This window comes from Streptomyces sp. NPDC059874 (assembly GCF_042731135.1).
In the GTDB taxonomy this organism is placed as follows: Bacteria; Actinomycetota; Actinomycetes; order Streptomycetales; family Streptomycetaceae; genus Streptomyces.
This window is the reverse complement of the sequence record NZ_JBHWJY010000020.1, coordinates 1-54964: the sequence shown is the minus strand read 5'-3', so window position 1 is coordinate 54964 and position 54964 is coordinate 1. Positions and strand designations below refer to the sequence as shown.

General features: G+C 69.9%; 59 protein-coding genes and 4 pseudogenes. 35 read left to right on the top strand and 28 right to left on the bottom strand.

Annotation, left to right across the window (positions count from 1 at the left end):
* Positions 1–70 precede the first annotated feature (70 nt).
* The 3 genes and pseudogenes from ACFV9H_RS14415 to ACFV9H_RS14405 form a co-directional block, all read right to left on the bottom strand.
* Positions 71–632 (bottom strand): annotated as a pseudogene (locus ACFV9H_RS14415) (IS5 family transposase); the annotation flags it as partial.
* An 82-nt stretch (positions 633–714) separates the two neighbouring features.
* Positions 715–885 carry a hypothetical protein gene (locus ACFV9H_RS14410; RefSeq protein WP_385397546.1) on the bottom strand — a complete coding sequence of 57 codons (171 nt, stop codon included), beginning with the start codon at positions 883–885 and terminating at the stop codon, positions 715–717.
* A gap of 33 nt (positions 886–918) precedes the next feature.
* Entirely contained in the window at positions 919–1092 is a 174-nt protein-coding gene (locus ACFV9H_RS14405; protein ID WP_385397544.1) for a hypothetical protein, read from the bottom strand.
* A 657-nt stretch (positions 1093–1749) separates the two neighbouring features.
* Between ACFV9H_RS14405 and ppk2 the strand changes: the two genes are divergently transcribed.
* Entirely contained in the window at positions 1750–2802 is a 1053-nt protein-coding gene (ppk2, locus tag ACFV9H_RS14400) for a polyphosphate kinase 2 (RefSeq protein ID WP_385397543.1), read from the top strand.
* Between the two features lie 349 nt (positions 2803–3151).
* On the opposite strand, the gene ACFV9H_RS14395 is transcribed toward ppk2, so the two are convergent.
* Positions 3152–3286 carry a hypothetical protein gene (locus ACFV9H_RS14395; protein WP_385397541.1) on the bottom strand — a complete coding sequence of 45 codons (135 nt, stop codon included), beginning with the start codon at positions 3284–3286 and terminating at the stop codon, positions 3152–3154.
* A gap of 1478 nt (positions 3287–4764) precedes the next feature.
* On the opposite strand from ACFV9H_RS14395, the gene ACFV9H_RS14390 reads away from it, so the two are divergent.
* Positions 4765–5148, top strand: a complete 384-nt coding sequence (locus ACFV9H_RS14390) for a VOC family protein (RefSeq protein ID WP_385397539.1) — start codon at positions 4765–4767, stop codon at positions 5146–5148.
* Positions 5145–6020, top strand: a complete 876-nt coding sequence (locus tag ACFV9H_RS14385; RefSeq protein WP_385397538.1) for a sigma-70 family RNA polymerase sigma factor — start codon at positions 5145–5147, stop codon at positions 6018–6020. Before ACFV9H_RS14390 ends, ACFV9H_RS14385 begins: the two co-directional genes overlap by 4 nt.
* A gap of 464 nt (positions 6021–6484) precedes the next feature.
* On the opposite strand, the gene ACFV9H_RS14380 is transcribed toward ACFV9H_RS14385, so the two are convergent.
* Positions 6485–6679 carry a hypothetical protein gene (locus ACFV9H_RS14380; protein WP_385397536.1) on the bottom strand — a complete coding sequence of 65 codons (195 nt, stop codon included), beginning with the start codon at positions 6677–6679 and terminating at the stop codon, positions 6485–6487.
* A 347-nt stretch (positions 6680–7026) separates the two neighbouring features.
* Here ACFV9H_RS14380 and ACFV9H_RS14375 point away from each other — a divergent pair, with 347 nt between their 5' ends.
* The 15 genes from ACFV9H_RS14375 (at position 7027) to ACFV9H_RS14305 (ending at position 14415) form a co-directional block, all read left to right on the top strand.
* Complete coding sequence (locus ACFV9H_RS14375) at positions 7027–7149, top strand: hypothetical protein (RefSeq protein ID WP_385397534.1); 123 nt, start codon at positions 7027–7029, stop codon at positions 7147–7149.
* Between the two features lie 112 nt (positions 7150–7261).
* Entirely contained in the window at positions 7262–7573 is a 312-nt protein-coding gene (gene gvpO / locus ACFV9H_RS14370; protein WP_385397532.1) for a gas vesicle protein GvpO, read from the top strand.
* Positions 7574–7619: 46 nt separating this feature from the next.
* Positions 7620–8051: a gas vesicle structural protein GvpA gene (locus ACFV9H_RS14365; RefSeq protein WP_385397530.1), complete on the top strand. Its 432-nt coding sequence runs from the start codon at positions 7620–7622 to the stop codon at positions 8049–8051.
* A complete protein-coding gene (locus tag ACFV9H_RS14360) occupies positions 8048–8767 on the top strand; it encodes a GvpL/GvpF family gas vesicle protein (protein WP_385397529.1) in 720 nt (239 codons plus the stop codon). Before ACFV9H_RS14365 ends, ACFV9H_RS14360 begins: the two co-directional genes overlap by 4 nt.
* A 5-nt stretch (positions 8768–8772) precedes the next feature.
* Positions 8773–9009, top strand: a complete 237-nt coding sequence (locus ACFV9H_RS14355; RefSeq protein WP_385397527.1) for a gas vesicle protein GvpG — start codon at positions 8773–8775, stop codon at positions 9007–9009.
* Between the two features lie 8 nt (positions 9010–9017).
* On the top strand, positions 9018–9617 hold the full coding sequence (locus ACFV9H_RS14350) for a DNA primase (RefSeq protein WP_385397525.1): 600 nt from the start codon (positions 9018–9020) through the stop codon (positions 9615–9617).
* Positions 9610–10662, top strand: coding sequence for an SRPBCC family protein (locus ACFV9H_RS14345; RefSeq protein WP_385397523.1), 1053 nt, complete (start codon positions 9610–9612; stop codon positions 10660–10662). Before ACFV9H_RS14350 ends, ACFV9H_RS14345 begins: the two co-directional genes overlap by 8 nt.
* Positions 10659–10979, top strand: coding sequence for a gas vesicle protein (locus tag ACFV9H_RS14340; RefSeq protein ID WP_385397521.1), 321 nt, complete (start codon positions 10659–10661; stop codon positions 10977–10979). Before ACFV9H_RS14345 ends, ACFV9H_RS14340 begins: the two co-directional genes overlap by 4 nt.
* Positions 10976–11779: a GvpL/GvpF family gas vesicle protein gene (locus tag ACFV9H_RS14335; RefSeq protein ID WP_385397519.1), complete on the top strand. Its 804-nt coding sequence runs from the start codon at positions 10976–10978 to the stop codon at positions 11777–11779. The genes ACFV9H_RS14340 and ACFV9H_RS14335 overlap by 4 nt, the downstream gene beginning before the upstream one ends.
* The gene (locus tag ACFV9H_RS14330; protein ID WP_385397518.1) at positions 11776–11961 is read left to right on the top strand and encodes a gas vesicle protein; all 186 of its coding nucleotides are present in this window, start codon (positions 11776–11778) and stop codon (positions 11959–11961) included. The genes ACFV9H_RS14335 and ACFV9H_RS14330 overlap by 4 nt, the downstream gene beginning before the upstream one ends.
* Positions 11958–12230, top strand: coding sequence for a gas vesicle protein K (locus ACFV9H_RS14325; protein WP_385397516.1), 273 nt, complete (start codon positions 11958–11960; stop codon positions 12228–12230). The genes ACFV9H_RS14330 and ACFV9H_RS14325 overlap by 4 nt, the downstream gene beginning before the upstream one ends.
* Positions 12231–12270: 40 nt before the next feature.
* Complete coding sequence (locus ACFV9H_RS14320; RefSeq protein ID WP_385397514.1) at positions 12271–12648, top strand: hypothetical protein; 378 nt, start codon at positions 12271–12273, stop codon at positions 12646–12648.
* Between the two features lie 247 nt (positions 12649–12895).
* A complete protein-coding gene (locus ACFV9H_RS14315) occupies positions 12896–13174 on the top strand; it encodes a GlsB/YeaQ/YmgE family stress response membrane protein (RefSeq protein WP_385397512.1) in 279 nt (92 codons plus the stop codon).
* A gap of 227 nt (positions 13175–13401) precedes the next feature.
* On the top strand, positions 13402–13608 hold the full coding sequence (locus ACFV9H_RS14310) for a hypothetical protein (protein ID WP_385397510.1): 207 nt from the start codon (positions 13402–13404) through the stop codon (positions 13606–13608).
* Between the two features lie 420 nt (positions 13609–14028).
* Positions 14029–14415, top strand: coding sequence for a hypothetical protein (locus ACFV9H_RS14305; protein ID WP_385397508.1), 387 nt, complete (start codon positions 14029–14031; stop codon positions 14413–14415).
* Positions 14416–14419: 4 nt separating this feature from the next.
* On the opposite strand, the gene ACFV9H_RS14300 is transcribed toward ACFV9H_RS14305, so the two are convergent.
* The 3 genes from ACFV9H_RS14300 to ACFV9H_RS14290 form a co-directional block, all read right to left on the bottom strand.
* A complete protein-coding gene (locus ACFV9H_RS14300) occupies positions 14420–15397 on the bottom strand; it encodes an AraC family transcriptional regulator (protein WP_385397506.1) in 978 nt (325 codons plus the stop codon).
* Positions 15398–15944: 547 nt separating this feature from the next.
* Entirely contained in the window at positions 15945–16700 is a 756-nt protein-coding gene (locus ACFV9H_RS14295) for an alpha/beta fold hydrolase (RefSeq protein ID WP_385397504.1), read from the bottom strand.
* Between the two features lie 59 nt (positions 16701–16759).
* Positions 16760–17272, bottom strand: a complete 513-nt coding sequence (locus ACFV9H_RS14290) for a hypothetical protein (protein ID WP_385397502.1) — start codon at positions 17270–17272, stop codon at positions 16760–16762.
* Between the two features lie 196 nt (positions 17273–17468).
* Here ACFV9H_RS14290 and ACFV9H_RS14285 point away from each other — a divergent pair, with 196 nt between their 5' ends.
* Together ACFV9H_RS14285 and ACFV9H_RS14280 are read left to right on the top strand one after the other, a co-directional pair.
* Positions 17469–17618: a hypothetical protein gene (locus tag ACFV9H_RS14285; protein WP_385397500.1), complete on the top strand. Its 150-nt coding sequence runs from the start codon at positions 17469–17471 to the stop codon at positions 17616–17618.
* 43 nt (positions 17619–17661) lie between these two features.
* Positions 17662–17835, top strand: a complete 174-nt coding sequence (locus ACFV9H_RS14280; protein WP_385397498.1) for a hypothetical protein — start codon at positions 17662–17664, stop codon at positions 17833–17835.
* Between the two features lie 222 nt (positions 17836–18057).
* On the opposite strand, the gene ACFV9H_RS14275 is transcribed toward ACFV9H_RS14280, so the two are convergent.
* Positions 18058–19080: a beta-propeller fold lactonase family protein gene (locus ACFV9H_RS14275; RefSeq protein WP_385397496.1), complete on the bottom strand. Its 1023-nt coding sequence runs from the start codon at positions 19078–19080 to the stop codon at positions 18058–18060.
* Between the two features lie 630 nt (positions 19081–19710).
* Between ACFV9H_RS14275 and ACFV9H_RS14270 the strand changes: the two genes are divergently transcribed.
* Positions 19711–20403, top strand: a complete 693-nt coding sequence (locus tag ACFV9H_RS14270; protein ID WP_385397495.1) for a GNAT family N-acetyltransferase — start codon at positions 19711–19713, stop codon at positions 20401–20403.
* 719 nt (positions 20404–21122) lie between these two features.
* Here ACFV9H_RS14270 and ACFV9H_RS14265 read toward each other — a convergent pair.
* A complete protein-coding gene (locus ACFV9H_RS14265) occupies positions 21123–21785 on the bottom strand; it encodes a response regulator (RefSeq protein WP_385397493.1) in 663 nt (220 codons plus the stop codon).
* On the bottom strand, positions 21760–22932 hold the full coding sequence (locus tag ACFV9H_RS14260; RefSeq protein WP_385397491.1) for a sensor histidine kinase: 1173 nt from the start codon (positions 22930–22932) through the stop codon (positions 21760–21762). Before ACFV9H_RS14260 ends, ACFV9H_RS14265 begins: the two co-directional genes overlap by 26 nt.
* A gap of 174 nt (positions 22933–23106) precedes the next feature.
* On the opposite strand from ACFV9H_RS14260, the gene ACFV9H_RS14255 reads away from it, so the two are divergent.
* Both ACFV9H_RS14255 and ACFV9H_RS14250 read left to right on the top strand, forming a co-directional pair.
* The gene (locus ACFV9H_RS14255; RefSeq protein ID WP_385397489.1) at positions 23107–25380 is read left to right on the top strand and encodes an MMPL family transporter; all 2274 of its coding nucleotides are present in this window, start codon (positions 23107–23109) and stop codon (positions 25378–25380) included.
* A gap of 113 nt (positions 25381–25493) precedes the next feature.
* On the top strand, positions 25494–25661 hold the full coding sequence (locus ACFV9H_RS14250; protein WP_385397487.1) for a hypothetical protein: 168 nt from the start codon (positions 25494–25496) through the stop codon (positions 25659–25661).
* A gap of 784 nt (positions 25662–26445) precedes the next feature.
* On the opposite strand, the gene ACFV9H_RS14245 is transcribed toward ACFV9H_RS14250, so the two are convergent.
* Positions 26446–26790 carry a hypothetical protein gene (locus ACFV9H_RS14245; protein ID WP_385397485.1) on the bottom strand — a complete coding sequence of 115 codons (345 nt, stop codon included), beginning with the start codon at positions 26788–26790 and terminating at the stop codon, positions 26446–26448.
* 1277 nt (positions 26791–28067) lie between these two features.
* A pseudogene (locus tag ACFV9H_RS14240) lies at positions 28068–28247 on the bottom strand (AraC family transcriptional regulator); the annotation flags it as partial.
* Between the two features lie 323 nt (positions 28248–28570).
* Between ACFV9H_RS14240 and ACFV9H_RS14235 the strand changes: the two are divergent.
* Entirely contained in the window at positions 28571–28834 is a 264-nt protein-coding gene (locus tag ACFV9H_RS14235) for an SMI1/KNR4 family protein (RefSeq protein WP_385397483.1), read from the top strand.
* Between the two features lie 297 nt (positions 28835–29131).
* Here the strand turns inward: ACFV9H_RS14235 and ACFV9H_RS14230 are convergent, their stop codons facing one another.
* Both ACFV9H_RS14230 and ACFV9H_RS14225 read right to left on the bottom strand, forming a co-directional pair.
* A complete protein-coding gene (locus ACFV9H_RS14230; RefSeq protein ID WP_385397481.1) occupies positions 29132–29470 on the bottom strand; it encodes a hypothetical protein in 339 nt (112 codons plus the stop codon).
* Entirely contained in the window at positions 29436–30140 is a 705-nt protein-coding gene (locus ACFV9H_RS14225) for a hypothetical protein (protein ID WP_385397479.1), read from the bottom strand. The genes ACFV9H_RS14230 and ACFV9H_RS14225 overlap by 35 nt, the downstream gene beginning before the upstream one ends.
* Before the next feature lie 232 nt (positions 30141–30372).
* Between ACFV9H_RS14225 and ACFV9H_RS14220 the strand changes: the two genes are divergently transcribed.
* Positions 30373–30639 carry a transposase gene (locus ACFV9H_RS14220; protein ID WP_385397659.1) on the top strand — a complete coding sequence of 89 codons (267 nt, stop codon included), beginning with the start codon at positions 30373–30375 and terminating at the stop codon, positions 30637–30639.
* 57 nt (positions 30640–30696) lie between these two features.
* On the opposite strand, the gene ACFV9H_RS14215 is transcribed toward ACFV9H_RS14220, so the two are convergent.
* Entirely contained in the window at positions 30697–32706 is a 2010-nt protein-coding gene (locus ACFV9H_RS14215; RefSeq protein WP_385397477.1) for a spermidine synthase, read from the bottom strand.
* Between the two features lie 135 nt (positions 32707–32841).
* Here ACFV9H_RS14215 and ACFV9H_RS14210 point away from each other — a divergent pair, with 135 nt between their 5' ends.
* Together ACFV9H_RS14210 and lanKC are read left to right on the top strand one after the other, a co-directional pair.
* Positions 32842–33246 (top strand): hypothetical protein, encoded by a 405-nt coding sequence (locus ACFV9H_RS14210; protein WP_385397475.1) that lies wholly within the window; start codon positions 32842–32844, stop codon positions 33244–33246.
* Positions 33247–33692: 446 nt separating this feature from the next.
* Entirely contained in the window at positions 33693–36290 is a 2598-nt protein-coding gene (gene lanKC, locus ACFV9H_RS14205) for a class III lanthionine synthetase LanKC (RefSeq protein ID WP_385397473.1), read from the top strand.
* A gap of 408 nt (positions 36291–36698) precedes the next feature.
* On the opposite strand, the gene ACFV9H_RS14200 is transcribed toward lanKC, so the two are convergent.
* The 4 genes from ACFV9H_RS14200 to ACFV9H_RS14185 form a co-directional block, all read right to left on the bottom strand.
* Complete coding sequence (locus ACFV9H_RS14200; RefSeq protein ID WP_385397472.1) at positions 36699–36827, bottom strand: hypothetical protein; 129 nt, start codon at positions 36825–36827, stop codon at positions 36699–36701.
* A gap of 350 nt (positions 36828–37177) precedes the next feature.
* Entirely contained in the window at positions 37178–39760 is a 2583-nt protein-coding gene (locus ACFV9H_RS14195; RefSeq protein ID WP_385397470.1) for a hypothetical protein, read from the bottom strand.
* A gap of 12 nt (positions 39761–39772) precedes the next feature.
* Positions 39773–41350 (bottom strand): NB-ARC domain-containing protein, encoded by a 1578-nt coding sequence (locus ACFV9H_RS14190; protein WP_385397468.1) that lies wholly within the window; start codon positions 41348–41350, stop codon positions 39773–39775.
* Positions 41351–41907: 557 nt separating this feature from the next.
* Positions 41908–42561, bottom strand: coding sequence for a hypothetical protein (locus ACFV9H_RS14185; RefSeq protein ID WP_385397466.1), 654 nt, complete (start codon positions 42559–42561; stop codon positions 41908–41910).
* 589 nt (positions 42562–43150) lie between these two features.
* On the opposite strand from ACFV9H_RS14185, the gene ACFV9H_RS14180 reads away from it, so the two are divergent.
* The 3 genes and pseudogenes from ACFV9H_RS14180 to ACFV9H_RS14170 all read left to right on the top strand — a co-directional run bounded on the left by ACFV9H_RS14180 (position 43151) and on the right by ACFV9H_RS14170 (position 44187).
* The gene (locus ACFV9H_RS14180) at positions 43151–43432 is read left to right on the top strand and encodes a pyrimidine/purine nucleoside phosphorylase (RefSeq protein WP_385397464.1); all 282 of its coding nucleotides are present in this window, start codon (positions 43151–43153) and stop codon (positions 43430–43432) included.
* A 167-nt stretch (positions 43433–43599) separates the two neighbouring features.
* Positions 43600–43779, top strand: a pseudogene (locus ACFV9H_RS14175) (transposase); the annotation flags it as partial.
* 96 nt (positions 43780–43875) lie between these two features.
* Positions 43876–44187, top strand: coding sequence for a hypothetical protein (locus ACFV9H_RS14170; protein ID WP_385397667.1), 312 nt, complete (start codon positions 43876–43878; stop codon positions 44185–44187).
* 135 nt (positions 44188–44322) lie between these two features.
* Here ACFV9H_RS14170 and ACFV9H_RS14165 read toward each other — a convergent pair whose 3' ends face one another.
* The 4 genes from ACFV9H_RS14165 to ACFV9H_RS14150 form a co-directional block, all read right to left on the bottom strand.
* The gene (locus ACFV9H_RS14165) at positions 44323–44688 is read right to left on the bottom strand and encodes a hypothetical protein (RefSeq protein ID WP_385397462.1); all 366 of its coding nucleotides are present in this window, start codon (positions 44686–44688) and stop codon (positions 44323–44325) included.
* Positions 44689–45993: 1305 nt separating this feature from the next.
* A complete protein-coding gene (locus ACFV9H_RS14160; protein ID WP_385397460.1) occupies positions 45994–46242 on the bottom strand; it encodes a hypothetical protein in 249 nt (82 codons plus the stop codon).
* A 230-nt stretch (positions 46243–46472) separates the two neighbouring features.
* Positions 46473–47108: a VOC family protein gene (locus ACFV9H_RS14155; protein ID WP_385397458.1), complete on the bottom strand. Its 636-nt coding sequence runs from the start codon at positions 47106–47108 to the stop codon at positions 46473–46475.
* A 74-nt stretch (positions 47109–47182) separates the two neighbouring features.
* The gene (locus ACFV9H_RS14150; RefSeq protein WP_385397456.1) at positions 47183–47332 is read right to left on the bottom strand and encodes a hypothetical protein; all 150 of its coding nucleotides are present in this window, start codon (positions 47330–47332) and stop codon (positions 47183–47185) included.
* A gap of 337 nt (positions 47333–47669) precedes the next feature.
* Between ACFV9H_RS14150 and ACFV9H_RS14145 the strand changes: the two genes are divergently transcribed.
* Positions 47670–48641 carry a hypothetical protein gene (locus ACFV9H_RS14145; protein ID WP_385397454.1) on the top strand — a complete coding sequence of 324 codons (972 nt, stop codon included), beginning with the start codon at positions 47670–47672 and terminating at the stop codon, positions 48639–48641.
* A gap of 471 nt (positions 48642–49112) precedes the next feature.
* Here the strand turns inward: ACFV9H_RS14145 and ACFV9H_RS14140 are convergent, their stop codons facing one another.
* The 3 genes from ACFV9H_RS14140 to ACFV9H_RS14130 all read right to left on the bottom strand — a co-directional run bounded on the left by ACFV9H_RS14140 (position 49113) and on the right by ACFV9H_RS14130 (position 51435).
* A complete protein-coding gene (locus ACFV9H_RS14140) occupies positions 49113–49592 on the bottom strand; it encodes a hypothetical protein (RefSeq protein WP_385397452.1) in 480 nt (159 codons plus the stop codon).
* A gap of 356 nt (positions 49593–49948) precedes the next feature.
* On the bottom strand, positions 49949–50773 hold the full coding sequence (locus tag ACFV9H_RS14135) for an ATP-grasp domain-containing protein (protein ID WP_385397657.1): 825 nt from the start codon (positions 50771–50773) through the stop codon (positions 49949–49951).
* A gap of 116 nt (positions 50774–50889) precedes the next feature.
* Positions 50890–51435 carry a hypothetical protein gene (locus ACFV9H_RS14130; protein ID WP_385397450.1) on the bottom strand — a complete coding sequence of 182 codons (546 nt, stop codon included), beginning with the start codon at positions 51433–51435 and terminating at the stop codon, positions 50890–50892.
* Between the two features lie 305 nt (positions 51436–51740).
* Between ACFV9H_RS14130 and ACFV9H_RS14125 the strand changes: the two genes are divergently transcribed.
* The gene (locus ACFV9H_RS14125; protein ID WP_385397448.1) at positions 51741–52406 is read left to right on the top strand and encodes a hypothetical protein; all 666 of its coding nucleotides are present in this window, start codon (positions 51741–51743) and stop codon (positions 52404–52406) included.
* A 449-nt stretch (positions 52407–52855) separates the two neighbouring features.
* Positions 52856–53596 (top strand): class I SAM-dependent DNA methyltransferase, encoded by a 741-nt coding sequence (locus ACFV9H_RS14120; RefSeq protein ID WP_385397446.1) that lies wholly within the window; start codon positions 52856–52858, stop codon positions 53594–53596.
* 47 nt (positions 53597–53643) lie between these two features.
* Here the strand turns inward: ACFV9H_RS14120 and ACFV9H_RS14115 are convergent.
* Positions 53644–53993, bottom strand: a pseudogene (locus ACFV9H_RS14115) (transposase); the annotation flags it as partial.
* 206 nt (positions 53994–54199) lie between these two features.
* Here ACFV9H_RS14115 and ACFV9H_RS14110 point away from each other — a divergent pair.
* On the top strand, positions 54200–54658 hold the full coding sequence (locus ACFV9H_RS14110; protein ID WP_385397444.1) for a transposase: 459 nt from the start codon (positions 54200–54202) through the stop codon (positions 54656–54658).
* A 40-nt stretch (positions 54659–54698) separates the two neighbouring features.
* Positions 54699–54893, top strand: coding sequence for a hypothetical protein (locus ACFV9H_RS14105; RefSeq protein WP_385397442.1), 195 nt, complete (start codon positions 54699–54701; stop codon positions 54891–54893).
* The last annotated feature ends 71 nt before the right edge of the window (positions 54894–54964 follow it).

The following is a 54964-nucleotide window of genomic DNA, read 5'->3' as shown; positions in this document are numbered from 1 at the left end:
GAGGTTCTGAGTCGTCTCAGGCAGATGATGCTGCAGGCGAGTTGGAGCAGTCCTCGGTGGAGGTCGGCGCCCGGTCGGCGAACAGCCTGCTTGGCCGTGTGCGCGGGCGTCCACGCAGGCCCCGGATCGGTGGGGATCGCGTCCAGGAGCGGCAGGAGCTGTGTGACGTCGTGGCGGTTGCCGCCGGTCAGCTTGACGGCGAGTGGGGTGCCGTGCCGATCGCCGATCAGGTGGTGCTTGCTGCCCGGCCGACCCCGGTCGACCGGCGAAGGCCCGGTGTGAGCCCCCCCCTTTGAGCGCCCTGACGTGCGAGCCGTCGATCGCCGAGTCGTCCATCTCCAGGAGACCCGCCGCTCGCAGCTCGGCGAGAAGGGCCTCGTGCAAGCGGGGCAAGACGCCGACCTCAGTCCAGTCCCGGAGCCGACGCCAGGCTGTCACCCCTGAACAGCCAACGACCTGGATGGGCACATCGCGCCTGGCCACTCCTTGCGCAGCACGTAGGCGATGCCGGCCAGTGCGACGCGGTCCGATACCGGCAGTCGTCCGGGGTGGCGATGGCGTCGAGCAGGCCGGGTTGAGAGAAGTGGGGCTATACGCTCCCAGAGATCTTCGGGAACCAGGTCGGTAGACACGTTGGAGAGTCTGCCCGACGTCTTGTCAGGTATTGGCCGAGATACGAGTGTTGATGCGACCGGCGGCAGCGGGCGGTCTGGTTCAGCGCCAGCCACCGTGGCGAGGCTCCACGTGCTCGCCGAACGGTGGGTCGAACGCCTGCCCGTCGTCGTCGGTCACGACGTAGTCCGGTTCGGTCTTGATAATCTCCAGCGCGTCCGCCAGGTCATCGGCGAGCAGCCCGCCTTCCCCTTCGGAACTCGCGAACACCACAGGCCGGCGACCGTTCTGCTCGGCACACAGTAATTACGCCCCACCGGCAGACTCCCCGGCGATCACCTCCAGCGGCGCACCCGAGGCAAGCCTCAAGCCATCGCCATAGTGCTTTCGGTGGATGTCGAAGCCGAACGAGGACCGCAGCAGCAGATCAATCTCCGGGGTGGTCTGGATCAGGTCCAGCAGATGATCACTTGAGGTCATGGCAGGGACGATAGCGAGTGCCGCTGACGTGTCAGAGCCGGGGCGAACAGCTCGCCCGTGTCCGGCGGTGGCGCGACCCTTGGATGGCGCATGCCACATCCGCTGCGGAGGTCAGGCCACGCCTGCAACAAAGCAAGGCGGCCAACGTGCAGGATGACGACGGCCAGCGGATTACGGGTGACCGCATACAGCACGCGGTACCGGCCGAAGGGGCTGCGGCACAGCCCCGCCCCGTGCACGGCAGCGGCCCGCGGACGGGGCTCGGCGGACAGAAGATCGACAGCCCACAAGCGGCCATCGCGGTCCGGCGGGATCGTCCGCGAGCCCTGTACACGGCGGCCTCGTCCCGCACCATGCCGTGGGCCATCGGACCATCCTGCCTCGCAGGTGCTTGGGCTGGGCCCAAGGGGGACGTGACGCTGGCATCCCGCCCGCTCCTCGATCAACGTGGAAAGGCCGTAGGCCGTCAGCCGAGGGGCGGCGTCACGCTCGGTAGCCTGGCGTGCCGGCTCTCTTTTCCTCGGCGGCCGGCGATCAAGGCACCGATCCCTTCCCGCGCCGGTGCTCAGCTGATCGAGGGCGCCTGGCGCGACGCGGCTGCTCGCTCCCGTGGCCACGGCGACGGTAGTGACTCACGATGCGGGGTAGACGACCGGTGTGAGCGTGCAGGGCCGGCGCGAGAAGGACCGGCAGAAGGCGTTGCTCGCGGGCTTGAGCGTCGACGCGAGCCGGCCGGAGCAGCCCGTGCTGCTGGACGGGGCCGGTAGGCCGATTCGTACGTGGCGGGAGAACTATCCCTACGACCGAAAGTTGAGGCGGGGCGAATACGAGCGGACGAAGCGGATCCTGCAGATCGAGCTGCTGAAGCTGCAGCGGTGGGTCAGGGACACGGAAGCGCGTGTGGTGGTGATCTGCGAGGGCCGGGACGCGGCGGGCAAGGGCGGCACCATCCAGCGTTTCACCGAACGTCTCAACCCCCGCGGCGCTCGCATCGTGGCCTTGGACAAGCCGAGCGAGCGAGAGGCTGGTCAGTGGTACTTCCAGCGCTACATCGCCCATCTTCCCGGACCGGGGGAGATCGTGTTCTTCGACCGCTCCTGGTACAACCGGGCGGGCGTGGAGAAGGTCATGGGCTTCTGTACGGCCCTGCAGTACGAGCAGTTCCTCACCCAGTGTCCGACCTTTGAGGCCATGCTCGTCGACGACGGCATCGTGCTGGTCAAGTTCTGGTTCTCGGTCTCGCGTTCCGAGCAGCGCACCCGCTTCGCCATCCGCCAGGTCGACCCGGTCCGCCAGTGGAAGCTCTCTCCCACGGACCTGGCCTCCTTGGACCGGTGGGATGCCTACACCACTGCCAAGGTGGAGATGTTCCGTGCCACCGACACCGTCCATGCGCCTTGGACCGTGGTGAAGAGCAACGACAAGCGCCGCGCCCGTCTGGAGGCGATGCGCAGCCTGCTGTGGCGCATCGACTACGCCAGCAAGGACGAGGCGGCGGTCGGCCGCCCGGATCCCTTGATCGTGGGGGCCGCGGACACCCTCCTGGAAGCCGGGGAGGACCCCGCCGCCCTTTCCCCCACGCCCCTGGCAGACCTGACCGGCGGCCCCGGCCACCACCCACCCCCGCACCCCGGCAATCCGCCGGACGTCACTCCCCCCACCGAGCCGACGGGCCCGGGAAGCACCACTCCGGACCCACCAGCCTGCTGAGCCGCACACTGTGGGACGCCGCCACATCCCACCGCGCCACCGGAGGCGAGACGGCCCGCGCAGCCCTATCCCGGCGACGGCTGTGACCGACGCCCAGGCGGTCTGCCGACAGCCGCTGCCCCAGCGACATTCTGCGACCGGCTGACCGGGCGCAGCTGTCGAAGGCACCGACACACGATCTTGCTTCTCGTAAACAAGGCCAGCCCATCCCGAGCCTGCTGCTCACCTCCTGCCGTGGGGGGCACGGCGTGATCAACCATGTCCCCTACGGGCCCTGGCCGAGGTTCAGACCAGGCGGACAAGAACGGCTCCGTCTTTCCGCCTGTGGGGGCCGGCCGCCGTCGTGCGGTCAGTTCTGGCTGACGTCCCGGGTGACGCGGACGGTGACGAATTCCGACGGCCGGATGAGCGCCGCACCGATCTCGCAGGTCAGCTTGCCCTGCAAGAGTTCGTCGGGCGGGTTGTCGGTCTCGCCGCAGATCACGCAGAACGCCTGTTCAGGGCTCGCGCCCGCCAGCGCGCCCCTTGCGCCACAAGCTCATCAGGAAGTTGGCAACCATGACTGCCACGGATTCCTGGAGCCGGTCATTGTTGAGCTCGAACGCCACCCAAGCCGTGGACCGACGAATGGACTGCTCGATGAAGATCGCCAGCGGCGGACGTTCAGGTAGGAGTTTTCAGCGCCCGATTCATCGGCGGCGGCGAGGGTCCGTGCCCCCCCATACCAACAGCCCGCGGTCGGGGAACGAGCGCAGGCAATTGACGCCCTCACCGTCAAGCTCCGCCCACTCGCCATCGGTGAGGTCCCGAGTCAGCCCGGCCACGGCCACGCAGTTCTTCGTCGGCGGGCGCCTTGTGCACGCCACGGGCCGCGTCCATTCGGGCCCAGACGCCCGCGACGTGTCCGGTCGGCAGCACCTTGACCCGGCGCGGCGGCTATGTACAAGTCGTCCAGCCTGAACAGCCCGCAGCCGACCGCCTTGGCCTGGCGCATAGCCGCTGCCTCGTGGTCGTCCCCGTCGTCCTCCCAACCCGCCCGGGTCACCCGGAAGAGCGCCGGGGAGTCGCTCGCCCAGCGTCCGCGCCAGCAACTCCGGATCCGCCGAGGCAAGGCAACCGGAGCGAACTTCTCTTCCAGACAGGCAACCACCTCGGGCGTTGTCTGACAGGTACGTCTCTCGGTCCACCTGGCCATGGCGGCTTCGCTCAGGACGGTCTCCACACAGGCCAGCGATAGGCGGTCGAGGAAGTGGAGTCGGCTGGAATCCGGCAGGCGATCAGCGAGCAGAGCGACCGGCGGGTCCTCAGAAGAAGGGTCGGCCAAAGCCACATCCCACCCGGCGCAGCCCTGGTTCTCGCTGCGGAACACCCGCAGTTCGCCGGAAGGGTCAGACAGCAACTCGTCCGGTTCCAACAACGGATCCTGCTGGGCAACCAGGTCACGCCGTCGACCGAAAACGCGTAGCCTCCCTGAGAGCCACTGGGAGGCGGATCCCGAGACGAGCCTCAGCCCGCTGCACATATCAGCCGATACGAACCCATCAGCCGGCGACAACGGGGTGGACAAGGCAGCAGCAAAGCCTTGGACGAATGCCCATGCATCCGCCCGCACGGGGCATCCACCAGCCAGTGCCTCAGCCACGTCGAACCTGTCAGCCATGCTGACCCTACGCGGCCGCCACCCCTGCGCCGGACGGCACGGTGACCATCACGAAATGTGGGCCACAGTCTCGAATCTCTGCAGGGGGCACTCTTGTTGGGACCAAACCTGCTCAGTTGTTCTCCCCATCCTTGCGTGATCTCCCTCGGCGTCCCGAGCTGTACGCATGTGGCCGAGCCACACCCCATGCGCCCGGTATCCGCTGCAGCGGACCGTCCTGTTACCTTCGCCCGTCGGCATGCGTCATGGGTGTGACGACCGGATACGAACGGTCATCGCCCCACGAGTGAATCGAGAACAGGATGCTGACCAACATCATGTACGTGACGATCTACGTCACCGATCAGGACCGCGCGCTGGAGTTCTACACCGAGGGACTCGGTCTGGAGAAGCGGCTCGACTTCCCAGGACCCGACGGACGTTTCCTCACCGTCGGCGTTCCCGACGCCCCGGTGCAGATCATCCTGTGGTCGCATGCGGCGGCCGCGGGACAGCCGGGCGGCGCGGGCGTGCCCGGTCCGCTGATCCTTGAATCCAAGGACTTGCGAAAGGATTTCGAGGTCATGCGCCGGCGCGGCGTCACCTTCGAAGAGTCCGAACCCGTGGACTATCCGTTCGGGGTCCGCGTCGAGGCGGTGGACCCGGATGGCAACCGGATCTCGCTCCGTCAGCAGCGCAAGCCGTGACCGCCCAGCCGTCCGGCCTCGTGGCCGAGGCGTTCGAAGCCCAGCGCGATCGGCTGCGCGCCGTCGCGTACCGCGTGCTGGGCTCACACGCCGACGCCGAGGACGCGGTCCAGGAAGCCTGGATGCGCCTCGCCCGCCAGGACGCGGCGACCATCGACAACCTGGCCGGCTGGCTGACCACCGTCGTCGGCCGAATCAGCCTGGACCTCCTGCGATCCCGCCGAGCCCACCCCGAAACCGCCTACGAGCAAGAGTTCGCGAACCTCGTGGTGACCCCCGCCGACGCCCCCGCGCCCGACGAGCTGGTTGCGCTGGCCGATTCGGTCGGCCTGGCCCTGCTCGTCGTGCTCGACTCGCTCACCCCGAGCGAACGCCTGGCGTTCGTCCTGCACGACATGTTTGCGGTCCCCTTCCGGGAAATCGGCCAGATCCTGGGCAAATCCGCCGCCGCCACCAAGATGGTCGCCAGCCGTGCCCGCCGCAAGGTCCAAGCCCCGGACGGCACCACGGGCCCCGGCCGCGAGCACCGAGAGGTCGTCCAGGCATTCGGCGCCGCCGCCCTCAGCGGCGACTTCGAAGCGCTCCTGCGTGTCCTCGACCCGAACGTGAAGCTGACCGTCGACACCGCCGACGGCGTGGTCGTCACCCTCGGCGCCACCAAAGTCGCCGCCGGCGCCCGCATGTTCTCCGGCGAGGTCGCCCGCCAACGACCCGTGCTGCTCAACGGAATCCCCGGCCACATGTCCTGGAGCCCCGACGGAACACCTCTCTCCGTCATCGCCTTCACCGTCAGCGAAGGGCGGATCACCGGCATCCACATCGTCGTGGACCCGGCCAAACTCGCCTCGATCCATCTGACCGCCCCGGACTGAGCCGGTGCCGGCAGGCTCGCCCAGTCAGCGGGCCAACACGTCGTTTCCTGTGGCTGAAGCCCGTGCTGGTGACCAGCTCAGATGGGTGTCAGTGCGATGTGAGAGCCTCCGGCGAGTTACGACCTGGCTGTATGGGAAGGCGATCGGCCGGCGGATGACGAGACCGCCGGCCGGGTCTTCAACAACCTGCGCGATCGCTACATCGACAGCGAGGTCGAGGCATCCGAACGCATGGCGACCTACGTCGCCGTGCTTCTTGAGCGGTCGCGCGACCGAATCCTGATCCCCAATCACGTCGCCGGGCTTGGGCCGCGTTACAGGTGGCCAGGGTCCGCTGGCGCGGACACACCTCAGATGGGTTGATGACCGAACCAAGCACGGCTCTCCGGGCTGGTTGGGGCGGACGATTGCCGGGATGGCCGGCACGAGCCAGATCAGTCCCAGAACGGCCACAGCCGAATCTGCTACCGGCCGGCTGTCGACCCGACGGCCATGCACCCCCAGCAGGTGGAGGCGATCGTCAGCAGCATGGTGCGGGCCGCCCGCTGGATCGCCGGCGACGACTGGGCGCCCCTGGCCCTGCACGCGGAGGCCACGTCGTGGCGTGCGCGCCTCGACACCGCCCGCGCCAGCCGGGCCAGGCGTCTGCTGGAGACCACGGGCCTGCCTCTGGACCGGGATCGCCCCCCTCGTCGGCTTGAGCGGCGCGACTTCCCTGGTCCGCGCCTTCGCCCAGCGGGAGGGCATGCCCCCCGGGGCGTACCGCAGCCGGCACCCGGCCCGCATCCCCGGACGACGTCCGGGCGGGCAGCGGGTGAGGAACGTCATCGCGGGCACGGCCCCGGGCGGCCGCCGACGTTGCCAGGTTGCCCGGTGACCGGATCCAAGGCGCCGGAGGACACCCCGGTAGCGTCCTTGACGCGCAAGAAGGTGCCCGGCACCACAAACCCGGGGCAGCTGGTCGCGGCCGGTTTCGCCGCCGGCTCCCCCTCCGAGTTTCGGGCGGATGCCGCCGACGCTGCACGAAACCTGCGAACTGCAGCTCGGCACCACCGACATGCCCGCAGGGCGTCCCGGAGTCCGTCAGCTCCTCGCGGTCACGCCCTTCCTCGTGGTCACGGCGTACTGATCTCCCTCCCCAACACCCCCGAGAGAACTGACCAACAGTGACAAATCGATTGCCCATGGGCCTCAGACCGTTTTAGGCCGAGGCAGCCGGTCATACGAGGCAGGAGGCAATCATGGCGAACACATCTGACAACGACACACAGAAGAAGGCGGGCGAAGGGAAGCCGCCGCGCCCGGCCGAGGTGATCCTTTCGGCGATGCAGCAGCTGTCCCAGCTGCTCGGCCTGCCGGCCGAGGCGGTGAGCTCGTGCGAGCGCGCCGACGACGGCACCTGGAAGCTCGCGGTCGAGATCGTCGAACTGCCCCGCGTCCCGGACACGATGACGCTGCTGGCGTCGTACGAGGTCGAGGTCGACGGCGACGGCGAACTCATCGGCTACCGGCGCACCCGCCGCTATGAACGGGGCCGTGCAGACCGCCGCTGAAGGCGGCTTCTCCGTCCCTGCCCCCAAGAGAAAGGGAAACGGAACAATGACTGTCGTTCCTGCCCAGCCCGCACCCACCGCTTCCGGCGGTGGCTCCAGCGGCCTGTACGACGTACTGGAACTCATCCTGGACCGCGGTCTGGTCATCGACGCGTTCGTACGGGTCTCGCTGGTAGGCATCGAGATCCTCAAGATCGACATCCGGGTCGTCGTGGCCAGCGTGGACACCTACTTGCGATTCGCGGAGGCGTGCAACCGCCTCGACCTGGAAGCCGGCCCGCGCAAGAGCCCCGGTCTGCCCGATCTCGTGGGCGAGATGACCGAATCCGGGGCGCGTGGCAAGACCAAGGGCGCCCTCAGCGGCGCCGCCCAGACCATCTCCGACGCTTTCACGCAGGCCCGCGAGGAGAGCTCGGAGGAGAAGGCCGAGAGCCGGCCGCGTCGGCGCACCGCTACCCGCCGGGAGGAAAAGGAATGAGCACCTACGTCTACGGCATCACCCGCGCCTCGCAGAAGCTGCCGGGCACCATGGACGGCATCGGCGAACCGCCGCTACCGGTCCGCACCGTACGGGCAGGGCAGCTGATGGCCCTGGTCAGCGACGCCCCCACGGAGCTGAAGGCGAAGCGTCGCGATCTCCTGGCCCACCAGCGTGTGGTGATCCAGGCTCAGGCGGGCGGTCCCGTCCTCCCGATGCGCTTCGGTGGCGTCTCCCCCGACGACGACACCGTGGGGGCGATCCTGAGCGAACACCACGACGCGTACATGGAACGCCTGGAGGCGTTGGCGGGCAGGGACGAGTTCAACGTCAAGGCCAACCACCAGCAGGACGCGGTCCTGTTCGCCGTGCTCGCCGACGACCCCCAGCTCCGCGCCCGGCACCAGGCCCTGCGTGCGGCGGGCGGCGGCGGCCACGACGAGAAGCTGCTGTTCGGCGAACTCGTCGCCCGCGCCGTCTCCGAGCGCGAGCGTGAAGACGCCGAACTGCTCGAGCAGACCCTCACCCCGTACGCCGAGGGGGTGCGCCGAGGCCCCGAGAGCGCGGGCTGGCTGGCCAACCTCTCGTTCCTGGTCGACCGCGACCGGCGCGAGGACTTCCTCGCCGCCGTCCGCACGCTGCACGAGCAGCACGAATACCTCCAGCTGCAGGCGACCGGACCGCTGCCGCCGTACAGCTTCGCCGACGCGGGCTGAGCGCCATGGGGCTGCTGAAGGAAGTACTGCTGCTGCCGGCCGCGCCGGTTCGAGGGACGGCTTGGGTCCTGCGCCAAGTCGTCGCGGAGGCGGAGCGGCAGTACTACGACCCTGCCGTCGTCCAGCGCGAACTCGCACAACTGGTCGAGGCCCTCGAGGCAGGGGACATGGACGAGTCCGAGTTCGACCGCCGGGAGGACGAGCTCCTGGCCCGATTGGAAAACAGGATGCGACCGCGATGAACCACCGCATGGCAATGGGACTGGCCGTGAGCGCCGGCTACGTACTGGGCCGCACGAAGAAGGCAAAGCTGGCCTTCGGCCTGACCACCCTGGTGCTCGGCCGCAAGCTGGCCCCGGACGCAGCTTCGGTCGCGTCCTTCCTCGGTAGCCGCATGGGGGACAACCCGCAGGTGAAGGAGATACGCGAGCAGTTGCGCACCGATCTGCGCGGTGTTGGATCGGCGGCCGTGAGCGCCCTGGTCGACCACCGGCTGGAGGCGGTCGCGGACCGCCTGCACGACCGCACGCTGGACGTGCAGGACCGCCTCGCGGGACTCACCGGCAAGGGCGATGGCAAGGTTCGGCAGCCCGATGGGGCCGGTGAGGCCGATCAGGCGGACGAGGCCGACGAGACCGTCGGCACCGGCGACGAGGAGGGTGACGGCGACGGCAATGGCGAGCGGCCGACGCGCAAGCAGGCAGCCCCCCGGGCCGGCAGCCGCCGTACCGGCTCCACGAGGGCCAAGAGTTCGGAGAAGACGAGCACCAAGAGCACCGGCAAACCCCCCGCCCGACGCACTGCCAAGCGGTCTTCCCGCCGCGGCCAGGAAGGCGACGGCGATGCCTGAGACCGCCCTGGCACGACTCAAGGACAGCCCAGCCGCCGATCGGGCCAAGGAGGAGCTGGAGCGCTACCTCGTGGCGCAGGCCCAACGGCTCCTGGCGGGCGCCGCGCGAACCATGGGCCGCTCCACCGCTCACCTGAACGCCATCGCCGACGGCAGCAGCCCCGGATTCCGGGCACTGGCCCTCGAAAGCGCCCGACGGATCGGCACGGGCCGCGGCCCCCTCCGGGCGGTCGTCGAATCCGGCGCGAAGCAAGCCAAGGACACGGCCGCGCACGCGCTGCGCGACCGACTGGGCAGGTGCGGCGGAAAGCCCGGCCGCGGCAGGCCCACCGCCATCCTGGAATCGGTGGACGTGGGCGTGCCCGTCGATGAGGCCTACCACCAGTGGACCCGCTACCGCGACGAGACCACGGGCAACCGGAACGCCAAGGTCTTTTGGTCCCGCCGCAGCTGGACGGTTCACCTCACCGATCAGATCCCCGACGAGCGAATCGTCTGGACCTCCGAGGGCGACAAGGGCACCGCCCGCGGCGTGGTCACGTTCCACGAACTGACGGTCGACCTCACCCGCGTCCTCCTGGTCATCGAATACCACCCCCAGGGCCTCGTGGAGAAGACCGCCGCCCTCTGGCACGCCCAGGGCCGACGGGTCCGCCGGGACCTGGAGGACTACGCCCGCTGCCTCACCCTCAAGGACGGCCCGTCCGACGGCCGGGGCGGCGAAATCCGGGACGGCGAGTTCGTCGACTCCAGCGAGGATCTCTACGAGGACGACGGCGCAGAGGAACCCGATGAGATCGACGCCGGGGACACGACCGACCTCTACGGCGACGAGGCCGAACGCGGCGATGCGGACGAGCGGGAGTACGAGGGGGACTACGAGGCCGAGGGGGAGGATGTGGACGAGGAGGTGGACGAGGGCTACGCGTACGAAGCCGACGGCCTCGACCACGAACAGGCGGAACCCGACGAGGAACCCGAGCCCGAGCGCGAGCGGGAAGCCGCCCGGCCGCGCGGACGCCACGGAAGCCGACGGTCCGCATGACAACGCCCTCCGGCCTGCCCCGGCCCTACGACGACAGCTCCAGCGCCAACCTCGCGGACATCCTCGAACGCGTCCTGGACAAAGGCGTGGTCATCGCCGGCGACATCCGCATCAACCTCCTCGACATCGAACTGCTCACCATCAAGCTCCGCTTGGTGGTCGCATCCGTCGACCGCGCCAAGGAGATGGGGATCGACTGGTGGGAACAGGACCCCGCCCTCTCATCCAAGGCCCGCCACCGCGAACTGGGACGCGAGAACGAGGAACTCCGCCGACGCGTCGCAGAACTGGAAGCACGGCAGGAGGAACACCCGTGAGCGACGAACTGTTCTACGTCTACACCGTGTTGCGCACCGCGACGCCGCCGTCCCCGCCGCTGGACCTCGACATCCCGGCCGCTCTGGGCAAAGGCCTCGAACTCGTCGAGCACGAGGGGCTCACGGCGGTCGTCGAGCCCGTCGACGCGGCCGACTTCGACGAACAGCCACTGCGCGCCCATCTGGAAGATCTGGACTGGCTCGCCGACGTGGCCCGGGCCCACCACCGGGTGGTCGCCCGCGTCGGCAGCCGGACCACCACCGTCCCCCTCCGGCTGGCCACCCTCTGCCGGGGCCGGGAGGGAGTCCAGCGGATGCTGTCCGAGGCCCGGGCGCCCCTGAGCGAGGCCCTGGAAAGGGTCACGGACGCGGAGGAGTGGGGGGTCAAGCTCTACGCACGACCCGCACCCGCCGCCCCTCCGCATGCCGAGCCCGGCGCGGCGGCCTCCACCGGCGCTCCCTCGGGCCGGGACTACCTGCGCCGCCGCATCAGCGCCCGGCGGGCTCAGGCCGACCGTACCAGCCAAGCGCAGAGCGCTGCCGATGCCCTCCACGAGAGGCTCGCCCGCAGGGCGGCAGGCGCCGTGCTCCACCCGCCCCAACAGCAGCAGCTCTCCAAGGCGCCGGGCCAGAACGTCCTCAACGCCGCCTACCTCGTTCCCACGGCCGACCGGCAGGCATTCCTGGACGGCGTCCCATCCGCGGACGACCTGCCGGCCGGCCTCGGGGTCGAACTCACCGGTCCCTGGGTGCCCTACTCCTTCACCCACACGCCCACCGTGCCCACGGACCCCTCGTGATCGCAGACCAGGACGTCGCCCTCGTCGACCTCCTCGACCGCCTCCTGGCGGGCGGGGTGGTGCTCGCGGGCGACATCACCCTGCGGATCGCCGACATCGACCTCGTACGCATCGACCTCAAAGCCCTGATCAGCTCGGTGAACGACACCGTTCCCCCACCCTGGAAGCAGGGAGCCCCATGAGTCGCCCGCAGAGGCTCGACCTGGACCCCGACTCCGTCGAACGCGACCTCGCCTGCCTCGTCCTGACCGTCATCGAACTCCTGCGGCAGCTCATGGAGCGCCAAGCCATGCGCCGCGTCGAGAGCGGCGGTCTCACGGAGGAGCAAGAGGAACGCCTCGGCCTGACCCTGATGCTCCTGGAAGACCGTATGGACCTCCTCCGATCCCGCTTCGGGCTGCGGCCCGAGGACCTGAACATCGACCTCGGTCCCCTGGGAAAGCTCCTGTGAAAGGGGGTTTGCCGCACACGGTTGCGGTCAGACGCAAGACATGACTGAATCGGAGAAGACCAACAACGCCCGTTCCACGTCGCGCAGTTCCTCCAACGGGACCAAGACCCGCGAGCGGGCGGCAAGCGCGGCCCGGGAGGGCACGAAGGCGGCCTCCACCACGGCGAGCGGCACCGAGGGCGCCCTCAGCGCCCTGTCGGCACCGCTGGCGGAGAAGACCGCGGCCGCCACGAAGGCCGTCCGCGGGACCCTCGGCCGAGCCGGGTGGGTCTGGACCGCGGTCAGGGCCCGTAAGGCGGTCGCGGCCGGAGGGGCCACCGCCACCGCCGCCGTCGTGACCACCGCCTACACGCTCGGCCGTCGGGCCGGCCTGCGACAGCGCGGGCCGCTCTCCAGGCTCACCGGCGGCCGCCTCTGAAAGGAACGGCCACTCATCACGCGGCTCATCACGGCGACCCTCGCAGAGCCGGCCCACCCAGCGTGCCCCGATCAGCCCTGCCCTCCTCGGGCCCGGGCTCATCGGGGCTTCGCCGTCTCCCCGGCCCGGCTCGCCGACGGCATCCACGCAGTCGGAAAACGATCAAGAGCTCGGGACGTTTGAAAGCTCCCTCTCGGTGAAGTCGATCGTTGACACCAGCTTTATACATCGAGGTAGGAGACGCATCATGGGCATTCTGGCTTGGATTCTCATCGGGCTGCTCGCGGGCCTCATCGCCAAGGCGATCATGCCGGGCAAGGACCCCGGCGGCATCATCATCACCATGCTCATCGGCATCGCGGGCGGCCTGCTCGGCGGCTGGCTCGGCAAGGTCATCTTCGGTGTCGACTCCATCGACGGCTTCTTCGACCTCTCCACCTGGATCGCCGCCATCGTCGGCTCTGTCATCCTGCTCGCCGTCTACCGGCTGGTCACCGGAAACAAGCGCCATCACAGCCACGCCTGAAACGACACGGCCCACCTCCCCCGGCCACGGCTCCGCCCTCTCCCGAGAGGGCGGAGCCGTTTCCCGTGTGCCGCCCGAGCGGTACGCACTGAGGCCCACCCAACGGATTGAACATGTTCAGTTCCATGGGTAGGCTGATGCCGGACCAAGAGGCGGGTCGCACCCCGCAGCAACGGCTGCCCGCAAGCGGGCGGTTGAAGGGAGCGAGAGGGATGGTCGTAGCACGCATGGCAGTCGTAGTGCTGGCCACGTGGGCCGGGCTCAGCGTGCTCTTCATTGCCCCCTCGCCCCTGCCGGAGCAGTGGCGTTACTACATCTACTCGCCGGCGAGTGTCGGCCTGTGGATGCTGGTGATGCTGGTGATGCTCATCGCACCCTTTGTGGCCTGCGCCGCTCAGTGGAAATGGATCAGGAGGGGCGGCGCCCGCGCCTGAGACCCTCGTCGGCTCCTTCAAACGGGCGGAATGATCCCACGCGGCCGCGTGCCGGAGTTCGTGGCCGCGGTGCTGGGCGAACGCCTCGGCAGGACCGTGAGCGTGGACGAGATCGCCATGTACGGCAGGTCCGGCGTCAACCCTGACATGGGGTTGGATTTCGCCTGCGGCCCTGTCGACGCCGTTCGCGTCGCCGCCACCTACTGGATAACCGTGGACCGCACCCGCCGCCAGGTCATCAGCAAGGCTTCGCCATCCCCGCGTTCGCCACCCCAGTCACCCGCTGGCTCGCCGAGGCCCCCATCGCGCACATCCGGTTTCACACGGTGCGCGGGGCGCAGTTTCGCTTTCCGGATGACCGCCGCGGATCCGTTCGCTCGGCGGCTTCCGCCGCGGGCTCCGGGTCGATGGAGTAAGCACATGACACCCACACAGCCCTCGACCGCCGAGCCTTCCGGAGAAGGAAGCGACAGCGCAGACTGCGAACACGTCCGGCGCGTCCTGGCCCGAGCCGGCTTCGACACGTCCTCGCGCGAGGGGGAGGGCCTGCGCGTGTGGCAGACGCCCGAGGGGGTCATGGTGGGCTGGGTCGCCCGTGAGGTGCTGCGGCCGACCGTCCAGGTGCACGGCCATGAGGAAGACCTGTCCCGGTTCACATCGCTGTCGGGTCTACACAAGGCGCTGCAGACGGCCCTGGCCGAGATCCTTCGCGAGGCGGAGCTCGACGTCGCTCCTCACGGGGAGCGCCTGCTCGCCGTCAGGCCGGGGGCCGCGTCACTGGACGGAGGGGCCGGGGCGCCGAATTGACCGCTCAGGTCCCGGCGAGGGTGCGCCGGGGCAGGACTCCGTACGCGAGGCGGTAGGCCGCGGAGAAGCGCCCGTGGTGGTGGAAGCCCCAGCGGTGGGCGATGGCCGTGACCGTGTCCCGCGAGGGGTCCGACGCGACCAGGTCGGCGTGGGCCAGGGATAGTCGTACGCGGCGCAGGTAGGCCATCGGGGTCATGCCGAGGTGGCCTCGGAAGGCGTACTGCAGGGCCCGCGGTGTGACGCCCGCGGCACCGGCAATCTCCGTCAGGCCGATTTCGGCGACCGGCTGCGACTCGATGAAGGCGACGGCCCGGCGGACGGTCTGCGGAGTCGCGTCCCGTGTGTCGGCAAGCACGGGGGCGGGGCTGGCATCGGTCGGAAAGGCGGCCAGGAGCATCGCGGCAAGCATCCTGCCGGCCGCGTCGACCACCAGCGGCTCGCCGCTCGCCGGCAGGGCCAGGACGCTCTGCTCCACGTAGTCGACGGTCCTTTTCCACTGGTCGGCCATGGCCCTGGAGACGGGGGTGAAGCGGTGGAAGCGCAGCGGCCGGGCGGGCCGCCCGGCCGGGCGGCCCGCAGCCCGCTCCAAGTGCGCGAGCGGCACCGTGACGGCGCGCAGCTCGGCCGAGTAAACCCGGCCGGCGTAGGGCAGATGGGGCTGTGAGATCGCCAGGACGTCGCCCGGTCCGGCTTCGGTGTCGTCGTCCGCGCACTCGCGGGCCATGCGGCCGCCGACCACGTGTGTGATGGCCACGGAGCCGAGGGCCTCGGACGTGTACGCGTACTCCGTCGGCAGGGCAATGGTGCTGAGCGATACGGGACCGGCCTCGGCGCGGGTGTAGCGGAAGGAGCCGCGCGGGGCGGGCGTCTTCATGCGCAGGCTCGTCCCGTACGCCGCCTTCAGCCAGTCGCGTGCGACGTCCACGTCGGCGGTCCGGAAGCTGTATCCGCCCAGTGGCTCGGCGTGGGGCTCTCCTTGCACGACGATCGGGCCCCTCGTTCGCGGCGGGCGCGGCACGGAGTGAGAGCTGCGCGGACTCAGCGTACGTTGCGATGCGGGGGCGGGGGACGCGTTCCTCAGCCAGACGGGTCCCGATGCCCACGCTAGCGCCACAGTTGTTGCCTTGCGGCCGTAAGGGCGCGCAGCGCGCATGCTCACAGGTGCGGGTGGGATGAGCTCATGCCTGGACCGTCAATGTCCAGGCTGAAGCCGCAGTCCTTACCGGGGACTTTGCTCTGCAGCGGCACCCCACGCATCGATCTCGCCATAGGGGATCATGACGCTGATCAGTTCAATAAATGCTCGGGCGCAGTTCCTCAAGCAAAACTTCCCGGTACGGCATGCTCGGCTGCCCCAGAAGCGCCTCAGGTAGCGGCACTCCTGCGGCTTCCGGTCACCGCGAGGCGACTGTGAACCACTACTTGGACGCACTGCCGCTGGTCATCATCGCCAAGGTCGGCCCCCAGTTCGGTCAAGGTCCCGTTCGGACAGGCCGACCGTGCCAAACGGGCGCTATGAAGTCATTCCGTCAGGAGTTCCTGCACCTCATCAGGAATTCCGCTATGCGTATACCCCATGTCCCGACTTCGGCGCGCGTCCGTGCCACGTGCAGCTGCGCGTCAGGCAGACAGTGGGCGAGGGTTTGCGCCGTCGCCTGCGGATGGCCCGGGTCATCCGCCCAGGCCAGGATCAGCGCCGGTTGGCGCAGCGTGGCGATCCGGTCCGGCGGCGGCAGATCAGCCAGCGCGAGGCCGCGTAGTACGGAGGGCAGGACCCGCTCCTGAAGTGTCGGCGGGATCTCGGGTACGTCCGCTATGACCGCTGGGCGGGGCCGGCTGTTCTTGGCGTCCTGCCAGGCATCCACCCCCTCTCGTTCGACGGTGTCGGCTGCCGACCGGTTGGCGCGCGCGTAGGCCTTACGGGTCCCCCACGCCGTGGGCGGGATGAGCAGGACCAGCCGGGAGAACCGGTCGGGTGCGCGGAGGGCGGCGTGCAGGACGGTGCCGCAACCCATGGAGGCACCCATGCCGTCGATGGGCTCCGTGGCCCGCAGGTGATCCAGCAGGGCCAGCAGGTCGTCGGCGAGGGAGGCGTAGGTGTAGTCGGTGACGACGGGCGCGCCGGTGGACCGGCCGTGGGCGCGAGCGTCGTAGCGGACCAGGCGCCGTCCGGCGTCCAGGACGGGCGCCCACTCGAAGAGGCCCATCTGTTCCTCGGTGGCCTGGCTCGCGAATCCGCCGTGGGCGTAGACGGCGAGCGGCCCGTGACCGGCGTCGTCATACACGAGCTCGGCTCCACGATGACTGAAGCGGCCTTCCGCGACAGGATGCGCTCCCACCACCCTCACGGCCCGACGGCCTTCCCCGGACCTGCGCGTTCGACGGTGGACAAGACCCGTACCAGGGCCGGCCGTGCGGGAGCCGATCCGAAGCCGAAGCGCACCGGCGGGACAACGGGAGAAAGAGGGCCGAGGTCGATCCCGTCGAAAGAAGCGTTGGCTGCGACGATCGGCCACAGGTCGCCGGCCGCGTACCACTGGCGGCACCCGGGGCGCGAGCTCCCTCGGGTTCGTACGCCGGCCATCAGGCGGGCAGGGACGTCGGCCACGGCCGCCCATAGCTGCCGTCGAGCGAGCCGCCGGGGGATGGTCCGCAGTGCGTAGCCGAGCATCCCGCGGCGGCCGACGGTGAAGCACAGGATCAGGGACCCGGCCGCGACGTCCCACACCCCGTCGCGCCTGCGCACGCTCACCGGGCCCGTCCGGACCTCGTCGAAGTGATAGATACCCGCGACGTACTCCGCAGTGCGGGAGGTGGGTGCCAGCAGCACACGCCGGCCGTCAGCGCGTTCCAGCATCACGTCACTGAACGGCCCAAAGGGCGACTGGGGCCAGTGACCGACGACCACACGCGTGCCGGACCCCGTTCCGGCGGCTGCGATCCAGCCATCGAAGCTCAGCCGTTCACATCCCACTCCTCTTGAGTACCCCCTGCCGTGGCCGCGCATGCGGGGCGGCGGCCGTAGCTCTACTCAGCGCTGCCGATCAGCACGCATGAACGCCGAAACCCTCCTCGTCCACCGTGGGGGCGCTGCCGTGGAGGAGCCCTTGAGCGCCCAGCCCGAACACACACCCATCCGCACCTACGCGCCCGCACGCGGCGCCCCAGCCGACCTGCTCGCACAGCTGCGCGCCAAGCACTGAGTGCGGCCTTCGAAGGGTTCTGCCCGATCATGCCGAAGAGACCGTGCGGGGCGTCCTGGGCACCGCGGCCGCCGGGCCGTGGGGCTTCCGCCAATGGGACACCGGCGACCCCGAGGGCGAGGACGTCCGCATCGCCTCCGTCGGCCGGCTGTCCGTCATCTACTGGATCAACCAGCCCCTGCGCCACCTGCCCGTTCTGGCCATCGTCTGGCTCTGATGACCACCCCATGCAGCACTCTGGTCGCAGGCCGCTGACGAATTCGATGGAGGGTTCGGCGTCGGCGTACCGTTCCGGGGTGACAGATACGACTCGAGAAAACGATCTGCCGGCAACCCAGCCGAACTCCCCCATTTGGCCGTCCGCCGAGAGGCGCCAGCCGGTGAATGCAGTCGCTGGGCGTTCGTCTGATCAGCCATGGCCGCTCGCTTCGCGCTCGGGTCAGGCAGTCTTTCCGTGCGTCGCTGCGAGGCCCGTCGGCCCGTCGCCCACGATCACTGTGTCCGTTGCGCGGGCTGTCGAGGTGTCGATGATCGACAGGTTGTCTGAGTCAAAGTTGCTGACGTAGACCCGGGAGCCGTCCGGGCTGACGGCGAGGCCGTTGGGGCCGTCTCCCACAGCGATGGTTACCGTGACGGCACGGCGGCCGGTGCTGATCACGGACACGCTGTCGGAGCCGATGTTGGCGACGTAAACCTGACAGCCGTCCTGTCCCACCCCGATTCCCGCGGGCTGGTCCCCGACCGGGATGCGGTCCGATTCCGTGCCCTCGTGGACGTCCACCACCGAAACATCGTCCGAGGTCAGGTTGGAGACGTACAGGTGGCGGCCGTCGGGGGTGAGCACCAGGGCGGTCGGTCCGCTGCCGACCGGGATCGTGCTGGTGACCATGCCCGTCGTGGTCCGGACCACCGAGACGGTGCCGGAGGCGGCGTTGGCGACGTAGAGGGTGCTTCCGTCGGGTGTCACCGCCAGGCCCAGCGGTGCATCGCCCACCGCGATGGTGTCCGTCACAGCACGGGTGCGGGTGCTGATCACCGAGACGTCGTCCGATGCGACGTTGGCGACGTAGACGTTCCGGTTGTCCGGGGAGACCGCCACTCTGCTCGGTTCGTCGCCGACCGCGACGGTGTCGATGACTTTCCTGGTGCGGGCGTCGATCACGGATACGGTGTCCGCCGAGGAGTTGGTCACGTAGAGACGGGAGCCGTCCGGGCCGGCGGCCACGCTGTCCGGTCCCTCACCGACAGGAACGCTGTCCACGACCACGCCGGTGCCGGTGTCTACGACCGACACCGTGTCGGAGTGGAGGTTGGCGACGTAGACGAAGCCATCGGGCGGCTGTGACAGCCCAGCTGCCGCCGTCCCCGCAGATGCGTCGGCCAGGTTTCCCGGCTCCATGAGCGCCACTGTCACGCAGAGCACCACGGCCGCTCGCCGCCCCACGTCCTGATTTCTCGTCATGGAGCCAAGCTAGGGCTCCGGAGCGGAAGGCCCCGTGAGGCTCGCGCTCAAGCTGACCGCACGGCACAGCCCGTGGGGACCGAGCCGGTCGGTCGAGTGAGGGCTGAGGAAACCGCTCGAGGCCGTCTCCCAACCGCACCCCCGTCCACGGGTGGCCGACGTCGGCGGCCGCCAGATGCTCGGCGTGCTCGGCGACCTGGCGGACCTGATCCGGACGCAGCGGGGCCGCGCGGCCGACCGCCCGCAGCAGGCCCGTGGTGTCGTGGCGGCCGAGGACGAGGAGCTGCGAGCGGGCAAGGGCGCCGATGCGCTTCGGTGGTGTCCCGTCTGCGGATCTTGGTCCTTCTCTGCGCCTCAGCCCGAGTGGGCTATGGATCGCTGAGGCGGCGCCAACGGCGGACCTCGGTTATACGCCCAGTGTCTTGCTGGGCACGTCACCGGCCCTCGCTTCCGAAGTATCAGCTGGCGAGTAGTCACGTGCCACGGGCCGCCGGGGCTTCTCTTACCCACTGCCATCCATCCCGGTTTCAGCCTGACCGGCAAATGGATGGAGGCGTCGCCCGGCCGCGGCGGACGACGGGGGATGGTTGTTCGCCCGTCCACCGGTTGCGGTCATGTTCTAATCGCCGGATGGCGAAGATCGAATCAGAGCTGATACGACGTTGGCTGAACGGCTGGACCGTGGCTCGCTCCCTGCCCGAGGCCGAGCCGGTCGAGCCCGCCGGGGACGGCCTGCGGTCCAAGTGCGACCAACCCGGCCGCGAGGTCGAGGTGTTCGCGCTGCGTGCGGATGAGGAGCCCGGGTCCTTGGCACGGCTGGCGGCGGCCGTCGCCGCCGCGAGCCGGCCCACCTGGCTCACGGTACCTACGCTGCGCCCAGGAACCGTCGAAGCCGTCGTCAGCGCCGCCGGACTGGAGTTGCTCCAGCGGTCCGAGTGGTTCATGACGACCGATCTGACCGAGCACCCGCCGCACGCACCCGCCGCGCCGTACGAGCGCGAGGTCCGCACGGAGGGATCAGTCACGGTCGTCTCCCTCCATGGCCCCTCCGGAGAGGTGGCGGCGCGCGGCGCTATCGCCGTGGTCGGCGCCGATGCGATCGCCGATCGCATCGAGACGGACCCGGCGCACCGCCGACGCGGCCTGGGTCGCGCCATGATGAGCACTCTGGCGGAGGTCGCCGTGGCCCAGGGCGCCCGTACCGGTCTTCTCATCGCCAGTCAGGAAGGCCAGCACCTCTACTCCTCCCTCGGCTGGCACCACGAAGCTGACGTCCTGATCGCCCGGGGGCGAGTGGTTCCCCGCCCCCCGCATGAGCACTGACCAACAGGAAGAGGCATCCCTGCCTCACCGAACCGACCACCACTCCCACCAGCGGAAACTCACCGATTACGTTCGATAGAACAACGGGTTCTCAGGCATGGACCACACCGTGCGATCGCGCAATCGCGCCCTGACCGACAGGCACCGCAGGTCAGATAACTGACGAGCCCAAACCCTGCGCAGGTTCAGTGAACCAAGCCGAGCACCAACCCGCTCAACCAATCTGCACAACACCACGTCACAAGCATGCCGACTGCTCAGCTTCACTGACCAACGACACAGATGGTCGATTCCGGCTCCCGGGGCCGACCGCGCCGGGGATGACGGAGGGCATGGCGCACACCATGCCCGTGGCCGTCGACCCCGCCGGACTCCGCCGTCTCGACGCCCTCGTCCGCGTACACCGCGACAGCAAGACGGCCTGGCTGGACGAGGAGGTGCCGGAGCGCCTTGCGGGGCTTCGGGGCGCTGGACTGCGCGCTGCGCGGGCCGGGTTGCGGGCGGTCCGGGACCGGCTCCAGACGCCCTGTGGGAGCCGCTGCACCACGGGGTCTACTGGAGCCGTCACCGTCACCGTCCCCGTCGAACACGCGGAACGCGCCGGGCTCGTCCTCCAACTGATCGCTGTCGAGCCCGTTCTTCGCACACAGAACAGCATCCACTTCAGGGCCCGCCTCGTAAGTCGTCGGGCTCTCATGGGACATAGCCCGGCACCCGGCTCAGGTGCCGGGGAGGATACGGCGCGTTTCGTAGGCCCACATCGCGATCTCGACCCGGTTGCGGGCGCCGAGTTTGGCCATCAGGCTGGCCAGATGCGTCTTCACCGTGCTGAGGCTGATGTGCAGCGCATCGGCGATCTCGGTGTTGGTCAGCCCGCGAGCGACGGCCAGGAGCACCTGCTCCTCGCGGGCGGTGACGGAGGAGACCGGCTGGGCCACGGGCCGGCCGGCGGGCAGGTCCGCGAATGCCTGGAGCAGACGGACGGTGACGCTGGGCGCGATGAGCGCCTCACCGTCGGACGCCGACCGTACGGCCTGCGCCAGAAGGTCTGGTCCCGTGTCTTTGAGGAGGAATCCGCGGGCGCCTGCACGCAGCGCGCCGTAGACGTACTCGTCGAGGTCGAACGTGGTGATGACGACCACGGCCAGCGGGTCGGCGACGCCCGGGCCGGCGACCAGCCGGGTGGCCTCGAGCCCGTCGATCACGGGCATGCGGATGTCGAACAGGCAGACGTCGGGGCGCAGTTCGCGGGCCAGACGTACCGCTTCCTGTCCGTCGGCGGCCTCGCCGATCACCTCGATGCCGGGCTGCGCGTTCAGTATTATCCGCAGCCCGGTGCGGATGATGGTCTGGTCGTCAGCGACGAGGACGCGTATGGACACCGCTCTCGCTCCTTGCTCTCGGCAGCTCGGCTTCGACATGCCAGCCCCGGTCGGTGCCCGGGCCGGCTCGTAGTGTGCCGCCGAGCAGGGTCGCGCGCTCGCGCAGTCCGGTAAGTCCGTATCCGTCGCGACCCCGGCCGGTGCGCCGGCCGTTGTCGCGCACGCTCAGCCGTACCGTGTGCCGTTCGGCGGCGACCCGGACGACGAGCTCGGTCGCGTCGACCGCGTGGCGCAGCGCGTTGGTCACCGACTCCTGCACGATCCGGTAGACGGCGGCGTCCACGGCCGGGGGCAGCGCGTCCAGTTCGCCGTCGAGCCCCAGGTCGACCCTGAGGCGACCACCCGGGGTGCGCACCAGGCGCTCCAGGTCCGCGACTCCGGCAGGCGGCGCCAGCTCGGCGCCGACCCCGCGGTCGCGCAGCGCGGCGACCATGGCGCGCATTTCCTCCAGCGTGCGCGCCCCTTCCTCCTCGACCCCCTCCAGCGCCTCGACGGCGGCGGACGAGTCGGTGCCCGCGAGCACCCGGCCCGCCTGGGCGATGATCACCATGGCCGACACGTGGTGGGCCACCGTGTCGTGCAGTTCCCGGGCGAGCTGCTCGCGCTCGCGGGAGCGCACCTGCTCCAACTGCCGCTCGCGAGCGGTCCCCCGGAACCGCACGGCAGCCCCGACCGCGCCGGGCAGCAGCAGGAAGACGAAGCCCACGACGTTCTCGACGACCGGGGTCTCGTCCGTGACGGAACACAGCGCGCCGGCCGCGACGATCACCGCGCCGCCCAGCACGATCTCGCGTCCCGATCCCCACCGGGGCAGCGCGTACACCAGCACGAGCACGACCGCGCCGGTGTAGAGGCCGACGGGCTCGCGCAGTGCGGCGACGAGGGAGGCCACCGGAAGGAGGACCACCGAGCCGAACGCCAGCGCCACCATCGCCAGTGGGCGGCTCCGGCGCCACAGGAGCAGCAGGCACAGCCATACGGCGAACACCACCGCCACCGGCCGCCACACGACGTTCTCGCGCAGGGTGGCCTCCAGCACCACACCGCCCAGGCCCGCGGCGAGCAGCGCCCAGTCCCGCCACACCCGGGCGGGCGCGTCGGGCGGCCGGGGTTCGGTCCACAGGGTTCGCAGGTCGTCTCGTAGCACGGTTCTCAGACTAGGGGCCTCGGCGCTCCGCGCATCGGCCGAAAGGACGGGTCGTCACTCCGCCCCGGGGCCTACGGATCCGCGGCCCGCGAGCCGATGCCGCGGAGCGCCGTGGCGACGAACCTCGACATCGGGGCCGTACAAGGACGGCCGACGAGGTGGTTGGAGGACCCGATGCTCTCGAAAGCCCTGTTGCGCCTGGGCGCAAGCGCCGCCCGCCATCCCTGGCGGGTGATCGCGGCATGGCTGATCGCCGCCACGCTCACCGTCCTCGCCGCGATCGCCTTCGGCGGGCGGACCGCGGACTCGATGTCCGCTCCGGGGCTGGACTCACAGCGGGCGGCGGAACTGATCGAGCGGGCCGGCACCGGCCAGGAGGGGATGACCGCCCAAGTGGTCGTCACCCCCCTCGACGACCGTGCGACGTTCTTCGACGACGACGACGGCGCGCGCACCGCTCTCACGCGGCTGCAGACCGAGGTGAAGCGGCTGCCGCACGTGCTCGGCACGAGCGACCCGGCGGGGGCACTCGACGCGGGCGGGGACACCGCCGTACGCGGCGGCCTCGTCTCGGCCGACGGGCGGATCGCGGTCGTCCGGGTGCAGTATCCCGACCAGAGCCGGCTGTCGGCCGAAGACCTCGACGCCCTCGTCGATCTCGGCGACCGGCTGCGCGCCGAGCTGCCGCTGCGCATCGAGATGGGCGGGAACCTCTTCTACGCCTTCTCCGACCCCGACGGCGGCGCGAGCGAGTTGATCGGCCTCCTCGCCGCGGCCGCGATCCTGTTCCTGGCGTTCGGTTCGCTCGTCGCCGCCGCGCTGCCGATCGGCATGGCGGTCTTCGGGCTGACCGTCGGGGTCGCCACGATGACGGTACTGGCGGGGGTCACGGACGTCCCCACCTTCGCACCGGTCCTGGGCAGCATGGTCGGGCTCGGAGTGGGCATCGACTACGCGCTGTTCGTGCTCGCCAGGCACCGGGAGTACCTCGCGCGCGGGCTCGATCCCCACGAGGCGGCGGGGCGAGCGGTGGCCACGGCGGGGAGGCCCGTGGTCTTCGCCGGCGGCGTCGTCGTCGTATCCATCCTCGGCCTCGCGGTCGCGAACGTGCCGTTCATGACGGTGGGCGGGCTCGCCGTCTCGATCGTCGTTCTGACCATGGTGGTCGCGTCGGTGACGCTTCTGCCGGCCTTCCTCGGCGCCGCCGGCCCACGCCTGGCCCGGGCCGGCCGGATCGGGAAGCTGGGCCGACTCGCACCGCGGCGGGACACGGTGGCGGGCGCCGCTCCCGCCGCCGGTTGGCGGCGCTGGATCGGGCACGTCAGCCGGCACCCGGTGCTGTACGCGATCGGCGCGGCGGGGCTGCTGTTGACCGCGACGCTGCCCGTGCTCGGCCTGCGCGTCGGCCTGCCCGACGACGGCTCACTGCCCGACAGCCGTACCGAGCGCCGCGCCTACGACCTCGTCGCCGAGGGGTTCGGCCCGGGCACCAACGGTCCCCTCGTCATCGCCGCGGACCCCGCCGATGATCCGGGAGTGCTGGACCGACTCGTCGGGGCGGTCGCGGCGGATCCGGGCATCGCATCCGTCGCGCCGACGCACATCGATCGGGCCACCGGCATCGCGACCCTCGTGGTGTTCCCGACCACCAGCCCTCAGGACAAGGCCACAGCCGACACCATCGCCCGGCTGCGCACCGACGTGCTGCCCACGGCGATCGGGCACGGCCCGGCCAGGGCCCACGTCGGCGGCGCCACCGCGAGCCTGTCCGATGTAGGCCAACGCACCAGCCAACGCCTGCCGGTGCTCGTCGCCGCCGTGCTGGCGATGTCATTCCTGCTCCTGCTGCTGATCTTCCGCTCGATACTCGTACCGCTCAAGGCGGTACTGCTGAATCTGCTGAGCATCGGCGCGGCCTACGGCATCATGGTCGCGGTCTTCCAGTGGGGCTGGGGAGGCGCACTCATCGGGCTGGAAGCGACGGTTCCGATCGTGTCGTTCATCCCGATGTTCCTCTTCGCCATCCTGTTCGGCCTGTCGATGGACTACGAGGTGTTCCTCCTCTCCCGCGTACGCGAGGAGTACCTGCGCACCGGCGACAACGGCACGGCGATCGTCGAGGGCGTCTCGGGCACCGCCCGGATCATCACCTCGGCCGCCCTCATCATGGTGGCGGTCTTCCTGTCCTTCGCCGTCGCCGAGGACCCCTCCGCCAAAATGTTCGGGCTCGGCCTGGCCACCGCGATCTTCATCGACGCCACGGTCGTACGCATGGTGCTGGTGCCGGCGACCATGACACTCCTCGGCCGGACCAACTGGTGGCTGCCGAGGTGGCTGGACCGGATGCTTCCCCGCGGCCCGGTCGGCACCGACGGCACCGACGGCACCGCCAGCACCGACGCGGAATCCACGGATGAGACCCCTCGTCCAGGGCTGGTTGACCGCTGACTCGACTCCTGCCCACCCTTGGCGTCCGGCACCTCAGCGCATCACCCTCGAAGTCCACATCCGGGCGAGGCGCGGCGGCCGTCCAGACCGGCATCCAGGCCCTCCAGCAGTACGTGGAACGGGAAGGCGGTGGCCTTCCCGGGCGCGCCCACGTCGAGCACCTCCCCGACGGCACCGAACACCGCACCGGGATATGGATCGCCAACCAGAAACAGCACCGCGACAAGCTCGACGCCGCGCAGCTCGCAGCCCTCGCCCACCTCGGAGTGGAGTGGGCGTAGGGCTGCCGTGAAGGCCGGGAGAGCAGTCCAAAGGCGGACCGCCCTCCCGGCTCAAAGCCCCGGGCATCATCGCTGGGGGTCGGTGAGGCGCTCTTTCCCGCAGGACCGGGCTCCGGCTCGGCCGATGTCGAGGAGCCGTCACCAAGGCCGATGCAGGCCGCGTTCGCTGGTCGAGCCGATGTACATCCCGGGCCGCATTCGTCGAGAGCGTGGACAGCCGGGCGGGCGCCTGCTCGGAGGAGGTCGGCCCAGGGGATCGCGCGCCGCTGTCGGAGGACAGGCGGAGGACAGGCGGAGGCCTGCGGAGACCGCGGCGGGCCCCATTTCCGGCGATCCCCAGGCCGTGATGCGCCCTGGTGGCAGCTCCGCGACGATCTGCTCGTAACTAACGGTGGGCGCTGACGCTGCCGAATTTGTCGGTACTCTCGAACTTCTCGGGCATGGTTCTCACCACCCTGAACGGGCCGGGGCACGGCCCCCCTCGGCCGTGACAACACGCGGCCCGCCAGCAGCATGATCGTCTCGCGACGGGAGGGCGAACCACACCGCGCCGCCGATCAAGTCGACGGCGATCAGGTCGGCGGGCACCGGGCGGTTGCGGCGTGCGGGGGTGCGGGCGTAAAGGCGCATCGGCACTCCCGTTCAAGGTCGTGGCGTCGAGGCGGTCCTGCCGGTCCATCGACCGTACGCCGAACCGGACCCTTCCACCGCTGTCCCGGCCCGAACCCCCCGAAGACGCCCCCTGGTCGGGCGCACCGCACGGACGGTGCGCGATCGCGCCGGCTCACCTGCCGAACATGAAGAAGCGGGCGGGGACGAACATCTCGTGGCCCGTGGTGAAGCGGACGCGGACTCCGTCCTGCGTCCATGTCGTGGACTCGATGCCCTTCTCCGCCACGGCGGTGTCGACGTCCAGCCAGTGTCCGTAGGCGGCACCGGTGTAGCGGCCGGCCACGATCCGGTATGTGTCCCGCCCGGACGGGGTGTGCCGGTGGACCAGTTCCAGGTAGTGCTGTGCCTCGTCGGCGTAGACCACCGAGGAGGGCGCGGCGCTGCGGTACGTCACCTCGGTCCGGGGCCACCACACCACGGTCAGGACGACGGCGGTGAGCACAACGCCCGCCACCACGCCCGACAGGACCAGGACGACCCCGGCCGGCCGGCGGTTCCGGCTCCTGCGCTCGTCGGTGAACGTGTCGATGATGCCCTCCAGGCCGTCGTCGCTCCGCGAAGGAGGACGCGAATCCGACCCGACCGGTTGTGCCGGCCCACGGGTCGGTCCCTTCCGCTCGCTGCGACGAGTTCGGGGGCAGCCCTACGGGCCCCGCAGGACATCGGCATGCCCCAACAGTTTGTGGACCAGTTCGGCGGCCTGTCTGGCCGCTGACTCCCCAACTCCTTCGCAGTCGTTCTCAACCTTTGCCGTGCGGCAGCACTCAGAACAGGGCTGAGAGACACGATGTGAAGGGGAGGCCGGATGCCGCCGGGCACCGAACACGACTGCGTGGCTTACGCGCGCCAATCAGCGCAAGCCGCACCGGACTGCGCACCGGCTGTACGGGGATGCCGAGCGACACGACGTTCCTCGTCGAACCCTTGGCGCCGCTCCCCCGCATCGCAGCCCGAGTCATAGGGCCGCCCCGTAGCAGGCTGCCTGAATGTCGAATAGGGGCTTATCCGTTCAGGTCATGAACTTGCAGACCGCCGCCCTGCCGGCGGGGCCCAGCAGAAGACTTACGACGAGGAGCATTCGATGTATTCCACCCGACGTCGCCGCGTAGCGGCTGTGACCGGTGTGCTGACGGCCGCCGTCCTAGCTTTGCAGTCGGCCGGCCTCGCGACAGCGCAGGAGAGTGGCGGTTACGGCCATCGTGACGAGCCGGCGCTCGGCCCCGTTGCCGTCAATCCGGCTACCTCCTCCCTGGCTCTGCCACTCGACGTCATCACGGACTCGGCCGAAGAGCGGCGCCTGATGGACGTCGCCCGGAACCGGCTGGTGACGCACTGCATGGCCCGGTACGGCGTGACGTACGCACGGCAGGACCCGGCTCCGGTGACGGGCACCGAGGACCGCCACCAGTACCTCTTCGGCGTGGCCGATTCCACGTTCGCGGCCGCGCATGGCTATGACCGGAGCGCGGGGATACCGCTTCCGCCACGGTCGGCCGAACCGGAGCTCACCTCAGACGGTTTCACCGCGCTGTACGGGCAGCGCCCCGGGGACGCACCGACGGGCATTCCTCCACGTACCGAGGAGGAGGCCCAGGAGACCGACAGCGGAATCACGGTCAACGGCCAGACCGTCCCGGTCGGCGGTTGCGCCTCCGAGGGGTACCGCAAGCTCTACGCCCCGACGCGGGCCGCATCGACTACATGTTCTCGTTCGAGCTCGCCGGCCAGGCACCTGCCGACCTCGTCGCGGAAGCGACGGGTGAAGGTACGCACGCTGACGCCTGCGTGGGCGGCCATGTCGGCCAGGGTGACGGGTTCGGCGAGGTGTTCCATGAGCCATGCCTGGGTGGGCGCGGTGCCGGAGGCAGTGGGGACCGGGACGGGGCCCTGGATGTACTGGGCCTGCCCGCCGTTGCCGTGGCCGGCCGAGGAGCCTTGGCCGCGCAGCCAACCCAGAAGCCACACCCGGCACCCTGGGCGGCCCAACCATACGAAGGGCTCGGCCATCCCGTCCCTGGAACGTAAGGCCAACTATCACGCTCAAGAGCCAATTGTCGCGCTCAGTCACAACCGGTGTGACTGAGCGCGGTAGATGGCCCCTCTGGCCAACTACGCGCTCAGAGCGTCCAAGGTCTTCATCCTGGTGAGCCAACACCTGGCCGGAGACGATGCGCATCTTCGCCTGCCCTGCCGACCCACCCACGGGCACCGGCTGGGGGTCCAGTCGCGTCCGCTCCGTGATCGTCCTCGACGCCCTCATCCGCCTCTGCCCGCCGCCCGCCGAACCGCCGCCCGCGGTGGACTGGGCACAGGCCGAGCGGGCCCTGGGTGCGGCTCTGCCCGCCGATTACAAGCAGCTTGTCGAGACGTACGGCGACGGCATCTTCGACGACACGATCTGGCTGCTCGTCCCCGACTCCGCCTACAGCGACTGTGACCTCCACGCGCAGACGACGGAGCGGGATGAGATCCTGGCCGGCCTGTGGGAGTTCGAGGCGTAGCCCGCCGGCCTGCTGGAGGTGGGGGCGCGGGTCGTGCCGTGGGCGTTCGAGGAGGGCACGGGGGCGTTCCTGTACTGGCTGGCCCGACCCGGTCAGCATCCCGACGAGTGGACCGTGCTCTACAACGAAGGGCGCGGCCCACTGTGGGAGCACCACGACATGGGGTGCCTCGCCTTCCTGCGGGCGGTGCTCACCGGAACGGCGGAAGCGGAGAGCACCGCTTCGAGACGATGCACAGAACGCGGGCAGGTGCGCGGGCGACGTGGTCGAGGGCCGGCCGCTCGTCGCTCAGGGCAGTCAAGCCCAGGGGTCGTCGGACGGATCGGGCTCTTCCGGGTGGAGCATGCGGCGAACGCAGCGCAGGAGCCCCGGCTCACCGTAACCGACGGCGGCCATCCAGGGCAGGACGTCCATGGCGCGGGCGCGTTCTTCGGTGGCCAGGGCGTCGACGGTGGTATGCAGGGCATCGGGAGCGGGTTCGTCAGTGAGGCAGAGCCAGCCGATCGCGGCGGCAAGGCGGACTTCGGGGGCCTGTGCCCGGTCCCGCCACAGCTCGCGGATCCACGCGGTGTCCGGCCGGTGCGGCTGGGCACGTGTGGTCTCAGCCGTGGCGAGAACCAAGGCGGCCCGGGCCATGGGGTCCTGCTCCTTGGCGAACCGGGTGGCGAAGGCGCTTCGGACCGTATGGCCGGGGTCGGCCGCGGTGGCGAGCGTAGGAAGCGTCGATGCGCATGGCGGGGTCGGAGTCGTCGAGTAGAGGCAGGAGCACGGGGGCTCCGGCGGTGATGGCAGCTCGGGCGGCGGCTACTGACCAGCCCGCCGGGTAGCCGGTCACCTCGACGCCGTAGTCGTCGTAGCCGCCGCGCTGGGGAGCGGAGCGGTGGAGGAGGAGTTCGTCGCGGGAGGCGACACCGAAGTAACGGGCGCGGGCCGGGGCCGCGAGACCGCCGAGGGCGTCGGCGCGGTGTCGATGGTGGGGGTCGATGGCGATCCGGATCAGGAACGGGACGGCGAGAGCGACGGCGGCCCGGCTGTCGTCGGCGCACATGCCGATCAGCACAGCCATTGCGTTACGTGCGCACCCGTCTCCGGTGCACAGCAGGCGAACGGCCTCCCGGGCCTTCTCCCCGTGAGGGAAGTTCCCCCAGGGAAGGTCGTCGAGGACGGCTCCGTCGAAGGTCCCGGGCCGGATGGTCGCCACGACGGCCCGGATGTCGAACAGACCTCCCGCGAACGAGGCCAGATCCGCCCCGTCCACCAGCGCCCGACACATCGCGAACGTCGGATCGGTCCGCCAGTCCCCCACACCACACCATCCCACCCTCAATCCACAGAGGTTCGATCATGTCCGATTCGGACGACGTGAAGCCACCGGGCAGTCAGGGCGCTGCATGCCGCAGACCATCGTGAACCCAGAAACCGCCAGCTCAGCCTGTCTGCGCCGCTTACGCGCGGGCCATATATCGCGCACATGGGCCAACTAGGACTTTTCTGGCCGATCATGTGACTCACTCCGTGTCCGTGTCGTTGATGTGGACATGGGGCGGGGTGATCTCCCTGATGCCGAGTGGGAACGGCTGCGGGCGTTCCTGCCGGTCAGCAACAGGCGTTGTGGCAGGTGGCGGGATCACCGGCAGGTGATCGACGGGATTCTGCACCGCGTTCGGACGGGCGTGCAGTGGCGTGACCTGCCAGAACGCTTCGGCCCGTGGAAAACCGTCAGCGATTGCCGCCAGAGGAGCGACGGTCTCCGCCACCCCGTCCAGGCCGTCGCCACCGTGCACAACCTCACCCTCGCCGGGTGAAACAGCAGGTCAAGCACCACTCCGCCCTACCCGAGACAGCCCTTCTGCAACACCCCTTTAGGTGGGGCGGGCGACAGCCTCGTCCCGTACGGGCTCCCCCGCGCGTCTGGCGAATCGCATGGCTACGAAGGCCCCCATGTACAGCAGGGCGACGACCAGCAGCAGGGCCTGATAGCCCGTCACCAGGGCGAGGTACTCGAGGGCGCCCCCGGTCAACGCTCCCAGCAGGTTCGCACCGAACGCGGACGTCGGGTCCGGGGCGAGCGCGAGGCGGTCCGAGAAGATGAGGTTGGCGTAGAAGACGGGGGCGAAGGCCAGGGCGATGGCAGCGGCAAGCCGAAGGGCGAACGGCAGCGAGAGCACCGCGTGCGCCGGGACGAGCCAGGCCACCGCGAGGGTGGCGAGGAGCAGCACCTGTAGGAGTGGCTGGTTGACCCGCGGCAGCCGGCGCCGGACCTCGACCCCCGCGAGGACGGCGAGCAGGACACCGATGAAGACGAGGGCGTTGACCAGCCAGGTCGTGCCGAAGTAGAGGGCGAAATTGATCACGTTCTTTGTTTCGAGCAACATGAAGGCCGCGCCCAGCAGGAACATGTCGGTGTAGCGGAGCGTGCTTCGGATGCGCACCCCGGTCAGGCGCACCGACAAGAGGCTCACCAGCAGGATCGCGCCCAGTACACCCAGGTAGAGCGTGGGGATGTTCCGGTGGAGCAGGTACGGGAAGGGGTGGTCGTCGCTCGCGGCCGCCGGCACCGCGCCGCTCGGCTGCCAAGTCTGCTTGCAGGATTGGTCGGCGGGCGTCATCCCGGCCATGAGCACGGCCGCGTTCTGGCCGAAGGTCGTCATGCAGGGGGCGTGGCCGTAGACGTCGTTGAGACTGCCGGCGAAGCGGTCGACCAGCCAGCTCGTCCGATAGTAGTTGTACATGACGAACGCACCGTTCGGCGCGAGGTGCTCGCGTGCGGCCTCGAACGCCTGCCGCGTGAACAGATAGCTCTCCAGCCGCAGGTTGCTCGCGCCGGACACCAGTGTCAGCGAGTCCGGCAGCGCCAGGACGACCAGGTCGTACCTGGTGTGCGTCCGCTCCAGGAAGGCCCGTCCGTCGTTGATGTGGACGTGCACCCTCGGGTCGTCGTAAGGCTTCGCGGGGTGCAGCTGTGCGCCGATCTGCTGCAGCCGGGGATCGATCTCGACCGCGTCCACGCGCTCCGCCCCGTACGCCAGCGCGACCGCGACGTCGTTGCCGTTGCCCGCTCCGATGACCAGCACCCGCTTGTGCGGGTTGGCGGGGGTCTGGTCGTAGGCCTGTCGGTAGTTCGAGTTCTCCTCCAGCAGCACGTGGAGTGGCGCCATGGCCTGGTGCGGGATGCCGTTGACCGAGATCGAGGGGTTGAAGAGCTGGATCTTGTAGTACGGCGACCAGGAGGAGCCGGCCGTCGTCGACTCCACGAACAGCGCGGCGACCATCGCCGTGAGGGGGATGCCGTACCGCAGGATGTTGCGCCGTCCGCCGAGGATCAAGAGTGCCGCGGCGGCGAGCAGGCCCCACACGACCGATGGGGCGCGGAGCCAGGACAGCAGGGCGAAGCACACCGAGCCGGTGAGACCGCCGAGCAGGTCGTAGCGGTAGGCGTCGAGCGGTGGAAGGAGGCGGAAATAGTCGGCGGTGATCTTGCCGATCGCCGTCATGATGACCGCGGTCAGCAGGAAGATGGCCGGCAACGTCACCCACTCGGGGAGACCGGTCACCTTCACGGAGGTGAAGAAGAGGACCTCGCTGCTGTTCTGCCGCACCTGCACCGGATACTCGCGGACCAGGACGACGAGGACCGCGAGCGGGATCGGCGCCCAGCGTTTGAGCCACTGCCCGCGCGCGGCCGGGATCAGGAACCCGAGGCCGATACCGAGGAAGGACCCCAGCAGGATGAAGTTCGAAAAGTAACTGAGGTGGACGACGTTGGCCCCCGCCCATCTGATCAGCGCCAACTCGACGAAGAGCATGGTGGCGCTGGCCAGTAGTAGCTTCCAGCGCACCGCGTCGGTTTGTCTGGTTTTGCTCAGCTTCATGCGTGCTTACAGTGCCACCTTCGGCAGAGAGGGTCGGGATGCCCTGCCGGATACGTGGCGCGAATGCTCGGGCCGGAGCAGGCGTCCGGCAACCCAGAACGGCTGTCCGCGACTGTGGTCGGTGGGGCGCGGCTGATGACCCTGTACGCGAAGACGTTCCCCGGCTCCGACGGGGCCGCCGCCGTGCGCTGGAACCGCATGGCCGCGACGGCCGCCGACCATTCCGGTGATCCCGCCGCCCGGGTCTGCGTGCGGGGCCGGGCCGCGACCGCCCTTGGGTACGAGGGGGCTTCCCTCGGCGTCGCCGACGTCCTCACCGACCAGGCCCTGGCCCTCGCCGAACGGCCCTCCTTCGGGCTGCCTGGCCGTCTTGTGGGTGACCGGCTTTCTAAAGCTTTTCGGGGCGTTGCGGGTGGGATCCGCTGGTCAGACCGCTTCGGCCCGATCGGCTTGGGCCGCCCGCCCCGTCGCCGCCGCTCCTCCCCCACGCAGACGGTGGACGGCAGCAGCACCCGCTCGAAACCGTTCAGCCCCGGATAGTCCCCCTCGGGCGCCACGGCCTCCTCCGGGCCGCGACGGCCGACGCCTCGTCGGTGAACGCGGCCCAGTCCGGCCGCCCTTCACCCCATCCACCGCTGACGAGCCCAGCGCAGCACCACCAACGCTCGACCGCCGACAGCGATCCTTCAGCGTGCCCCTGCCCCCACCACCATCACCCCTCCTCAAGCCGACACACCGCTCCGCGCCACGCCCGATCTTGGTATGAGCGGCGTCTCCTCCCCCACAGGGGGAAGAGTCCCCCACGTTCTCCACGCCGCCACCACGGCACCACCCGTCGCACGTTCGATCTGGAGCGTCGGGAGTACGAGCCCGACAGCAACAACGAGGGCAATCCCTCCTGATACCGGTCGCCTGCCGCCAACGGACCCCTTCCATACCCGGCACGGCCGTTGTGGCCGCCCACAACCACCCTGCGAGGAGTTTCCGTGCTCGAAGGCTTCGGCGAAGCGCTCGCGGACCGGGAGTACTACGTGCCGCTGCCCAGCGTGGCCGACCCCGGGCCGCGCTTCGCTCCCAGCGAGGTGCCGCCGGGTCTGCGCGGCACCGCCCAGGGCATCTGGACGGCATGGGGCAGTCCGCGGACCGGGCTCGCCGAGCAGGGCTGGAAGATCCACGTGTCGGCGCGGCTGGACCGGGCGCAGCATGTGCTCGACACGGTCGCCGGTATCTGCTTCTCCGAAGGCGTGCCGTTCAAGCACCTGAGTGCCCGGCTCTTCTTCCTGTTCCTCCATCACAAACACGCCGGGCGGGCCCAAGCGGGCAAGTTCTGCGCCGTCTACCCACCGGACACGGCGACAGCCCGCCGGCTGCTGGAGCGGCTGCGCGACGCGCTCGACGGGGAGGAAGGGCCGTACGTCCTCACCGACCGGCGCTTTCGCGACTCGCGGACCGTCCACTACCGCTACGGCTCCTTCGGTGCCCGCAGCCGGCTGCGGGCCGACGGCACCCGGGAGGGGCTGGTCCGCGACGGCTCCGGCCGCGAGGTCGTGGACCTGCGGCTGCCGGCCTTCCACCTGCCGTCGGGGATCGCGGACCCCTTCGTCGAGCAGGAGGAGCAGCCGCACGCGGGCCCGATCCTGATCCGCGACTACGAGGTGACCCGCGCGGTGCGCCTGAGCAACGCCGGCGGCACTTACCAGGCCCGGGACCGGCGGACCGGCCGCACCGTCTTCGTCAAGGAGGCCCGCGCCCACAACGGCCTGGTCTTCGACGGGACCGACGCGCAGCAGCGGCTGCGGCACGAGTACGACGTGCTGCGCGAGCTGCACGCGGCCGCCCCCGGGGTGGGTCCGGAGCCGCTGGACCACTTCACGGAGTGGGAGCACGACTTCCTCGTCGCCGAGTACGTCGCCGGGCAGCCGCTGGTGGGCTGGCTGAGCCGGTCCTCCCCGCTGGCCCGCGCCGACCGCACGGCCGAGTCCGTCGCCGCGTACTACGAAGCGTGCCGGCGCCTGCTGGCCGCGCTGGACGCCTCGCTGGAGCGGCTGCACGCCGCCGGCTACCGGTTCGGTGACCTCAGCCTGGGCAACGTCATGGTCACGCCGTCGGGCGGGGTCCGGCTGGTGGACTTCGAGGCGGCCTCGGAGCTGTCCGCGGCACCCTCCGGGGTGGGCACCCCGGGGTTCACGCCGCCGCCCGGCCTGCTCCGGGCCGACGCCGATCCGCTGCTGCGGGACCGGTACGGCATGTCGGCGGTGGCGCTCGCCTTCCTGGCGCCGTTCAACGAGATCGCAGAACACGCGCCCGCCAACCTCGCGCTGCTGCGCCGCGACCTGGCGGACGTGGCTCCGCCGCAGGACCTGTGGCAGCGGGCGACCGCCTTCCACCTGACGGAGGACCGGGCGCGGGACCAGGACGGTCGCGACCGGCTGCCCTCCCCCGCCGAGCTGGACACCGATCCGCGCGGCTGCCTCACCGGCCTGGCGGAGGAGGTGGCCGCGGGGCTGCTGGAGATGGCTGACGCCGACCGGCCGGACTGGGCCTTTCCGCCCTCGCCCGAGGCGTTCCGGACCAACAGCGTGTGCCTGGCCTACGGCACGGCCGGAGTGGTGCACGCCCTGCACCGCGCCGGGGCCCCGGTGCCGGAGGAGATCCGCGAGCGGCTGCGCCGCGACACGCTGGCGCTGCGCGAAGCGCTGCCCCCCGGACTGCTCGTCGGCTCGGCCGGCATCGCCCGGGTGCTGGCCCGCCTCGGCCTGCTGGACGAGGCCGTCGACCTGCTCCGGGACGCCGACGGCCACCCGCTCACCGCCTCCTGCGGCACGCTGGCCGGCGGGCGCGCCGGGGTCGGCCTGGGCTGGCTCGCCCTGCACCGGCTGACCGGTGAGAGCAGCCACCTGGAGCGGGCCGCCGCGGCAGGGGAGGGCCTGCTGCGCACCCCCGACCTGCCGGCCACACTGGGCGAGCACGACGCCCGCGGCCTGCTGCACGGCCGCTCGGGGCTCGCCCTCTTCCTCCACCGCCTGGCCCGCGACACCGGCGAGGCCCACTGGCTGGAGGCGGGCCGCCTGCTGCTCCACCAAGAGCTGGACCGGACCTTTCCGCTGGACGACGGCGCCCTGTCCATATCCGACAACGCGCGGCTCACCCGTGCCATGCCGTACTTGGCCACGGGCGCGGCCGGTGTCGCGGCAGTGCTCACCCGCTACGTGGCCACCGCGCCGGACGAGCGCTGCGTCGCGGCGCTGCCGAGGCTGGTCGCCAACATCCGGGTCTCCTGCGCCACGAAGGAGGCGGGCCTGTACCGGGGGCTGGCCGGACTGACCTGGTTCCTGACCGAGCACGCCGAGTTCACCGGCGCGGACGCCGCCCGCAGGGACGCCGTGCGCGCCGCAACCGGCTTGCTGAAGTACGCCGTCCCGTACCGGCGCGGGGTCCGCTTCCTCGGAGCGGGTTCGCAGCGGTTCACCGCCGACCTGTCCAGTGGCGGGGCCGGTGTCCTGCTGGCCCTGCACCGCCTGCTGGTCGGCCCGCTCTTGACGGAGCCCCACCACGCGCGTCCCCGGATCCGGGCAGCAGACTGACCGCACCCGGTGGGCGTCCCATGATTGCCTCGGCCCGGCCGTGAGCAAGTCCGAGCCGGGGTATGCAGTGACCGACCGACACAACCCGACAAGGAAGTGGAGAGCATCCATGAGCCAGATCCTCGCGCTCCAGGCGCTGGACACCGAGCCGGAGGACTATTCCTTCCCTCCCTGCTTCAGCGTTGCCTGGAGCATTAGCGACATCTTCCCCGACCCGATGTAACGAGCCGGCACCTGGGGAGGGCCAGGGCCGGTGGTCCTGCCACCGGTCCCGGCCCGACGCGTTCGCCTACGACACGAACACCATCCCCCTCAGCCTCCAGGGCCCCAGCCTCGACACCAACGTGAGCGAGCCGGTCAACATCGACTTGACCGGCCGAGTGCCGTGGACGACGGTGCCCGCGTCACCTACCGGACGACCGCCTCCGGCCTTGCCCTGCGCTTCAGACCGAGGTGGAAGGCGGCGGTGTCCCCGTATCCGCCGTCGGCAACGGCCGGCGGGAGGTCCACGCCCCACGACCGTGTCTCACCGACCATGTCCAGGGCCGGCTGCCACTTCTCGACCTGGCCGACGGTTCCCGTCCTCGCCGAGGCGGGCGGCCATCGGCTCGACCGACTTGCGTCCGCCGCCCGTCATCAGTCCCCGCAGGTAAACAGTCCCCGCAGGTAAACAGTCCCCACCGCCGCTGATCCGCACGCACGAACGGCTCGAACACATCTGCCGCGAAATCCTCCAGGTCACACCGGACCGCAGCCAACTCCCGCAGACGTCACATCCGATCAACGGTACAGCCGATCACCGGACACGCCACCAGCGTCTGAACCTGGCCAATCCCTACTGGCGCGGCGAGACGACCGCATCGGATCCACCCGCCCGAGCCCGCCGCTCAGCCCGCACGCTGTCGTCGCGCCACCCGGTCCACGCGTTTCTGCGCCTCCTCCAGTTCCCCGAGCCCGTGGTGAGACCGCAGGTGCAGCGCGCGGCGGTAGTGGGCCTCGGCCTCGCCCAGGCGGCCGTGCCGCTCGTGCAGGGTCCCTCGGTAGGACAGGACCACCGCCTCCTCCTCGGGGAGGCGGGTCAACAGGGCGGCGTTCAGGGCCTCTTCCAGATGTTCCTCCAGGACCGTGTCGCCGACGGTTCCGGAGTCGAGTTCGAAGCCGCACAGTTCGATCAGGCCGCGCAGCCCGTCCAGGGAGTCGTACGGAGTGTGTCGCGCGTGCAGCCGGCGCAGCACCGACACGGCGGCGGCCTGATCGCCGATGTCGTGGCCGAGTACGGTCCCCAGCGACCGGAGGGCGTCGACGAGCGATTCCGACTGGTCGTGGACGGCGGCATGGGTGGCCGCGTCGGCGAACGACACCGCGGCGAGCACCGGATCGTGCCGGCGCGCCACTCGGCCCCGGTTGAGGAGGCACCCTGTACGCAGGGCGGCGTCGCCGCGGCAGAACGCGGACCAGTACACCGCCGCCGTCAGGTTCTCCAGCGCCTCCTCCAGCCGCCCTTCCTCGGCGAGCCGGCATCCTTCGGCATTGAAGTGCAGGCACGACCCGCGGACCTCCGGCACCGGAGTCGGGTCCAGCTCGGACAGCCGGTCGCGTACGGCGGCCAGCGCGTCGGCGTCTTCCAGTTCGACCGCCAGTGCCTCGGCGGAGACCCAGGCGTCGATGCCTTCCTTCGGTGCGTCGGGGAACGACATCGTTCCCCTGTTGACCAGGGTGATCAGCCGGGAGACGCGGTAGTCGTGACAGGCCGCCAGATCCGCCGCGCTCCGGATCAGCTCCAGCGCCCTCTTCCCGTCCCCGAGTTCGGCCGCGCAGGAGGCGGCGTTGCCGAGTGCGCGCACCTCGTCGGCGTGGTCGCCGATGGCCCGGTCCAGGGCGGCGACCTCCTCGTACAGCCGGCCGGCCGTTCCGTGATCGCCCTCCCGCTGGTGCGCGTCGGCACATTCGCCCAAGGCGTGGGCGAGGCCCCTGCGGTCGTCTCGTTCCCGTAGCGATTCCGCCCGCCGACCTTGGTACTCCCGGGTCCGCTCGAAGCACCCGAGGTCGAAGGCCGCCGTACCGGCGAGGTCCAGCAGCTGCTCGTGATGCCGCGGGCTGCGTGAGCCGCCGAAGAAGCCGCCCCCGAGGCAGGAGTCCACGATCTCCTCGAAGCGCCCCCATGCCCGGGCGTCCGCGCCCCCGCCCGAGCGGACCTCCAGCTCGGCGAGCGCCGCCCGGGACTGCCGGAGGGCGTAGTCGTCGTGAAGGGAGCGGTACAGGAGGACCGGTCCGGCCCCCGCGAGCATGGGGTGCGCCTCGAAGCGTTTCTCCCCGACCACCGCCACCTGGTGCTTGTCCGCCTCGGCCAGCTCGAGGGCGCGGCGGTGGTATTCCAGGGCGGTCGCCGTGTCCCCGGCCGCAGTCGCTGCCACGGCCACGTCGGTCAGCGCCTGCCAGCGCCGGCGCGCTCCCCAGCCGGCCGCGATCTCCAGCCGTGCCCGCAGGATCCGCAGCGCCTCCTCGTGCCGCTCCGCAGCACTGCGCACCCGGCCGAGCAGGGCCAGGACGTCGTGCAGAACGGCCGTGTCGCCGCAGACCTCCGCCAGCAGCCTGGCCCGGTCGAGGTCGGCCCCTGCTGCCGACACGTCGTCGAGCAGGGCCTGCACGCCGGCCCGCTCGACCAGGGCCCCGGCCAGCTCGGCGTCGCGGCCGTCCATCTGCGCGGCCCGGAGCCGGGTGGCGGCGACATCCACGGCGTCCTTGCCCCTGCCGGCCCGGCACAGAGCCTCCAGCCCGGCCCGGAATGCGACCTTGTCCCGTACGGCGGAGACAGAAGCCATGCGCAGGCATCGCTCCAGGGCCTCAACGGCCTCGTCCACCTCGCCCCACAGCAGATGGGCCCGGCAGCTGTAGAGCAGGGTGGTCGTCTGTCCGGGCTTGTCGGCCGTCTCCGCACACAACTCCAGCGCCCGGGCCAGCAGCGGGCGCGCGTCGCTCTCGTGTCCGATCATCGCGTAGGCCAGACCGAGCCCCGCGAAGTTCTGTGCACGGGCCGTGGTGTCGTCCTCGCTGAGTGCCAGCGAGAACTCGAAGTGCGCGACGGCCCGAACGTAGTCCTCGCGGTCGCAGTGGGCATCGCCGAGCGAGCCTTCCAACACCGGGACGAAGCTCCCGGCGCCGAGCCGGTTCGCGGCCTGCAGGGCGGTGTCGAGCAACTCCAGCCGGTGCTCGGGGGACTGCCGTACGGTCCAGACCACCAGGGGTGGTCCGACGGCCAACAGGATGCAGAGCCGGGCGGCCCGGTCATCGGTCGCGGCGTTCTCGATGATCCAGGGATACGCCTGGAGCAGCCGCGGCAGTACCAGTTCGTCCAGCCTCGCCGTGTCCTGCCTGTCCTCCCCGACGAGCGACTGCGACAGCTCGACGAACTCCTCGACCCGCACCTCGGCCTGGGTGATCCTGCTGTTGTACACGTGGTCGAAGCTCACAGGGCCTCCAGCTCAGAGGTTTCCGAGGTTCCCCAGCAGCCAGCGCGCGTAGAGCGCCAGGACTGCGTGCAGCCGGTAGGTCTCGGGACCCACCGTCTCCAGGAGCCCGCGCGCAACCAGCGTGCGCACCGTCTCCTCGGGCCGAGGCTTGTCGGCGCCGATGTCCGGCGCCGGAATGGCGGCCCATTCGCGGGCCGCCTGGTCCAGGGTGAAGATGCGGGGTTTGCCGTCGAAGGAGCCGAGGTAGGCGAAGCGCAGCCGACTCACGGGATCGAGGACGGACACGCTGCGGGAAAAGACGGCGGCCACGGTGGGGCTGGTGTCGTCGACCAGGCCGGCCAGGTCCGGTGGCGGGGCCTCTGACAGCAGCTGGGCGTCTCGCCCGAGGGCGGCGATGAGCGACTGGACGGACAGCCCTGACTCGAGGTGGGCCGCGAGGAGGGTGGCGGCGACGTTGAGTGCCAGCGGCAGCCCGTCGAGCCGTTCGACGAGTGCGCGCACGGCCTCGGGATGGGCGGCGGCGACCTCCGGAGCCTGTAGCTCGATCAGAGTGAAGGAGGCCTGCGAGGTCAGCACCTTCAGGGGGTACACCTGGTGCCGTCCCGAAGCCACGGCAGCGGCCACGGCCGGCTGGCGCGTGGTCACCACGTGGGCACAGTGCCGGCCGCCCACCAGAAACGGGGCGGCCTCGGCCGCTGCGAAGACGTCGTCGACGATCAGCAGCATGCGGCGATGGCGCAGCACCGCGGACAACCGGGACGAGAGGTAGGCGGCGGGCCAGGCCGGATCCGGCTCCTGGTCCAGCGCCCGCACCCATCGGGCGAGTTCGGCGCGGGTCTGCTCCTTCGCCCCCAACCCGAGGTTGGCCCAAAGGATGCCGTGCGGGAAGGCCCGGCCCATCTCCTCGTCGTGGGCCAGGTGGGCCGCCATGGTGCTCTTGCCCACGCCGGGCAGGCCCTGAACGGCCGTCACCACTTGAAGTCGTGGGGTGTCCCCGTCGGACGGTGGGATCAGGCGCGCGCGCAGGTGGGCGCCGTCGGCGTCCCGGCCGACGAAATGCCGCGGGGGAGGCAGTGCCAGCCCGATCACCCGGTCCCCGGCCGACACTTGCGGCAGCCGGCTCTCGAGCGTTCCGATCACCACGTAGTGGAAAAGAGCGCTGCTGGAGCGCTTCACCGCAGCCATCACCTGCGTGCGCAGCCGGGCCGTGACGTCACGGAGGAAGTCGTCCAGATCGAATCCGAGCGAGCGGAGGTCCGTGCCCTGGTCCTGGAGGAGAGCTGCCAAGTCGCCCAACTCCGGAGCCGTGCCGGCCAGTGCAGCGTCGAGCAGGCGCTCGGCCACGTCCTTGCGCGCGAGAACGGGGCTCAGCGCCGATTCCACGTGTTGGGCCCGGTCCACGAGATCGATCCGCTCGCCGGACTCCGCTCCTTCTCCGATCAGGAGCTCCGTGAGGACCTCGTGCAGCACCCCTTCGGTGATCTTGCGAAGTTCGGCGACCTCCGGTCGCCGCCACTCCTTGAGCTTGGTCAACAGCATCTGGCCTGCGAGCCGCCCGGCCATGCTGGCGATCACAGTGACGGGATCCACGCCGGTTTCCCCCTCCCACCGCCGTACTGACGCCTCCTTACCCGTCACGCCGGGGACGCACACCCCGGCCGCGTGCCGCCGCAGTACCCGGCTTCGTGAAGCTCCTTGGTGGGTTGGTTGCCGCACAACACGGCGGCCCGCACCCGCTGACTCGCCCTGCCGTACGCAGGCAACCCGTTGTCCGTGGCGGTGTACCGGTGTTCAGGTGGGTCATGCCATCCGGGCTGCGGAAGTGCTGCGAGCCCCCGTTGCTGAGGGTGGGGTCCGGCGGCCGCTGAGCAGTGGCAGGTACGCGGCTACGGGAGCGGTGTCGTAGTGGAACAGCATGACACCGTCCCAGGAGTCATCGAGGTGGAGTGCAACAGCCCGGTGTGGAATTCCCAGATCGTCTCGACGGGGTGGAGGCGTCAAACCTGGCGTTCCAGGCTTCCGCTTCGAAGGGCCCGTCGCTCAGCCCACCCGCTTCCCCGCCCCCGTCAGCAGCCGAGGGCGGAGGCCCCCTGATAGAACTCAACGTCGATGGTGGACGGGGACCCTAGATCCCGACAGATTCAAGCTCAGGAGGTGTACGGGAGGTCTCTGTGGTGGAGTTCGACCATCGTGGGCTCCGTCACCTGGTACACGGCGGTGCGCTTGATCGTCACCACGGCCGCCGGATCTGAATCACCGCGGGTGAGGTACACGACGGTTGCCTGCCTCCGAGGCGTCGACGAGACGGAGATCGACACCACGGGCGTACGGTCGCCGAGTGAGGCCGCGGCGGCCGGTACCGGAGTCCCGGCATCGTTGCGCCATGTGACGAGACCGTAGAACTTGCCCGTACCCCCGGTGGTGACCTTGATCGCTCCTACGGCATCCGCCGCCGGGTCGCCTGTCATGTCCCCGATGCCGCACTGTGGCTGCAGCTCGATCAGCACGCCGTCCCCCTCCCACCGGCCATCCCTGAGGGCGATCGTCCCCGCAGGGCCGTCGGGCAGGCGCAGCGTCGAGTTCTGCAGCTGGGCGTTTCGCAACTGATCGCAGGTCAGCGCACGCGCCGAGCCGCCGCCCGGCTCTTTCGAAGCATCCGGCGACGGCTTGGCCGATTCCTTTCCGTCACTGGTGTCCGAGCCGCCGGGCGCCTTCGACGAAGCGGACGGCTTGGGAGGTGTCGCTCCCGAGTCCTTGCCGCCATCCCCCGTGTCCTGACACCCCACCGCGGCCGATGCCACGGCGAGGGCGCCAATCAGCGACACGCCCCGTCTCGCCCAGCTCCTGCTCCTGCTCCTGCTCCTCTTCACGGCAGGTCCCCCCTTTGTTCGCTTCGCCATGCCGCGTACATGGCCGAAGACGCGCCATATCGCGCCACGGTTGCGGACAGCCGGCAGGCCGCCTCGACCACCCCCGCCCGCCACCCTCGCGCCCCTCCAAGCCCGGGTCCGCGCCCCGGATGCCGCCACCTGCCTATCTGGTGACGGTCCTCGGCAGCGGCTCCTCGGCGCGGTATTCCTGCCAGGTCCTGATGCACCTCTGACCGGCCACCGGTGTAGCGCGGGTGGGGGAATGAACGCGCCACCACCAAGCGTCTCGCCCCACTGCCGCCGTCTTGCTGTCCGCGCTCGCACTCCGTGCGACGGATTGCAGCGCCAGAAGACCACCGGCACGCTGCGACCAGGGCCGCGTCCCCGTCGGCTGCCGGATACACCTGCCCTCGAGGACGAGAGAGTGAAGTGGATACCGGTAGCCTTCCCCTCGCCGGCAATCAAGGCGCGACGAGCCGGCCATCCGTTTCCGCTCGTTCCCCAAGAGGACGCAACACACATGTTCAAGGTCAACGAATACTTCGACGGCACGGTCAAGTCGATCGCCTTCACCCAGGAGCAGGGGCCGGCAACCATCGGTGTCATGGCTCCCGGCGAGTACGAATTCGGCACGGCCGCCCCGGAGATCATGCACGTGGTCAGCGGCGCCCTGACCGTCAAGCTCCCCAACGCCGCCGATTGGGAGACCTTCTCCACCGGCAGTCATTTCAAGGTCCCGGGCAACAGCAAGTTCCAGCTGAAGGTCTCCCTCGAAACCGCCTACCTCTGCGAATACCGGTAGGTGGGAGGCAGGCGATGTTGACCAGGGGTCTGGTGGTGACAGGCGCGGCCGTCGTGGCGAGTGGTGCGGACCACCACACGATCCCGTCTCTCCTGGCTCCTGGTCGCCTAGGAGCTGTCCGGTCGATCATGTGACTGCCTGCTCATCGGGTCGTTGTTCTGCTGGGTATGGGTGGGGATCGGCGAGGTGCGTTGTCGGATGCCGACTGGGATCGGCCACGGCCGGTCCTGCCGGTGAGCAATGGTCGGTGCGGGCGGTGGCGTGACCACCGGCAGGTGATCGACGGGATTCTGCACCGCGTGCGGACCGGGGTGAGCTGGCATCATCCGCCGGAGCGGTTCGGTCCTTGGAAGACGGGCTCATGTCGCGGGACGCCCAGACAGCGGCTTGTCGGCCACATCGGCCGGCTCGACACCGGGGTGTCGCTGCTCCCCCAGGCCCCCATGCCGACCCGCGAACCGAACACCCTCGGCGTCCTGATCACCCGCATCGACCTCGCGGCGACCCAGACCGCACTCCAACAGGCCGCCTTGAAGTCGGAGTTCCAGCACAGCTCCGGCAATTCCAGCCTCAGTCTCATCGACGACTCGTGGGACTACGCCGGTGCCAGGCGCGAGGCCTGGCACGCCGACGAGCTGGATTCCCAGCGCCTGCGGGCCGCCGAGGCCCGGGCTTTCGGCGAACGCCCCGGCGCCGGCGCCGGCACCATGCTCATCCCCTGCCCGCCGCTGGGCTCGATCACCTACCCGGGCTGAGGAGGACCGCACCGGCACGGCGGCCGGTGAGGCTTCTTGGCCGGCTCCCGTCCGCCATTTCGGGCGAGGCTGGTGAGAACCGGCTACAGGGACCGCGACGCCCCCGCCGGCCGGCGGGGGCGCGGTGGCAGGTACTCAGGCTTCGGTCAGCCAGCCTTCTTCAAGACCGCCCAGAACAAACCCGTTCTCGAAGCGCACCCTGTATCTGATCTGAGCGCCGACTCCGGTGTCGAGCCCTCCGTGCCGGATGATCTGCTGACGGAGATTGTCGATCAGGCTGGCTGTGTGGCCATCGAACTGGACGCCGCGGATTCGCCGTTCGAATTCCGCGAGCCCGTCCTGGGCCACGCCGCCGGCCTCCTTTGCCGAGCCCGTGACGATGCCCTCCAATCCCTCGGCCAGGCACAGCGGACCGGGGAAGCCGATCCTGGCCGCCGTGTCGTTTGCGGTGACCTGCACATCCCTGGTCAGCTTCACCTTCGCGCCGGTCTCGTACGGCATGGGTGTACCCCCCTCGTTCGATCTTGGCCGTGATCATGGCAAGCGTAGTCGGGATGCCATGGAAGGAATGGGTGTCCGGCAAGATCAGGGGCCCCACGGCTGGCCAGGCGGGGCCCTTCGTATCGGCCTCGGCCTGCAACTTCTCGAAGATCCGCTTCCAGGTCAGGCGCGCAGGGCGCCGGGGGGTCCAGCCGTGATAGCCGAGTGCCTTCGCGATGACGGGGGCCGGGGCTTGGAGAACGAGCTGACGGATCGCGGATGACCTGCCGGCCGAGGGCGGTGACGAGGAGGGGTAGGAGTCAACGCGCCGAGCGGTGCAGGATCGGCCCGGGTCGCCGCCGGGTTCGTCTCCTCTATACGCACCCCGTCAGCCGCGTCGTCCGCCTCACCGTCGACGACGTCGTCGACGACGAGACCGCCGTCACCGTCCGGCTGGGAGACCCCCGCTGCCGGTGCCCCACGCGGGCCTACCTGCGGTCCCGCCAGCACCTGCCCCTCCCGCCAGCAGCAGGAGCTCACAGTGGCTCTTCCCCCGGCGTCAGCCCAGACGTTCGATGAACCCGGTCAGCCTGCACGTCTATCTGCGCGACATCGCCGGGTCACGCATTGGGCGCAGGCCGTGGCCGGGGGTGCTGGGGTGATCCTCCGATAGTGCGGCTGATCGGCACGATGACGGCGGACCGTCACACCGCCTGGTCGAGCGGAGCTTGGGTGTTCTCGGCCAGGAAAGTGGCAATCACGCTGGCGGCGGCGTCGACTTGTTCCTGAAGTCTGCGGCGGTCCGGTTGCTCTTGTGGAGTCGCTGCCGAAGCGTGGTGAGGTCGTGATCGCGCTGCCGTGCGAGTGCCGCTACGGGGCTGGCTTCTGTGCGGGCGTCCCATTCGGCCAGGATGCTGGTGGCCCTTCTTGGTCGGTTTGCCGTCTGTGCGTCGGGGGTGTCCCGTCAAGCGCCCCTCCATCGCCTCGCGGAGAGCTTTGCCGGTAGTGGCTGACACGGTGGTCGTAGTCATCGGCCGTCCCTTCGGATGACGAGGTCGATCTGGTGGAGTTGTTCGATGAGATGGGCTCTCGGGCGCGCGGGAGCCTGCCGGTGGCGAGCAGGTCTTGCAGCGTGGCGCGCTCGGCGGTCCAGATGGGCAGGTGGGCGGGGGCGATGACGCTGTTCGCGCATCGCGCGGGGTTGGCAGCGGTCGAGGAGGGGGCCTTGGTGGCCGTCGGGGATGACAGCGTCCTCCAGGCATTTCGCTCCGACGGGGTTGGTGTCGTCCATGGTGCAGTGGTTGCCGCCTGTCGAAGTCCAGCCGGTCAGCCCGCCGTCCACGGGCGGCGTTTGTCGGGGTTGCGCACTGCCCAGATGTGCGTGATCCGCTCGTCCGCGACATCGAACGCGTACACGGCCACGGTGACGCCCTCGTGCTCGATCACCAGCCCGGCCCGGCCGTTGACCGTGCGCTCCAGGACCGTCAGGCCGCCGGACGCCCGGACGGCGAGGTCGGTAAGGTGGCGCGCGATCCCTTCGCCGCCCTCAATCGGGTGGAGCGCGGCGGCGACCACGCCGCCGCCGTCCGCCGAGCACCGTCCGCAGGGCCGGGGTGAGGCGGGCGACCGCCGGGCCGAGGTCGGCCAAGGCGCGGGCGCCCTCGGCACCGCCCCGCGCATCGGTGCCGAGCGCCGCCTTGGCGGCAGCGAACAGCGGCCCGGTCTCTGCCCAAAGCTGAGCCCTCTGCAACACCTTTAGCCAGGAGACCCCAGCCGGCTGCCCCCGCGGGGCAGTCGGGCCCTGGTCAGATCGTGACCGGGCCGTGGGCGGTGGCGAACTCGACAGAGACCAGGCCCGGTTCCTCATCCTCGACCCAGGTGACGTCGATCCGGTCAAGGGGGTGGTCGGCCGGTTCGCCGAGGAACTCGGCGATGGAGGCGGCGTCGCCGGCGATGGAGACCCCGTGGATGGTGGTGGAGGTGCGCGGGTCAGCGCTCGGGCGCTCCTCGATGGGGACCAACCACTCAAGGAAGTAGGGCAGTTGCGGGTCCTCCAGCAGTTCCAGCAGGCCGATCTGCTTCCACCTCAGGTCGAACCCGTCGGGGCGGACACGGTGGCCCTCGGCCGAGGTCCGGCCGAGGCGGGCCTCGACCGGGGCGATGTCGTCGACGGAGACCACCCAACCGAGCCAGCCGCCGCCCTCTGCGGCGCGGCGCGCGACCGCCTGGCCGAAGGGTGCGCGGTCGGCGGCGGGGTGGTCGAGTGTGGTGACGACCTCGACGTAGGTGCCGCCGCTCAGCGGGAGAATGAAGTTGCGGGTGCCGAATCGCGGGTGCACGCCCCCGTCGACGAACCCGGCGCCGAGGGCCGATCCGATCCACTGGACGGTCGAGACGAAGCTGTCGCGGGCCACCGCATAGGACACGTGATCAAGTTGCACTGCGCCATCATCACCCGCCAACCCGTACAAATCCCGACGCCACGCCCGTCGCCCCGGCCTCGTCCGCGGTGGATTCAGCCGTGGAGCGGATCGATCACCGTCATCCCGGCGGGGGAGGCCCGGTCGAAGCCAGGCAGCCGCGCTGCCGCCTCGTCGAGGGCCACGACCCGCTCGATCAGCCGCTGCGGGGCGAGCGCTGCTGCCGCAGGATTTCGATCCGGCATGCAGCACCATGCGCACCGCGCTTCCAAGAGACAGGCTCTGGTTGGCCGAAGCGGCCTCACCCTTCTGCCTCGCCGGTCGAACCGGCCGACGCCGCGCGGAGGAAAACCAGCGCAACCAGCAGGACCATCGCCGTCTGGTGGCGCGGGGGAAGCGACTCCCACTGCCCGACTCATCTCGCGCCGAGGTTAGACGGCAAGCCGAGCTTGCCGTCTGACCTGCGCGCTTGCGCCGGGGTTTGGTGCCGACCTTGCGGTGTGCGGGTCTGGACCCGGCCAGCTGGGCATTGCTTCAACGCTGCCTGGCTCACCGGGAGGACCAGAACACCGACAATCCCACGTGATCGTCACCCGCATCACGACGACCGGCCGGGCACCGGCATCCACCGGCTATGTCAGCCACATCCTGGACCCATGCGGCATCGGACCACGGACTCTCAGGAGCACCCGCCTGGCCGACCTCGTGAACACGCTCGACCCCAAGCTCGTCGCCGCGGCCCTCGGCATGGACCCCGTTGGCATCGTGATCTACCTCGCCGACTACGTCGATCCGGGTCGCTTGACCGAGCCGAATGCACCATGGCGTCGGCGTCGGTCGACCTACTGCGGTTCCATCTGCGATGCAGATCTCTATTGGCACGCTGGGAGGTGCTGCCATCCGGAGATCAATTCGGCTGTCGGAATCGTACGGGTGCCCGATCATGGAGCGATGAGCGAGACGTCACCCCGGCAGGGCCTGGGTCTGGATGCACTGTCGGCCCTTTGGGAGCAGCGATGGCCCGCTCTGCCGGAAGGTCGTCAGATGCGGCATGTCCACCCCGATCGGTGGGTGCGCTTCCATAGCCTCCCCGGGTCAAAGCGGTACCCCGAAAGCGACGGCGAGTACGCAATCATGCTTGATCGTCATCACACCGTGTTGAACGAGTTGGGGCCGAACGACACCGAGCTGTATGTGGTCACCCGGGAATGGAACGAAGATGCCGACCCCATCGCGCGCATGCCCCAACTGCGTCAGGTCGACCCAGATGCCAGGCGCTGGAGTAGCCATGTCCACGACGATGATTTCCCGGATGACATCATCTACGAGCACGAATACGTCAGCGTCCGCCCCCGTAGCAGGCAGGCGCTGGACCCTCTGCTGAGGTTGGTCGCCGATGAGGTGATCGCGGGAGTCACGCTGGCACCGTTTGACCTTCGCTGGCTATACCACCCGTATGACGGAGGTGGAGATGTATTCGCCCCCAGCGCCAGCGTCACAGCCCTCAAGGCAGCACATCCCGACTGGCTCTCCACCCACCCGAGCGGCATGTAAGACTGCCAATTCGGCGTAGGGCGAGAGCGGACGCCGAGGCAGGTGGGGCGACCATTTCGCCCGCGCCAAACTCGAAGCCATCAGGGTCGCTCGGCGGGCCGACCAACCATCCGAGACGGCTTGAGAACAGCCGAACCTGTCGACCTTCGGCGCCACCTCGCACAGGTTCGCCGGAACATGTGCGCTTCGGAGAACGACTCGTTCGAGGCGATGGCCACGCTGTTCCTTTTCCGCCGCCGAAGTTGCAGGCTTGTTGTCACTGTCTGCGTCCCCAGCACCCCGTCCAGGCGAAGGCCCGCCCGGGCGGCCCGACAGGAAACGTGCCGCCAACACGATGGATTCGGCGTCATCGATTGGCGGGGTCGAACCTGAGTCGTCCACCAACCGGTAGAAGGTATCCCTCCCAGCGCTCGTCAGGAGCGAGGCCGTTGAGCTGTTCCGCGTAGGTTTCGCCGGAGAGCTCGAAGCCGATCAGTCCGAGCCGGAACGGAACCTCCTGGAAGATGTCGGCCCCGATGGCGGCGAGCCAGTTGTCGAGCGTGCGCCGCCATTCGAGGGATACCGCTCCGCCGTCCTGGCCGAACGGAACCCGCCGATCTTCGTGTCCACACGCGAGAGGGCGCCAACGGGCAGGTAGAACGCGAGCCAGTCCGTGCCGTCGTCCTCGCGGATGGCCAGACAGCCGCAGACGACCCGCCGGCCGCTCGGGAGTGCGACAGTCCCCCGCAGATGACCGAACTCGGCCAGCGAGGACACGGTGCAGGAAACCTCATCCTCTTCGCCGGGCTCGCGATCGCGTCTGCCATAACAGCCGTCGATGGCAGCGGCCCGCCACAGAGCCGAGAGCCCGAGCTCGAGGAGCTCATCGCTCCTGTCACCGATCTCGATCGCCAGTTCGTAGAACCCGCCGGACCAGTTCTCATCGTCGGTGAACGATGCGGGATCGTGCATGGGCGGAACTCCTCCGGCTCGTTCGAACGGGCGGCCCGTGCCGAATCGCTACGCGCACGGCACGGGCCGCCTTGCATCATCACAGAGCACCAGGACCGAAGGCCCACTCCGAACTGTCCGAACCAGCAGCCCGCCTCCGGCAAGGGGGCTCGTCATTGCCGTGACAACAGCCTGCCTAGTGACAACTACCTTGCTTCGGCTCACAAACCGTGCCGAAGCGCGATAGCTGTCACCAAGATCGGTACTGACCTGCGGGATCTGCTCAGGTGGAGCGAAGTGGTTGTCACCGGATCGGCACGGCACGGGGGACCAATCGTCGGGTCGGCACGGTTGTCGTCACTGATCACGCCGGCATTTCAGCCGGCGAGGTGAGCGTCCTCGATGTGGCAGAACCGGCGGTCTCGCTCAGCCATCTGTGTCCGCGGACCAGCTGAGCGCAGAACGACGTCCAAGGCCCGATCAGGATCGGCGGCATAGCTGTTACTGAACCACGCCATGTTCGCCTCGACCACCGCCCACTGGTCGGCGGCGCCGTGTTCAGGTGTGGCCAGGAGCCCGATGTCCACCACCACTGCGCTGGGCAGGCCACCGCCGCACGTGGCCAGGAGATCATCCGCGAACTCCAGGACAGCGTCTTCATAGCGGTGCCCGTCCAGCCGCTCGGCGTCGAGACGGCCGAAGGTGGCGTACTGCGAACCCGTGCGGACCTCGCCGTCCAGGAGGTACAGGCGAAACTCCGCCGCCCAGGTCACCACGTCGCTGATCTGTACTGGCACGTCCAGTGACAGCTCCGGCCCTGTCGGGAGGCAACCACCGCCGGCGTACACGGCGGCCGGGAAGCTCTTGTCACTCGGCGGCTTGACGAACGCCGGTCGGGACAGACAACGCGCCTCGGCCAGGGTCGCCATGGCGATGCGCCGTCCGGTGTACTCGTAGGGCAATGTGGCCAGCCAGTCGTCAGACGGCTCCAAGAGTGCGACCTCAAGGGCATCCACGACGCGTGCCGCGAAAGCGGGGCCGCCATAGTAGTGGCCACCACGCCTCCCCATGGCAGCGCCCGCACCGCCATGGGCGGGAAGTACTTCTACGTCCATCCCCCGCCGATGGGCCGACGTCGAGAGCAGCTCGGATGTCGTGGTGTATTGCGGCGCCAACGCCAGGAAACCATGCTTCGTCACGATCACTGACGATGCCACCGATTCGCCCGAACGGTCCACAGCGTTCGGGCCCACACCTCGGGACCACCCAGCCGACCAAAGGACTCACTGACGCTCGGCCTTACCCGGAGCGGTGAACATCAACCGTTGGTGTCAGGCCCTTCGATCCGGTGGCATCTACCACGACCAATCGCAGCGATCGGAGCCGAGTCGTCGATCTTGGCGACAGGAAGGCTGCCTGTGTGCGGTGCGGGCGGGGAGGAACTGCTCGGATCAGAGGTCGAATTCGATGTGGTCGATGTCGGTAAGCTCCACGAGGAGGCCAGCCACCCGGCGGCCGGGACCTGCTGCTCGGCTTCGGAGGCGCCGGCGTCCTGGCGGTGGTCATCTGGCAGAGCGTCCGCGGGGCGGTCAGGGCGTAATCGGCGAACAGTGCCTCCATGTGTGCCCGGCGGTCCCTTCCCTGTAGGGCGCGCCTGGAGGAGCTCCTGGCCGTCGATCTGCAAGACGTCGAACGCGACGAAGTAGGCGGGCGTGCGGGCCACGAGGGCGGCGCTATGGGCGCGGGCGGCCGCCCTGCGCTGCAACGCCTCGAAGGACAGGGCGCCTGCCTCGGGGTCCCACACGAGCAGCTCTCCGTCCAGGACCAGGCCGGCCGGGAGCTGCTCGACGGCGACCGCGACCAAATCGGGAAACCGGTCCTGGATCAGGGAGCGCGCCGGATCCGGAGCAGCACCCGCCCGCCTGTCTCGGTCGGGGTGAACAGCAGGGCGCGGTGCCCGTCGAACTTCTGCTCAAAAGGCGGCGCCGCCCGCCGGCACTCCCGGGCCTGGCCGCGCCTCGGTGGCCCGCGCCGGCATCGGCTCAACCGGCGGTTTCAGCGGCACCACGTGCCTCCCTCCTCAGTCGGGCCGGGCAGCCGCGCTCTTTACGTGCCCCGTGCCGTCGCGGTTACCTGGAGCGCACAAGGACGAGCCACCGGGGGGCGGGCATGGCGAGCTGGCACGGGGGATGGGCACGCGGGCTCTGGCGGACCGCAGTGGCGCTGGCCGCGCCGCCCCTTGCCGCGGCCCTGGCGTTCGGGGTGGCCTGGGAGTCGGCGTACGGGTCGGTGGGCACCTGGGGGTTCTTCCTCGGCGGGCTGCTGCTCCCGCTGGTTCTGCTCGGCTGGCACGCCGCCCTCGCCTCGCGGCGCGGAGCCTCGCTCATCGCGCTGTCCGCACTCCCTGCCGGTCTCGGCGCCATCCTGGCACTCGCCTCCGTGGGGCACAGCACGCTGGAGGACCGGGGCGTCGAGATCAGCTGCATCGTGTTGAAGGTCACCGAACACACCGAGACGGAATCCTCCATGGACGCCGACGGCCACTGGACCTCCACGACCCGGACCTCGTACGACCATCGCCTGGACTGCCCCGCGGGCGGCCCGAAGCACCTGGACATGCCCTCGCGGCTCGCGAAGGAGGGCGAGTCCCTGGCGGTGGTGCACGACCCGCAGGGCAAGGTCTCCCCGCGGGCCGCCGGGGACGTCCACGGCTGGGGCCTGCGCACCGCAGCCGAAGTCGCGGTCGGGGCGGCGGTGCTCCTCGGGCTGGCCGGCGGAATCCGGGAAGCGTACGAGAAGCGGCGCCGGAGGCCACGGCGGCCGACAGGGCGGTGAAACGCCCGCCCGAGGGCGGCACCCCTCCAGCGTTCCGCCACACCAACCCACAGGCGCGACAAACACCCCACCCATCAGACGACAACAGCCTCCACCAGCAATACGACACCCCGATACGGCCACACCCCAGCCCAGCGCTGAAAACCGATGACGCGAACCCAGTGCACATCACACGACGCCCATCGCCGAAGGCACGTGGCCGCCGGGCCCGGCGCCCTCAACAGCCGGCTACGCCTGGTACTCGTCTTCGGCAAGGCACTTAGAACTCCTAACGAAATGATCTCCAAGGTGGTTGGATCACTCCGGGACTGATGATCCAGGGTGCGGGGTGGTTCGGCCGAAGCCGCGGGAAGGCGACGACGAGTTGTGGGCGGTGGCGGTGCACGCTGCGCCGCGGAGAACGTAAACGCGTCGACAGCGCCCCACGGCACCCGGCAAAGTGGCCGTCCGTGACGAGCAGTGAACTGTGGACCCGCGCGACCGCCGACCGCTACGACGCCGAGGAGACCGAAGCGTCCTCGGCTGCCGTTCTCGGACCGACTCTCGCCTTCCTCGCCGAGCTCGCCGGAGACGGCCGGGCACTGGAGTTCGCCATCGGAACCGGACGAGTGGGAGTCCCGCTCCGGGAACGCGGCGTGCCGGTAGTGGGCATCGAACTGTCCGAGCACATGGCGGCGGTGCTGCGACGCAAGATCGACGAGGACACGCTCCCTGTAGTCATCGGGGACATGGCCACCACCGTCGTTCCCGGCGAGTTCACCCTGGTCTATCTCGTCTACAACACCATCACGAACCTGCTCACGCAGGACGAGCAGGTCGAGTGCTTCCGCAACGCCGCACGACATCTGCAGCCCGGCGGCCGATTCGTCATCGAGCTGGGCGTGCCGCCTCTGCGGTTCCTGCCACCCGGCCAGGTCGCGGTGCCGTTCGACGTCTCCGAGCAGCATCTCGGCTTCGACACCTTCGACCTGGTCGAGCAGATTCTCGTCTCGCACCACTTCACCCGCGACGGCGACGACGGCCGCTACCGCCGCGAAAACTCCCGGCACCGGTACGCCTGGCCGGCAGAGCTCGACCTGATGGCACGGATCGCTGGGCTCGAGCTGGAACGTCGCGTCGCGGACTGGGACGGGGCGCCGTTCACCCAGGACTCCGCGAAGCACATCTCCGTGTGGCGCAAGCCAGCCTGAGGTCGGCCACCGGGCTGTCAATGTAGGCCGTGCCTGTCTTGAAACTCCTATCGGGAGTTCAGGCGTCGCCAGCAGATCAGTGCGCATCCGAGGGTGAGGAAGGCTTCGTGGATGTCGTCGCGTATCTCCCAACGGATCCGCAGGCGGCGGAACCAGTGCAGGTGGGCGAATGCTCGCTCCACGACGCAGCATTGGGTGCCGAGTCCGGAGCCATGCTCGGTGCCCCGACGGGCGATCAGCGGCTTCACGCCGAGATCCCAGACGAGGCGGCGGTGTACTTGTAATGGTCGTAGCCGCGGTCGCCCGGCACCACATCCGGGCGGTGCCGGGGCCAGCCGCGCTTGCCCCGCACCGGCGGCACCGCCTGAAGCAGCGGAATCAGCTGGGTGACGTCGTTGGCAAGCAGTACCAGGAGACCCTGTTGCCGCAGTTCTACGCGTCCGTGCCCGCCCACTTCAACTCGGCTACCCGGTCGTGTGACTGACTTGCGCACGTGTACGGGAATGCGACCGACCGACCGACCGACCGTCCGGACCGGCCGCGCCGCCATCCGTCGGACATGACGGACGCTACCTGGTCGCGGGCGGGATCTCCTGGCGGGCGATGCCCGTGGACTTCCCCGCCTGGGGCCGGGTCTACGCCTTCTTCCGCAGGTGGCGCGAGCACGGGCTGACCGCCGAGTTCCACGACCGGCTCCGTGGCCGGGTCCGCGAGCGTGAGTGCCGTCTGGCCGAGCCCTCGGCGGGGATCGTCGACGCGCAGTCGGTGCGGGCCGCAGCGACGGTCCCGGCCGCCTCACGCGGCTACGACGGCGGGAAGAAGGTGCCCGGCCGCAAACGCCACATCGTCACCGACACACTCGGCCTGCTCCTGACCGTCGCGGTCACCCCCGCGAACACCGGCGACCGGGAAGCGGCCGTGGACCTGCTTCCACGGCGCGCCCGAATCCCAGGCAGCGCAATCGGCCCGCAGACCTCCGCGGCATCGTCGCACGTCGGCAGCCCGAGACGGGGCTGCACACATACGCGGAGCAAAGCGAAGCGGAGCAGGCGGGTGATGTGACCGGCAGCCGGGCACGGCGTTGTTCCGGCATGGCGACGCCGTGACCGAGACCCGCCTCAAGCTGCTGACCGAGGACGAAGGCAAGGCCGTCATGATGCCTCTTGCGGTCCTCGAAGACGAGGCACGCTCCGAGCAGGTCCGCCTCGCCGCAGGTGAGATGCGATTCCGCCTCGGCTCACGCCTCGCCGCGCCGACACACCCGGACCCCCTAACTGATCGTTTCAGAATGAGTTGAGTCGCGGGTCTTGTGCTCGGCGATCTTGGTCGGCAGGGTGTCCGGGGTGCGTGCTGATCTTGTTCCTGACG

Excerpts from the sequence above, each read along its gene's own strand:
- ACFV9H_RS14405 (WP_385397544.1), bottom strand. The coding sequence starts at position 1,092 with ATGACCTCAAGTGATCATCTGCTGGACCTGATCCAGACCACCCCGGAG.
- ACFV9H_RS14390 (WP_385397539.1), top strand. The coding sequence starts at position 4,765 with ATGCTGACCAACATCATGTACGTGACGATCTACGTCACCGATCAGGAC.
- ACFV9H_RS14375 (WP_385397534.1), top strand. The coding sequence starts at position 7,027 with ATGCCGCCGACGCTGCACGAAACCTGCGAACTGCAGCTCGGCACCACC.
- gvpO (WP_385397532.1), top strand. The coding sequence starts at position 7,262 with ATGGCGAACACATCTGACAACGACACACAGAAGAAGGCGGGCGAAGGG.
- ACFV9H_RS14365 (WP_385397530.1), top strand. The coding sequence starts at position 7,620 with ATGACTGTCGTTCCTGCCCAGCCCGCACCCACCGCTTCCGGCGGTGGC.
- ACFV9H_RS14360 (WP_385397529.1), top strand. The coding sequence starts at position 8,048 with ATGAGCACCTACGTCTACGGCATCACCCGCGCCTCGCAGAAGCTGCCG.
- ACFV9H_RS14355 (WP_385397527.1), top strand. The coding sequence starts at position 8,773 with ATGGGGCTGCTGAAGGAAGTACTGCTGCTGCCGGCCGCGCCGGTTCGA.
- ACFV9H_RS14350 (WP_385397525.1), top strand. The coding sequence starts at position 9,018 with ATGGCAATGGGACTGGCCGTGAGCGCCGGCTACGTACTGGGCCGCACG.
- ACFV9H_RS14345 (WP_385397523.1), top strand. The coding sequence starts at position 9,610 with ATGCCTGAGACCGCCCTGGCACGACTCAAGGACAGCCCAGCCGCCGAT.
- ACFV9H_RS14340 (WP_385397521.1), top strand. The coding sequence starts at position 10,659 with ATGACAACGCCCTCCGGCCTGCCCCGGCCCTACGACGACAGCTCCAGC.
- ACFV9H_RS14325 (WP_385397516.1), top strand. The coding sequence starts at position 11,958 with ATGAGTCGCCCGCAGAGGCTCGACCTGGACCCCGACTCCGTCGAACGC.
- ACFV9H_RS14320 (WP_385397514.1), top strand. The coding sequence starts at position 12,271 with ATGACTGAATCGGAGAAGACCAACAACGCCCGTTCCACGTCGCGCAGT.
- ACFV9H_RS14315 (WP_385397512.1), top strand. The coding sequence starts at position 12,896 with ATGGGCATTCTGGCTTGGATTCTCATCGGGCTGCTCGCGGGCCTCATC.
- ACFV9H_RS14310 (WP_385397510.1), top strand. The coding sequence starts at position 13,402 with ATGGCAGTCGTAGTGCTGGCCACGTGGGCCGGGCTCAGCGTGCTCTTC.
- ACFV9H_RS14305 (WP_385397508.1), top strand. The coding sequence starts at position 14,029 with ATGACACCCACACAGCCCTCGACCGCCGAGCCTTCCGGAGAAGGAAGC.
- ACFV9H_RS14290 (WP_385397502.1), bottom strand. The coding sequence starts at position 17,272 with ATGCTGGAACGCGCTGACGGCCGGCGTGTGCTGCTGGCACCCACCTCC.
- ACFV9H_RS14285 (WP_385397500.1), top strand. The coding sequence starts at position 17,469 with ATGAACGCCGAAACCCTCCTCGTCCACCGTGGGGGCGCTGCCGTGGAG.
- ACFV9H_RS14275 (WP_385397496.1), bottom strand. The coding sequence starts at position 19,080 with ATGACGAGAAATCAGGACGTGGGGCGGCGAGCGGCCGTGGTGCTCTGC.
- ACFV9H_RS14270 (WP_385397495.1), top strand. The coding sequence starts at position 19,711 with ATGGCGAAGATCGAATCAGAGCTGATACGACGTTGGCTGAACGGCTGG.
- ACFV9H_RS14255 (WP_385397489.1), top strand. The coding sequence starts at position 23,107 with ATGCTCTCGAAAGCCCTGTTGCGCCTGGGCGCAAGCGCCGCCCGCCAT.
- ACFV9H_RS14230 (WP_385397481.1), bottom strand. The coding sequence starts at position 29,470 with ATGGCCCGGGCCGCCTTGGTTCTCGCCACGGCTGAGACCACACGTGCC.
- ACFV9H_RS14220 (WP_385397659.1), top strand. The coding sequence starts at position 30,373 with ATGGGGCGGGGTGATCTCCCTGATGCCGAGTGGGAACGGCTGCGGGCG.
- ACFV9H_RS14215 (WP_385397477.1), bottom strand. The coding sequence starts at position 32,706 with ATGAAGCTGAGCAAAACCAGACAAACCGACGCGGTGCGCTGGAAGCTA.
- ACFV9H_RS14210 (WP_385397475.1), top strand. The coding sequence starts at position 32,842 with ATGACCCTGTACGCGAAGACGTTCCCCGGCTCCGACGGGGCCGCCGCC.
- ACFV9H_RS14200 (WP_385397472.1), bottom strand. The coding sequence starts at position 36,827 with ATGGTCGGTGAGACACGGTCGTGGGGCGTGGACCTCCCGCCGGCCGTT.
- ACFV9H_RS14180 (WP_385397464.1), top strand. The coding sequence starts at position 43,151 with ATGTTCAAGGTCAACGAATACTTCGACGGCACGGTCAAGTCGATCGCC.
- ACFV9H_RS14170 (WP_385397667.1), top strand. The coding sequence starts at position 43,876 with ATGCCGACCCGCGAACCGAACACCCTCGGCGTCCTGATCACCCGCATC.
- ACFV9H_RS14165 (WP_385397462.1), bottom strand. The coding sequence starts at position 44,688 with ATGCCGTACGAGACCGGCGCGAAGGTGAAGCTGACCAGGGATGTGCAG.
- ACFV9H_RS14150 (WP_385397456.1), bottom strand. The coding sequence starts at position 47,332 with ATGCCGGATCGAAATCCTGCGGCAGCAGCGCTCGCCCCGCAGCGGCTG.
- ACFV9H_RS14140 (WP_385397452.1), bottom strand. The coding sequence starts at position 49,592 with ATGCACGATCCCGCATCGTTCACCGACGATGAGAACTGGTCCGGCGGG.
- ACFV9H_RS14125 (WP_385397448.1), top strand. The coding sequence starts at position 51,741 with ATGGCGAGCTGGCACGGGGGATGGGCACGCGGGCTCTGGCGGACCGCA.
- ACFV9H_RS14110 (WP_385397444.1), top strand. The coding sequence starts at position 54,200 with ATGCCCGTGGACTTCCCCGCCTGGGGCCGGGTCTACGCCTTCTTCCGC.